The following is a 56,817-nucleotide window of genomic DNA, read 5'->3' on the forward strand; positions in this document are numbered from 1 at the left end:
GGCGATGATACGGATCACGAAGCTGTCTTCGCGCGTGATCCCGCCGCTTGTCTGGTCGCGCCACTGGCCGTGTGTGTCCCAGTAGGTGAGGCCGTCGGGGAACCGTGGTGTGACCGTGTCGGCGAGGAATGCCGCGCGCTCCGCATCGGTGACGGGGCCGCGCCCCATGATGTCGCGCCCGAACAGCAGGTCGGCCTGCAACATGCGGTTTTCGCCGGGCTGCGTGCAGGCCGGCGGTGCGTCGACGACGGGCGACGGCGGTGCCGCGCAACCGGCGAGCAGGGCGATCGCCATGACGCATGCGGCCAGCGGCCGCATCTGCCCATTTCGTGACGATCGACCTCCGCGCGCGCAAAACGCTGCGCGCTCAACCACTTGCGTGCTTGTCCGGCGGGTTATCAACAGGGCTGTCAACATAATCTGGGGATAACCCTAGGTTCGTCCACGTGCCCGATGTGGGGTCAGTGCTGCAGTTTCGCGTGCGCGAGATGCATGCCGAGTGTGGCGGGGTCGGTGTTGGTGCCCGATAGCAGCACGCCGACGCGCTTGCCCTGCAGCGTCTCGCGCAGCGGGCCGAGCAGGGCGGCCAGCGCAGCCGCGCACGCCGGTTCGACCGACAGTTTCAGCTGCGAGAACAGGAACAGCATCGCGGCCCGCAGCGCGTCGTCGGACACGGTGACGATGCGGTCGACGTGGCGCCGGCACAGCTGGTAGCTGTATTCCTCGGTATGCGGCGCCATCAGCGAATCGGCGATCGTCTGCATCGCGCTCATCTTGATCGTGTGATTCGCCGCGAAGCTGCGGCTCATCGCGTCGGCGCCTTCCGGCTCGACGCCGTACACGTGCACGCGCGGATTCGCGAGCCGCAACGCGGTCGCCATGCCGGCCGCGAGCCCGCCGCCGCCGATCGGCACGATCACCGCGTCGAGGTCGGGCGTCTGCGTCGCCCATTCGTAGCCGAGCGTCGCGGTGCCGAGGATCGTGTGATAGCCGTTGAACGGATGGATGAAGAAGCGGCCTTCCTCGGCCTCGATTCGCCGGACCAGATCGAATGCCTGCGATGCGCTGCCGGCCAGCACGACTTCCGCGCGGTACTGCTTGCACTGCGCGATGCGCGACGGGCTGGCGGTATGGAACATCACGACCTTGGCGCTGCTGCCGAGCCGCATCGCCGCGTACGCGACGGCCGCCGCGTGATTGCCGGCCGACACGCAGGTGACGCCGGCGTTCTTGCGCGCCTCGTCGAGCGCGAGCAGGTGCGTGAATGCGCCGCGCGCCTTGAAGCTGCCGCTGACCTGCAGCAACTCGAACTTGAAGTTGACGTGCGTGCCTTCCAGCGATGGCAGGTCGGCGCGTTCGAACACGGGCGTGCGCGCGACCCACGGCGACAGCGCGAAATGCTGCGCGGCGATTTCGTCGAGCGTCGGGATCGGCTCGCCGTCGATCGTCGTATGGGCAGTGCCCTGTTGTTCAGTCGACATGACGTGGCGGGGGGGCAGTCAGTGCGCGTCGACCGACATGCCGCGGATGAACTTGCGCAGGAACTGTTCGCAGCCGGCGAGCTGCGCGAGTTCGACATACTCGTTCGGCTTGTGCGCCTGCTCGATGTTGCCGGGCCCGCACACGACGCTCGGGATGCCCGCGCGTTCGAACAAACCGGCCTCGGTGCCGTACGCGACCTTGCGCTTGTCCTGGTCGGCCGTCAGCGCGCGCACGAGCTGCGTGATCGCGGCCTGTTCGGTGGCGTCGAGGCCGGGCGCCGCGGCGATCTTCGAGAACTCGATCGCGGCATTCGGATGCTCGCGCAGCATCTGCGGCAGCAGTGTTTCCCGTGCATACGCTTCGATGCGTGTGAAGATCTGCTCGGGATCGAGCGTCGGCAGGTTGCGGAACTCGAAGTCGAACCGGCATTCGGCCGGCACTGTGTTGATCGCGTTGCCGCCCTGGATCGTGCTCGTCTGCGCGGTCGTGAACGGCACGTCGTACAGTTCGTCGAACGGGCCTTCGGCGCGAAAGCGCTCGGCGATGTCGCGGATATGGCAGATGAGGCGCGCCGCATACTCGATCGCGTTCAGCCCCTTCGGCGTCAGCGACGAATGCGCCGCGTGGCCGCGCACGCAGCAACGGTATGCATTGATGCCCTTGTGCGCGATGATCGGCCGCATGCTGGTCGGCTCGCCGACGATGCAGCCGGACGGCTGCACGCCGCGCTTGACCAGATCCGCAATCATCAGCGGCGCGCCGGCGCAGCCGATTTCCTCGTCGTAGGACAGCGCGAAATGGATCGGCTTCGCGAGCTTCGTCGCCTGCATCTCGGGCAGCAGCGCGAGCGCGGCGCCGATGAAGCCCTTCATGTCGCAGGTGCCGCGGCCGTACAGGCGGCCGTCGCGGATTTCCGGCGCGAACGGGTTGCTGTCCCATTGCTGGCCGTCGACCGGTACGACGTCGGTATGCCCCGACAGCACGATGCCGCCGTTCGTCGAGCCGTCGTGCGCGGGCACGGTGGCGAACAGGTTCGCCCAGCCTTCACGCGGATCGTGCGTGATCGTCGATGCGATGCCTTTCGCGGCGAGCGCGTCGCGCACCGTTTCGATCAGGCCGAGGTTCGGCACGCGGCTCGTCGTGTCCATCGACACCAGTTGCTTGATCCAGGGCAGGCTGACGAGCGACGCGTCGCCTTGGGGTGCGGCGGACGGCGCTGTCGCGTCGAGAGTGGACATGGCAAAACTCCGTCTGATGAATGGGAAAATCATACTCAAAAACGCGTCGGCCCGCCCGCGTCGGGCGCAGTGCGGTGCAGCAACGCCGCATCTGCCGGCAGCGCATCAGCGCACCGCGGCAGCTGCTCCCTGCTTGGGTCCGAGCGCACGCAGCGTTTCCTTGATCGTCGACACGCGGATCGCGAGATCGGGCGAGCGCGTCTCGATGCGCAGCTTGTCCTGGCCCGCGAGCTTGATGTGCCGGTGCTTCTGCACCATCTCGATGATCCGCATCGGATCGATCGGCGGATTCGGCTCGAACTGCAGCCCGATCGCCACCTCGCTCGCATCGATCTTCACGATGCCGAGCGGCTTCGCGGCGATCCGCAGCCGGTGCGTCTCGACGAGCGCGTGCGCCTGCGGCGGCAGCTTTCCGAAGCGGTCGATCAGCTCTTCCTGGATGCCGTCGATCGCGTCGCCGTGCTCGCAGTTCGCGAGACGCTTGTACAGCGACAGCCGCTCCTGCACGTCCGCGCAGTAGTCGGCCGGCAGGATCGCCGGCGCATGCAGGTTGATTTCCGTCGTCGCGGCGAGCGGGGCGGTGAGGTCGGGCTCCTTGCCGTTCTTCAGCGCCTTCACCGCGTCGTTCAGCATGTCCGTATAGAGCTGGAAGCCGATCTCGTGGATTTCGCCGGACTGCTTGTCGCCGAGCACTTCGCCGGTGCCGCGGATCTCGAGGTCGTGCATCGCGAGGTAGAAGCCCGAGCCGAGTTCCTCCATCTGCTGGATCGCTTCCAGCCGGCGCTGCGCCTGCTTGGTCAGCGCCTGCGGATCGTGGACCAGCAGGTACGCGTACGCCTGGTGGTGCGAGCGGCCGACGCGGCCCCGCAGCTGGTGAAGCTGCGCGAGGCCGAACTTGTCCGCGCGGTGCATGATGATCGTGTTCGCGCTCGGCACGTCGATGCCGGTCTCGATGATGGTCGTGCACAGCAGCACGTTCGCGCGCTGCGCGACGAAATCGCGCATCACCCGTTCGAGCTCGCGCTCGTGCATCTGGCCGTGCGCGATCACGATGCGTGCCTCGGGCACGAGTGCCTCGAGCATCGCCTTGCGGTTCTCGATCGTCTCGACCTCGTTGTGCAGGAAGTACACCTGGCCGCCGCGCTTCAGTTCGCGCAGCATCGCCTCGCGGATCACGCTTTCCTCCTCGCGGCGCACGAAGGTCTTGATCGCGAGCCGCTTCTGCGGCGCGGTGGCGATGACCGAGAAATCGCGCAGCCCTTCGAGCGCCATCCCGAGCGTGCGCGGGATCGGCGTCGCGGTGAGCGTCAGCACGTCGACTTCCGCGCGCAGCGCCTTCAGCGCTTCCTTCTGGCGCACGCCGAAGCGGTGTTCCTCGTCGATGATCACGAGGCCGAGGCGCTTGAACTGCACGTCCGACGACAGCAGCTTGTGCGTGCCGATCACGATGTCGACGCTGCCTTCGTTGATCTGCGCGATCGCGGCGTTGACTTCCTTCGTGGTCTTGAAGCGCGACAGCTCGACGATCCGCACCGGCCAGTCGGCGAAGCGGTCGGCGAAGGTCTGCGTGTGCTGCTCGGCGAGCAGCGTGGTCGGCGACAGCAGCGCGACCTGCTTGCCGCCCAGCACCGCGATGAACGCGGCGCGCAGCGCGACCTCGGTCTTGCCGAAACCGACGTCGCCGCACACGAGGCGGTCCATCGGCTTGCCGCTCGTCATGTCGCCGATCACGGCGGCGATGGCGGCTGCCTGGTCGGGCGTTTCCTCGAAGCCGAAGCTTTCCGCGAACTTCACGTAGTCGCGCGGATCGAGCGAGAACGCATGGCCTTCGCGGGCCGCGCGGCGCGCGTACAGGTTCAGCAGTTCGGCGGCCGTATCGCGGATCTGCTGCGCGGCCTTGCGCTTCGCGCGTTCCCACTGGCCGGAGCCGAGCGCGTGCAACGGCGCGCTGTCGGGATCGGCGCCGCTGTAGCGCGAGATCACGTGCAACTGCGCGACGGGCACGTAGAGCTTGCTGTCGCCCGAGTATTCGAGGTGCAGGAATTCGGTTTCGCCTTCGCCGAGATCCATCGACACGAGGCCCATGTAGCGGCCGATGCCGTGCTGTGCGTGGACGACCGGGTCGCCGACCTTCAGTTCCGACAGGTCGCGCACCATCGCATCGACGTTGCTGGCCTGTTCCTGCCGGCGGCGGCCCGCGCGGCGGCCGAGCGCGCCGTACAGTTCGGTTTCGGTGACGACCGCGTAGCCTTCGCCCGGCACCGCGAAGCCGTTCGCGAGCGGCGCGACGCCGAGCGCGAAGCGTGCGTCGCTCTCGAGCCAGCCGGCGAAGTGGTCGTTCGACGCGGGGCGCAGATGGTGTTCGGCGAGCAGTTGCAGGATCGTCTCGCGGCGGCCGGCCGATTCGACCGTCAGCAGCACACGCTTGCCCGACGATTCGACGAACGTGCGCAGCGACGCGAGCGGGTCGTCGGCATGGCGGTCGACGGTGAGCTCGGGCAGCGCCGTCGCCCAGCCGCCGGCCGGCTGCGCGGGCAGCACGACGCGGGCGAACGGTTTCGCGAACGCGAAGAAATCCTCGTCGGACAGGAACAGGCGCTGCGGTTCGAGGATCGGCCGCTCGCGATCGTGCGCGAGGAACGCATGGCGTTGCTTCGTGTCGGCCGTGAAGCGGCGGATCGACGCCTCGAGATCGCCGGTGAACACGAGGTGCGCATCCGGCGGCAGGTAGTGGAACAGCGTGGCGGTTTCGTCGAAGAACAGCGGCAGGTAGTACTCGATGCCGGCCGACGGCACGCCGTTGCCGATGTCCTTGTAGATCGGCGCGCGGCTCGGGTCGCCTTCGAAGGTCTCGCGCCAGCGGCTGCGGAAGGCCGTGCGTGCGGCTTCGTCGAACGGAAACTCGCGGCCGGGCAGGAGGCGCACGTCGCGTACCGGGTACAGGCTGCGCTGCGTGTCGGGATCGAACGCGCGGATCGAGTCGACCTGGTCGTCGAACAGGTCGATCCGGTACGGCAACGGTGAGCCCATCGGGTACAGGTCGATCAGCGAGCCGCGCACGCAATATTCGCCGGGCCGCACGACCTGGCTCACGTGCTCGTAGCCGGCCAGCGTGAGCTGCGCCTTCAGTTTCGCCTCGTCGAGGCGCTCGCCCTGCGCGAATGCAAACGTGTACGCGGCCATGAACGACGCGGGCGGCATCCGGTACAGCGCGGTGGTCGCGGGCACGAGCAGGATGTCGCAGCGGCCTTCGCCGAGGTCGTGCAGCGTCGCCAGACGCTCGGAGACAAGATCCTGGTGCGGCGAGAACGTGTCGTACGGCAGCGTTTCCCAGTCCGGCAGCAGGCGTACGCGCGCGTCGGGCGAGAAATAGCGGATTTCCTGCGAGAGCCGCTGCGCGTCGACCGCGTTCGCGCAGATCACCGCGAGGAGCGGCACGTCCTGGCGGTTGTCGGCGAGATAACGGGCGATGGCGAGCGCGTCGGCGGAACCATGCGCGCCGTCGAAGGCGAAGCGCTGGCCGGGCTTGACGCGGGCAACGGGCGAGGCGGACGGGGTAGAAGCGTTATCTGGCATAGGGACGACAGGGGTGGCGTGCACGGGCGCATCGCGGTGCGCCGGTCGAGACGAAAGACCTATTATAAAATCCGCTTCTCGATTTCATCTTTCCGGCGTTTCCCTTCGTGACTCCCCGACTTTTCGCCCTGATCCCCTGTGCCGGCACCGGCAGCCGTTCCGGCTCGGCCGTGCCGAAGCAATACCGCACGCTGGCCGGCCGCGCGCTGCTGCATTACACGCTTGCCGCGTTCGACGCGTGCAGCGAATTCGCGCAGACGCTCGTCGTCCTCGCGCCCGACGATTCCCACTTCGATGCGCGCCGTTTCGCGGGCGTGCGCTTCGCGGTGCGCCGCTGCGGCGGCGGCTCGCGCCAGGCGTCGGTGCTGAACGGGCTGCTCGAACTGGCCGAATTCGGCGCGACCGACCACGACTGGGTGCTGGTGCACGACGCCGCGCGCCCGGGTATCACGCCGGAGCTGATTCGCACGCTCGTTGCGACGCTGAAGGACGATCCGGTCGGCGGCATCGTCGCGCTGCCGGTGGCCGATACGCTCAAGCGCGTGCCGGCCGGCAGCGACGCGATCGCGCGCACCGAATCGCGCGACGCGCTGTGGCAGGCGCAGACGCCGCAGATGTTCCGCATCGGCATGCTGCGCGAGGCGATCCTGCGCGCACAGCGCGAAGGGCACGACCTGACCGACGAGGCGAGTGCGATCGAATGGGCCGGCCATACGCCGCGCGTCGTGCAGGGCAGCCTGCGCAATTTCAAGGTCACGTACCCGGAAGATTTCGCGCTCGCGGAAGCGATCCTCGCGCGCTCCACGAACGCTTCCTGACTTTCACCCCCTCACAATCGGAATACGCATGGATTTCAGAATCGGACAAGGCTACGACGTGCACCAGCTCGTCGAGGGGCGCCCCCTCATCATCGGCGGCGTGACGATTCCGTACGAACGCGGCCTGCTCGGCCACTCGGACGCGGACGTGCTGCTGCACGCGATCACCGACGCGCTGTTCGGCGCGGCGGCGCTCGGCGACATCGGCCGCCACTTCTCCGACACGGACGCGGCGTTCAAGGGCGCCGACAGCCGCGTGCTGCTGCGCGAGTGCGCCGCACGCATCAAGGCGGCCGGTTTCACGATCCAGAACGTCGACAGCACCGTGATCGCCCAGGCGCCGAAGCTGGCGCCGCATATCGACGGGATGCGCGCGAACATCGCGGCCGATCTCGGGCTGCCGCTCGAGCGCGTGAACGTGAAGGCGAAGACCAACGAGAAGCTCGGCTATCTCGGCCGCGGCGAGGGGATCGAGGCGCAGGCCGCCGCGCTGCTGGTGAAGCAGGGCGGCTGACGCCGGGCTGCGGCGGCGCACGGTTCGCCCGTCGCGCTGCGCTGCCCTGCGGAATTGAAAAATGCCACGCGGATGCGTGGCATTTTCGTTTGCAGCGGCGACCCGGGCCGGCGCGACTGCCGCCGGGTGGGGCAACCGCTTATTCGCCTTCTGCGGCGATCACCTGCGCGGCGGCGTTGATCACCGACGCGATACGGCCGACGTCGCGCAGCTGCGTGACGGTCATTCCTTGTTCGTTCTTCAGCAGCGCATAGTGCGACTTCACGCAGAAGTGGCACTTGCCGACGATCGACGCGGCGAGCGCGTACATCTCGAACTTGCGCTTGTCGACGCCGCCGTGCGTCGCATACGCGCCCATCCGCAGCTCGGCGCGTTGCGTCTTCAGGTCGGCATCGTCGGCCATCTCGACATACGGATACCAGGTGTTGTTCATCCCCATCAGCGCGGCCGCCGTCAGCACGGCGTTCGTCTCTTCGGGCGACAGGACGCCGGCTTCGCGGATCGTCTTGATGAGCGCCGGGCTCTTCGCCGCGATGGCCGCCGCCAGCGCGACGCCGACCGCGTCGGTGCCTTCGAGCGACGAGCGCGAGATCGTGCCGTCAAGGTTCAGGCGGATGTCCTTCGCGTAGTCGGGAATACGTGCCTTAATCGAATCGATGAATTCCATTGATATCTCCTATGGGTTGGCCGTTAAAAAAGCCCGCAGGCAGAACGTGCGCCGCGGGCTTCGTGCATCGATGCGCTTACAGCGTTGCGCCGCCGACTGCACGGTTGCACGGGCACAGTTCGTCCGTTTGCAGGCCGTCCAGAATCCGCAGGACTTCTTCCGGGCTGCGGCCGACGTTCAGGTTGTTCACCGAAACGTGCTGGATCGTGTTGTCCGGATCGACGATGAACGTTGCACGCAGGGCCACGCCGGCTTCCTTGTCGCGCACGCCGAGCTGGTCGATCAGCTCGCCCTTGACGTCGCCGAACGAGTAGTGGTTCAGCTTGTCGAGGTCCTTGTGCTCACGGCGCCATGCGAGCTTGACGAATTCGTTGTCCGAGCTGCCGCCCAGCAGGATGGCATCGCGCTCTTCGAACTGCTTCGTGAGCTTCGCGAATTCGACGATTTCCGTCGGGCACACGAACGTGAAATCCTTCGGATAGAAGTAGATGATCTTCCACTTGCCCGGGAACGACGCTTCGGTGACGGTCTCGAACGCCGACTGGCCGTTTTCCTCGTGATTATTGAAGCCCGGCTTCGCGGCTACGACGGTGAAAGCTTCGAGTTTATCGCCCACGGTTTTCATGCGGATACTCCTGTATGAGTTGGGAAGAAGACTGAGTCAAGCTACCTCGGTGCTGCAACGATGATGTGACAGCATGGGCAAAACTATAACACTATTAGTTAGGCGCTTCAATAGATTTTGGCTAACGACCCTCATAGCTTTTTTCAACCGGATCGATAGTGTGCAGCGCAAGAGGCGTGCGCGAGCGCGTCACGGAGTCGCACGCGCCTTGCCGGCGCCGGGGAATTCGAGCGTGACTTCGAGGCCTGCTTCCGGGTTGCGGTTGCGCAGCCGCAGCGCGCCGCGATAGCGGCCGACGAGGCGCAGCACGATCGCCATCCCGAGGCCCGTGCCGTCCGCCTTGGTGCGGGCGGTGTCCACGCGGTAAAACGGCCGCATCACGAGCGGAAGCTGATCCTCGGGGATGCCGGGGCCTTCGTCGCTCACCGACAGCTCGACGCGCGCGTGCGACACGCGTGTCTCGAGCGTGATGCGCGACACGCCGTCCTGCTTGCTCTGGCCGTACTTGCGCGCGTTCTCGACGAGGTTGCCGATCACGCGGCGCATGTCGGTCTCGTCGGCTTCGATCACCGCGCTCGGCGCGAGCCGCGTGCGGATCTCGACGCCATCCTCGCCCGACACGCGGGCCGCGACTTCCTGCGCGATCGACGACAGGTCGACGGGCTCGGGCTTGCGTTGCGACGGGCGGGCGTAGTCGATGAAGGCCGCGATGATGCGATCCATCTGCTCGATGTCGTCGACCATCGCGTCCTTGGTCGCCTGGTCGGACGGGCTCATCTCGGTTTCGAGCCGCAGCCGCGCGAGCGGGGTGCGCAGGTCGTGCGAGATGCCCGCGAGCATCAGCGCGCGGTCGGCCTCGAGCTGTTCGAGGTCGCGCACCATCTGGTTGAAGCTGCGATTGGTCTCGGCCGCGACGCCCATCCCGCGCTCGGGCAGCAGCTCGGGTGTCTGGCCCGAGCCGATCTGCCGCGCGGCGAGCGCGAGCCGCGAGAACGGCCGGTTCACCAGGCTGGTGATGAACGCGGAGCCGAACAGCGACAACGCGAGCGCGAACAGCCCCCAGCCGGCCCACTGCAGGCCCGTGACGTTGTCGAGCTGGTCGCGGTCGAGCGCGACCCAGTAATCGTCGTCGTCGATCTTGAAGCTGATCCACACGCCGGGAATGTCGTTGACCGACTGGGCGATCACGGTATCGTCGCCGAGGCGGCTGCGGATGTCGTGTTCGATCAGGCGGTTCAGCGATTCATCGGGCTGCAGCTTGAACTTGTCGGTCTTCTCGCGCGGGTAAACGCGCACGCCCTCGTTGCTCTCGAGATCCTGCAGCAGCGCGCGCCGCAAATCGGGATCGGAATAGAGCAGGGCGGTGCGCGTGAGCTTCACGATCGCGACGAGCTGGAGCGCCACGCGCTGCGCACGCGGCTCGCGCTCGATCACGCGAAAGCTCTGGAACCACGCGGCGAGACTGACCGAGATCAGCAGCGCGATCAGCAGGAAGGTGCGCCAGAACAGCCCGCCGAACGCGAGCTGCAGGAGGCGCCGGTCGATACGCATGGGACGGGCCGTGGGCGGGCGAAACCGGAAAGGAAAAAGATCAGGCGGCGCCGTCCGGGATGAACACGTAGCCGAGGCCCCAGACGGTCTGGATGAAGCGCGGGCTGCCCGGATCCGGTTCGATCAGCTTGCGCAGGCGCGAGATCTGCACGTCGAGGCTGCGGTCGAACACTTCGTATTCACGGCCGCGTGCGAGCTCCATCAGCTTCTCGCGCGACAGCGGCTGGCGCGGGTGACGCGCGAACACCTTCAGCACGGAGAATTCGCCGGTGGTGAGCGGAATTTCCTGGCCGGACTTCGTCAGCGTGCGCGTGGCGAGGTTCAGCGAGAACTCGCCGAACTCGAACACCTCGGTGGTTTCCGACGGCGCGCCCGGCAGTTCGGCCGGCGCCTGGCGGCGCAGCACCGCATGAATGCGCGCCACAAGTTCGCGCGGGTTGAACGGCTTCGGCAGGTAATCGTCGGCGCCCATCTCGAGGCCGACGATGCGATCCACATCCTCGCCCTTCGCGGTGAGCATGATGATCGGCGTGCGGTCGTTGCTGCCGCGCAGGCGGCGGCAGATCGACAGGCCGTCTTCGCCCGGGAGCATCAGATCGAGCACGAGCAGGTCGAAACGCTCGCGTACCCAGAGCTTGTTCATTGCAGTCGCGTTTTCCGCGACGTAGACATTGAAACCCTGCTCGCCGAGATAGCGGCGCAGCAGATCGCGCAGGCGCGGGTCGTCGTCGACGACGAGAATCTTGGAGGGGTTTTTCGTTTCCATGATCGGCATCTTATCGCGAATGGGAATTGGCGCACGGCCGTGTATTTTCGGGCGTTACAGTCGGTTACAAAATTTACCCGTAGTGTCGCGCCGAGTAAAGGCAGGCTATAGAGATTCCTTTACTCGAAGCCGAAATTCGGTAGATACTCCCCTGCACTCCATCATTCATCTTTGCACACCCGAATTCCGCAGGGTTTTTCAAGTACCAGAGGTAGCCGGTTGCCGCGTGACGAAGGGAACAAATCGACCAAAGAAGCGAGGACGGTCATGCGATCTGCCCGGATTGCACTGATGCTGACGATCGCGCTTGCCGGTCCGTATGCGTCGAACTTCGCGTATGCGCAGCGCCCCGAGCAGGGCGCATCGTCGCGCAAGCTGCCGCGCGGCAAAGCGCCGCAGTCCGATCGTACCGCCGAGATGACGGTTCGTTCCGCCGTGCCTCCCGATCTCGAACAGCGCCGCCGCGACGGGCACATGACGCCCGAGGAACGCCACCTTTTGCGCCAGCACATCGAGGACGCCGTTCGCGAGCTGTACAAGCGCTGACACGCCGTCTTTCTCCCTGCGCGGAATTCACCGCGCGGAAAAGTTTCGTAGCAATTTTTCCGTCAACTTTCGCCTGCCGATTGCCGTTGTACCGGCATCCGCACCGCCGGTGCGCTCCGGGAGTCCATGACGATGAAAGCGAACGCTGCCGCACCGGCGCCGTCGCCCGCCATGCAGTCGCCGCTCGACGCCGACGATGCATTGTTTTTCCTGAGTCGTACCGGTTTTTCTCCCGCGCCCGCCGATGTCGCGCGCGTCGTCGGCATGACGCGCGCGCAGGTCGTGGCCGACACGCTCGGCAACGTTCGCCGCGACCCCGTCACGACCTGGCCCGACTGGATCGCCGAGTTGCCGCCGACGCGCGCGCAGCGCCAGGCGCTGACGCCCGACATGCGGCGCGACGAGCAGCGCGAGCGCAACGTTCGGTACGATGCGCTGCGCGCGGCGTGGGTCAACGAGATGATCGTCACGCCGTCGCCGCTCACCGAACGCATGACGCTGTTCTGGCACGGGCACTTCACGTCGGGGCAGGACAAGGTGCCTTACCCGCAGACGATGGCGGCGCAGAACGCGCTGTTTCGCCGCGAGGCGCTCGGCAACTTCGGTGTGCTGCTGCATGCGGTCGCGAAGGATCCGGCGATGCTGCAGTACCTCGATGGCGCGAGCAATCGCAAGGGGCGCCCGAACGAGAATTTCGCGCGCGAGGTGATGGAGCTGTTCACGCTCGGCGAAGGGCATTACACGCAATACGACGTGACCGAAGCCGCGCGTGCGATGACGGGCTGGACGGTCGATCCCGATACGTATCGCTTCGAGGTTCGTCCGGATTTGCATGACGCCGGCGACAAGACGATCCTTGGCGAAACCGGGCCATTCGATGGCGACGGCTTTCTCGACATCCTGCTGAAGCGGCCCGGTACCGCGCGTTTCATCGCCGCCAAGCTGTGGCGCGAGTTCGTGTCGGATACGCCCGATCCGGGCGCGCTCGATGCGGTGGCCGAACGGTTTCGTTCCAGCGGCTACGACATTCGCGCGGCGCTCGCCGCGCTGTGGTCGACCGACGCCTTCTGGGATCCTCGCAATCGCGGCGTGCTCGTCAAGTCTCCGGCGGAGTTCGTCGTCGGGTCGGTGCGGCTGTTCGACGTGTCATACGGCGATCCGCAGATGCTCGCGAACACCGTGCGCACGCTCGGGCAGAACCTGTTCTATCCGCCGAACGTGAAGGGCTGGCCGGGCGGCGCGCTGTGGATCAACAGCACCACGCTGCTCGCGCGCAAGCAGTTCGTCGAGCAACTGTTCCGCGCGACGGAGACGGCCGGCATGCACCCGCCGGCGCATGCGATGGTGCCGCCGCCGAGTGCCCGCGCGCATGCGATGCCGGTGGTCGAGACGGCATCCGCTGCCGGCATGCACGGAACGCCTGCCAAGCCCGCGCGCGCCGGCCTGCGATTCGACCTCGAACGCTGGCTTGCGCAATATCGCGCGCGGCCGCAGGCGATCGCCGGTTTGTCGACCGAGCTTCAACTGCAACATGCGGTGCTGCAGTTGTCGCCGGTCGCGGCGATCGACACGGATTCGACCGGCAGCGCGTATCTCGAGGCGCTGCTGATGGATCCGGCCTATCAACTGAAATGATTCGAACGACGATGAAGCGGGGAGCCGGTGCGGCAAAGGTGCCGGGCGGCGAACCAAAGGATGCGCGATGAACCGACGTGATTTTCTGACGCTGACGGGTGCTGCGGCCGCGGCCGGCGTGTCGATGTGGCCGGCGCCTGCGAAGGCGGCTGCCGTGGCGCAGGCGGGGCGCCAACCGGCGGCCGGGTACGCGAACGTGCTGATCCTCGTCGAGCTGAAGGGCGGCAACGACGGCCTCAACACGGTAGTGCCGTATGCGGACCCGCTGTATTACCAGTTCCGCCGCGGCATCGGCATCAAGCGCGAGCAGGTGCTGCAACTCGACGCGCACACGGGGCTGCATCCGTCGCTCGCGCCGTTGATGCCGCTATGGCGCGACGGGCAGGTCGCGGTCGTGCAGGGCGTCGGCTATCCGCAGCCGAACCTGTCGCATTTCCGCTCGATCGAGATCTGGGATACCGCGTCGCGCTCGGATCAATATCTGCACGAAGGCTGGCTGACGCGCACGTTCGCGCAGGCGCCCGTGCCGCCCGGTTTCGCGGCCGACGGCGTCGTGCTCGGCAGCGCCGAGATGGGGCCGCTCTCGAACGGTGCGCGGGCGATCGCGCTCGTCAATCCCGCGCAGTTCATTCGCGCGGCCCGGCTTGCCGAGCCGTCGTCGCTGCGCGAACAGAACCCCGCGCTCGCCCACATCATCGACGTCGAGAACGACATCGTGAAGGCGGCCGACCGGCTGCGTCCGCGCGGCGGGATGCGTGAATTCCGGACGGCCTTTCCGGCCGGCGCGTTCGGCACGTCGGTCAAGACCGCGATGCAGGTGCTGGCCGCGTGCGAAGCGTCCGGGCCGGGTGCGCAGGATGGTGTCGCGGTGCTGCGCCTGACGCTCAACGGCTTCGATACGCACCAGAACCAGCCGGGGCAGCAGGCCGCGCTGCTCAAGCAGTTCGCGGAAGGGATGAGCGCGATGCGCGGCGCGTTGATCGAACTCGGGCGCTGGAACCAGACGCTCGTGATGACGTATGCGGAATTCGGGCGGCGCGTGCGCGAGAACCAGAGCAACGGCACGGATCACGGCACGGCCGCGCCGCATTTCGTGATGGGCGGCCGCGTGGCCGGCGGGTTGTACGGTGCGCCGCCGGCGCTCGGGCGGCTCGACGGCAACGGCAACCTGCCGGTCGCGGTCGATTTCCGCCAGCTCTACGCGACCGTGCTCGGGCCGTGGTGGGGGCTCGATTCGACGCGCGTGCTGCAGCAACGCTTCGACACGCTGCCGTTGTTGAAGGCGTGAGGCGTGAGGCGTGAGGTGTGAGGTGTGAGGTGTGAGGATCAGCGGCGGCGCGCGGTGCGCCACGCGATCCACAGCTTGCGGATCGGCGTCAGCGCGATGCGCTGATGCAGTACCTGGTAGCCGTCGCGCTCGATTTCGTCGAGCAGCGAGCCGGCCAGTGCGATCTGCGCGCGCAGCGTGCGCTGGGCGCGGCGTTCGGATGCCGGGATCGCCGCTTCGGCGGCCGCGAGCGCTTCGCGCGCGCGGTCCGTCTGGAACTGCAGCAATTCGGTGAAGGCCGGGCTGTAGCGGCGGTTCAGCAGATCGGCCGCGGTCACGTTGTAACGCTGCAGTTCGTCGATCGGCAGGTAGATGCGGCCGTGGCGTGCATCGTTGCCGAGATCCTGCACGAACTGCGCGAGCATCAGCGCGCGACCGGCGTCCGCGGCCCACGGTTGCGGGTCCACCGGGTTTGCCGAACTTGCGCGCGCGACCAGTGACGCAAAGGTGCCGCCGACCTGTGCGATATAGCGCTGCAGGTTCGCCAGATCGAGGTAGCGCGCCTGTTCGAGATCCATCCCGTAACCGTTGACGAGCGTACGCAACGCATCGGCCTCGGCGGCGATCGCCGGATGATGCTGCGCGAGCGCCTTCGTGACCGGGTGCGACGGCTGCCCGTCGGCCAGCGCCGCGAGTTCCTTGTGCCACCACGCGAGCTTCGTGTGTCCGACGGTCGGGTCGCTGGTTTCCTTGGCGGTTTCCTCGAGTTCGCGGCGCAGCGCGAACAGCGCGGTCAGGCGCGGCTGCGTGGCGCGCGGCGCCTGGCGCAGCGCGTAGTAGACGCTGGAGCCCGCTGGGGCGGCCTTTTGCTGACAGTAGTCGTCGAAGTTCACGGGCGGAATCGTGTGGGGAGGCGGGTTCGGGGGACGCGCGGCGGCGCGGTGCCGAAACGTCGAGCGCGGCATTCTAGCACCGCTGCACGACGGGGTGCCGGCAGGGGCGAGACAAGCCCGCGCGGATCGGGTAGAATCTCGCGCTCGCCTGATCGGGCGTGCCGGTTACAAACCAACCGGCGCGATGTCCCGGGCGCGTGGTCACGCCTCTTTCGTGCCGCGTGGTCAGGCGGCAGAAATGCGCGTGAGTGGCGAAATTGGTAGACGCACCAGGTTTAGGTCCTGACGCCCGCAAGGGTGTGCCGGTTCGAGTCCGGCCTCACGCACCAGAAGTCGAATGCGCCTCGGTCAGGGGCCGTTCACCCAAAAGCGCTGTCGGTCGATTGACCGCAGCGCTTTTTTGTTGATGTCGGTGCTGCTCCCGGTACGCGAGCCGGGCAAGCGGTGCGCGAATATTCGTGCCGCGTGTAATATCGTGTTCGCTTCCCCTATAAGAAACACAATTACGCCGAGGATCAACGATGAAAAACGTACGCACTCCGATTTCCGTACTGGCGCTGATGCTGGTCGCGCCGGCATTTGCCAATACGCCTGCCGAGAACATCGCATGGAGCACCAAGCCCGTACAGACGGGTGCATCGTCGTCGCCGTCGGCGTGCACTGCGTATTCAGGGCGCGTGATGTCGAGCGGTGAGACGTTCTCGACGGAAAACGTGCTGAAAGCAGTCGGCACGTCGCTGGCCGGCGCCGCGCTGGGCGCGGTCACCGGTGGATATCAGGGCGCAGCCCCCAATCCGTGCGCGCGCCCGGGCCTGTGACCGGCCCGCAAGCGAACCGCGGGAATTCCCGCTTCATCTGAAACAAGCCGGATACCAGCGCCGCGCGTCGCCCGACCCGCGGCGCTGCGTCATTCCACGCGTGCCTATTCCCAGAAGCTCCGGATCGCGACCGCCACGATCACCGGCACCGAGAACACCAGCGGGATCGCGAAATACTGCGCTTCGCGATCGACGACCCAGCTATAGATCACCCACGCCGCGCCGATCGCGAACGTGATGAGGCCGACCGTCACGGCGGCGATGTTCAGGACCAGCTTCGAAGGCTGGCGGCGCGTCTTGGCATCGTCATTGTGATCGCGCGGGGACGATTTCATCGGAAGAGTGCGGCTTCGGGCCGAAACGGGGATAAAAGCACAGGAAACCCCATCCGCTCCGAACGCGCAAGAGGGCCGGTGCCGATCGGCCCTCGTCGCGCCCGCCAGCGCGCGCTACAACCCGAACGACGTAGCCAGTTCGTCGAGCAATTCGCGCTGGAATGTAACGAACCGCTCGCCTGGCTGCTGCGCGATCGCGAGGTCGAGCATCGGATCGGCGACGTCGGTGCGAACACCCGCCAGCGCCTCGACGATCGCAAGCCCGCAGAACGGCACATAGGCTTCCGAATACCCGCCTTCGTGAACGATCACGAGCCGTCCGCCACAATGGCGTTGCGCGGCCTCCTTCACCGCCCGCGTCATGAACCGGTAGCTGTCGGTATGCAACTGCATGCGCGCGAGCGGATCGACCGCGCTTGCGTCGAGGCCGCTCGCGACGATGATCAGCTCGGGCCGGAAACGCTCCAGCGCCGGCAGCACGATTCGTTCGAACGCGTAGCGATACGCATCGTCGCCACTGCCCGCGAGCAGCGGCACGTTCAGGTTTGAGCCGATACCCGCGCCTTCGCCGCAATCGTCCGCGCCGCTGTAGCCGGGCGGGAAGCAGCGATCCTGGTGCAGCGAGATCGTCAGCGTGTCCGGGTCGTCGTAGTAGATCGACTGCGTGCCGTTGCCGTGGTGCACGTCCCAGTCGATCACCGCGACGCGCTCGATGCCGTGTTTCGCGCGGGCGGCCTCGATCGCGATCGGGATGTTCGCCAGCAGGCAGAAGCCCATCGGGCGGTCGCGCAGGCAATGATGGCCGGGCGGCCGCGACAACGAGAATGCATTGGCCGCACGCTCGCCGAGCACCGCATCGACGGCCGTGATCGCGAGGCCGGCCGACAGCGCGGCGATCTCGTAGCTGCCCTTGCCGAACGGCGCGAGGTCGCCGAGGTCGCCGCCGTTCGCGTCGCTGAGCGCGCGGAACGCGTCGAGATAGTGTGCGGGATGAATGCGCAGCAGGTCGGCGGTCGAGGCCGGCTCGGTGCCGCGCAGGTCGAGCTGCGCGGCCAGGCCCGAGGCCTGCACGAGCGACAGGAAGCGGCGCTTCGAATCGGGCGATTCCGCGTAGCCCGCGCTCGACGGCGGCTGGACCCAGCCGCCGACCGGGAAGAACAGCGCGTGCGTGCCCCCGGTGTGCCAGAAAGTGCGTTCGTCGGTGAAGAAGGCAGTGCGATTCATGGATGTGCGTGACCTGTCACGGTTGGGTGGAAATGGAAGGGCGCGTGCGGCGATCGATGTGGCGCAACGCGGCGAAAGACACGATCGCGACGGCTGTCGCGGCCGTGAACAGCACACGCATCGTGCCGCCGGCATCGAGCATCAGCCCGGCGAGCAGCGGGCCGGCCGCGAGGCCCGCGCCGATCACGAAATTGAGCGTGGCCACGAGGCGGCCCGACGTGTCGATCTGCGCGACGGTCGCGAGGATGAACGGCAGGACGAACGTCCACGCGAACTTGAACATGAAGATCGCCGCGCTGTAGCCGCCGGCGTGCCGCATGACCGCGAGCGCGACGAGCGAGGCCGCCAGCAGCGCGTAACCGGCTGCGAGCATCGCGCGCCGCGCGAGCCGGCCGCCCGCGCACGACGCGAGCGCCGCACCGGCGATGCCCATCACGCTTGCGATCGCGAGTACGTTGCCGGTCGACTGCGGATCGAGCCCGGCTTCGGTCGCGGCGCGGCTCGCGAACGTCCACACGCTGCCGATCGCGAGATAGAACGTGAGCACCGCGCCGATCGCGAGCACGACGAAGCTTTGCGGTGTCTGCGCTGTAGCGTTGCGCGCGTTCTGCGCGGGTGCGGCGCGCGTGCCCAGCGTGGACGGAAAGCCGCGCGACAGCGGCGCTGCGAACAGCACGAGCGTGGCGAGCGCGACATACAGCGCGCGCAACCCGAACGCCGCGAACACATGCGGCAGCACGAACAGGCCGATCGCGCCCGCGATCAACTGGCCGACGACCCACAGGCCGTACACGCGGTCGCTGTTCTTGCTCGTTGCGGCGCTCGTCATGCAGAGCACCATCAGCGAGCCGCCGCCGAGCGCGGTGACTGCGCGCAGCGCGAGCAGCGCGACGAAACTCGGCATCCACAGCGCGGTCAGCAGGTTGCCCGCGCCGAACAGCGCGATGGCGAATGCGGCGACGCGGCGCGCGTCGACCCGGCCGAGCCACAGGTACGACGGCACGGTCGCGAGGCTGAACGCGCCGAGTTCGACGAAGAAGTAGGTGCCGATCTGCGACGCGGACAGCCCGAGCTGCGTCGCGAGCTGGCCCGCGACGGCGGGTGCCACGAGCAGCAGCAGCGGCGTGATGGCCGCGAACACGACGAGCGCGGCGAGCGTCGAGCGCGCGAAGGTCGATGCGCGGCCGTCGGACGGGCGTGCGGCATCCGGTGAAAGGGTTTTCATGGCGGGATCTCGTGTGGGAAATCAGAACAGGTGGTACATGCCGACCATCGCGCCGAACTGCGATGCGCCGGCGAGCGGCGCCGGGTCGTATTCGTAGACGGTCTGCGAACTCCGGCCACTGTTGCGTGCGTAGCCGAGGTTCACGTAGGCGACGGTGCGTTTCGACAGCGCGTACGTGGTGCTCGCGATGAACAGCGTCGGGTGGCCGATCGCCGGCGCGCGCGAATCGGTGTGATAGACGCCCGCGTTCAGGCCGATCTCGCTCGACATCTGGTAGCGCGCACCGCCCCAGACGATCGTGCGCGCCGCGTCGAGGTCGCCGGTCAGGCGTTCGACGCCTGCATAGACGGTGAGCGACAGTGTGGCGAACGCATAGCGCGCGGCGAGCGTGCCGAGTTCGCGGCGGCGCGCCGACGTGTCGTCGGCCGCCGAAACATCGCCGTGAGCCTGATGCAGTACCGCGCTGACCGACAGGCCGTTGCTGGTGTACTGGCCGCCGAGTTCGAGCACGCGTCCGGCGCGCGTATTGCCGGCGACGCCGGACATCGCGGCAAGCGCCTCCACGTCGAAGCCGGCGAACGTCGGCGACTGGTACTTGGCCGAGTGGTCGATGAAGTTCGCGTTCATCGGCACGATGACGCCCTGGCCGCTGTACGACGCATACCAGAGCGGGTCGTAGAACAGCGTCTTGTCGAACAGCACGCTGAACTGCCGGCCGAGCGTGACGGTGCCGACGGGCCCCGCGATGCCGACGTACGCGCCGCGGAAGAAGGCATAGCCGGGCACGGTCGCGGTGCCGTCGTTGAGGTTGAGGCCCTGTTCGAGCTTGAACAGCGCACGCCAGCCGCCGCCGAGATCCTCGTGGCCTTTCAACCCGATCTGCGAAGGCAGGATGCCGTAGTTCTGCAACCGCACGGCCGAGTGGCGCCCGTCGGCATGCGTCAGGTATTGCACGCCGGCGTCGAGCGCGCCGTACAGCGTGAGACTCGACTGCGCGTGCGCGGCAGCGCTGCACGCGGCAAGCGTCGCGACGGCCGCGGCCGTGCGGATGAAGCGGGGTTTCGTCACGTGGGGTTCTCCATGCCGTCCAGCATCGGTTTGTCGTTGGTGTTGTCGCGACGCAGTGTCCGCAGCGGGAAAACCTTCGAACAGTCGTACAGATGAACGGTGTGGAAAACCCGTGGTGCACGACATGCACGCGGCGCGGTGTCGCGGCGCGGCGTGCTGCGGAGCAGCAACGTGCCGTGCACCGTTCAAATGGATGGGGCTGACGCCGGTTCCGGCACCGTGGCCCGTCAAAAAAGACGATCGCTATAATCGGCCGGTGTCGTTGCGCACATCAGCAGCCTGATCGGGCAGGGGAGCGGAAGGTGAGGATCACGACGGATTTCGGACAGGATCTCGATGCGCTGCGCGACGTGCCGGCCGCCATCGTGCTCGACGAGTTCGCCTGGCCGCCGCTGCCGTCCCGGCGCGCCGATTTCGACGGCGTCACGCGCGGCGACGCATCGCAGCGCGAACTCGGGCTGATGCTGCTCGACCTGTACGCAGTTGCCGCACGGTCCGGCATCGGCGAATTCGAATTCCGCTTCTTTTCGCTGTTGCAGGCGCTCATCCCGTTCGACGCCGCATGGACGGGCGTCGCGACCCACGTGCCGACCGGCCCGGTGATGCACAACAGCTTCCTGTACCGTCTGCCGCACGCGTTCTTCGGCGACTGGAAGCGCGTGCGCGATTGCGACCCGCTCGCGCACCGCACGCTGCGCGGCGCGCACGGCCATGCGGTGCGGCTGTCGGTCGTCGAGCCGGGGCTCGATGCGCGGTTTCGCGACTGGTGCGTGAAGTACGGGCTCGCGCAACTGATGTGCGTATGCACGCTCGATCGCCGGTTCGGCCTGACGACGTTCATGTCGATCTACCGCCAGGGCCTGAATCGCCCGTTCAGCGACGACGATGCACGCCGCTTCGAGGAAGTGATTCCGCATCTCGCGGCGGCGCTGACGATCAATCGCGCCGCGCAGCTCACGCGCGAACGCGGCGATACGGTCGCGCCGGCGGCGCGTGCACTGTGCGACAACTTCGGCGTGCTCCACCATGCCGATCACGGTTTCGACGACGTGCTGCGCACCGAATGGCCGGCATGGGCCGGCGCGCGCGTGCCGGAGCCGCTTGTCGCGCACTTGCGGCGCCAGTCGAGCCAGCCGTTCGTCGGCGATGCGCTGCGGATTCAGTGCGTGCCGGTTGCGGGGCTGTTCCAGATCGAGGCGCGGCCGCGCTCGCTGCTCGACCGCCTGAGCCCGCGCGAGCTCGCGGCGATCCGCTATTACGGCGCGGGGCGCTCGCACAAGGAAGTCGCGCAACAGATGGCGATTTCGCCGGCGACCGTGCGCCACTACCTGCGCTGCGCGTATCGCAAGCTCGGCATGCACGACAAGAGCCAGATCGCCGGCGTGCTCGGCGCGACGGGTGGCGCGGCCGACGACGAGCCGGTGGAAGCCGGTGGCGAGCCGCGCTGAGTTGCGCTGAGTTGCTCGACCGCCGCACGTTGCATGCGGTCGCTAGAATGGTTGTGTCCGCAACTATTGAGCGTTATGCTCGTCGGTTCCCAGGAGACGGAATTTCATCATGAACGACACGAATTCAGGGTCGGTGCGCGCGGCGGTGGTCGGGGTCGGTGCGATCGGCGGGTTGCTTGCAGCCGCGTTGTCGCGGGCCGGCGTGGCCGTGAGTGCGTATGCGCGTGGCGCGACGCTCGATGCGTTGAACACGCACGGCGTGCGTGTGGTCGACGAGGCGGGCGAGACATCGTCGGTTCCGGTGCGGGCGAGCGACGATGCGGCCGCGCTCGGGGTCCAGGACTACGTGGTGATCGCCCTGAAGGCGCAGGCGTTGCCGGCGCTGGCCGCGCGCATCGCGCCGCTGGTCGGGCCGGACACCGTGATCGTCGCGGCGATGAACGGGCTGCCGTGGTGGTTCACGCACGGGCTCGCAGGCGCACTCGACCGCGTGCCGCTCGATGCGGTCGATCCGGCCGGCGCGGTGTCGGCGGCGTTGCCGCCCGCGCAGGCGATCGGTTGCGTCGTGCACCTGTCGTCGAGCACCGATGCGCCGGGCATCGTGCGCCGCGGGCGCGGCAACAGGCTGATCGTCGGTGCGCCCGATCCGCGGCTCGACGTCGCCACAGCCCGGTTCGCCGCGGCGCTCGCGGCGGGCGGTTTCGACGTCGAGTCGACGCCGGCGATCCGGACCGAGATCTGGACGAAGCTGTGGGGCAACATGAACATGAATCCGCTGAGCGCGCTGACGGGGTCGACGGCCGAGCAACTGCTCGACGATCCGTTCACGCAGGATCTCGCGCTGCGGATGATGGAGGAAGCGGCCGCGATCGGCGCGAGGCTCGGCCTGTCGACGGGAATGAGCGGGCCCGAGCGGATCGCGGTCACGCGCAAGCTCGGCGCGTTCAAGACGTCGATGCTGCAGGATTTCGAAGCGGGGCGCGCGCTCGAGATCGGGCCGATCCTCGGGGTGTTTCCCGAACTCGGGCGCAAACTCGGCGTGCCGACCCCGTATTGCGACGCGGTGCTCGGGCTGCTGCGCCAGCGCGCGGCGAACAGCGGGCTGTAGCGCGGGCGGGGTCGCGGCATGCGCGACGCCGGCGAGACGGAGCGCTGCGGTCCGTTTGCAACGCGTCGCGCCGCATGACGCAAAGCGGGCCGCCCGTGTCGCGGGGCAAGCGACCGGGGCGGCCTGTCAAATTCGTCGGATCAAACCCGCGGGCGCCGTGCCCGTGTCGCGGCTCAGTCGTCCCGCTCGGTCGCGTGCGCGACGACCTTGTCGAGCAGCCGTTCGAACGTCTGGCGTTCGCTGTCGGACAGGCACGCGAGCAAGCCGTCGTTCCACTTGCGCACGATCGGCATGATCTTGCGATGCAGTGCGCGGCCGTCGGCGGTCAGCGCGATCAGCACGATCCGGCCATCCTCCTCGCTCGCGCTGCGTTCGAGCAGCCCCTGGCGCAGCAGCGCCTCGGCTGCCCGGCTCGCCTGGCTCTTGTCGAGATTTGCGGGAGCGGAGCTCATAGCGTGATTCCTTTGGCCTTGAGCGCATGCGCCAGCGTGTGGGTGGCCCGTGAGCAGTGCGTCTTCACGCTGCCCTCGGAGCACCCCATTGCGGCGGCAGTCTCGGCGACATCCATATCTTCCCAATAACGCATCAGGAACGCTTCCCGTTGACGCGCCGGAAGCTTCTGGATTTCTTCGTCGATCAGGGCCAGAACCTGCTCTCGTTCGAGGCGGTGCTCGCTGCTTTCGACGCCCGCGTTGTCGTCCGCGGATTCGAGTGTTTCGAGCGGGTCGAAGTCGTCGTCGTCGCCGCTGTTCAGCGACGAGAAGAGCGTGACCCACGTGTTGCGGACTTTCTGCCGGCGGAACCAGTCGTGGATCGCGTTCTGCAGGATCCGCTGAAAAAGCAGCGGCAACTCGGCCGCCGGCCGGTCGCCGTACTTCTCCGCAAGCTTGATCATCGCGTCCTGCACGATGTCGAGCGACGCATCGTCGTCACGCACGGCGTACGCAGCCTGCTTGAACGCGCGCCTTTCGACGCCCGCCAGAAAGTCGGCGAGTTCCTTGTCTGATGCCATTCCGTGAAGGTATGCGCTGCGGGCCGCTGCGTGGTGTAAAAGGGCGAAAAATTTCGTAAAACCCGCGGATGCTATCAAATTTTCGCGCTGCTTGGCACCGGGTTGGCCGCCGCACGTTGCGCGCGAGCCGCGGCGGCGGGGTGCCGGGCGGCGCCCATGATGCGCTGCGGGATATTTTGCTTGACGACCCCCTCGCGACCCGCTATCGTCAATGATTCGCAACATGAAGTGATGGTCTCATTTGAGGCTGGCCCAAGAAGCCTGCCCTTCAAACTGGACGCGCCGCTTGAACCCGAGCCACAAGCCCGGCAGAGAGCACCCGATCAATTTTTTGCCGAAAATTCGAAAGGTCAAAATGAACATGCCCAGCGCGGAATTCTCCACGTCGGAACCCCTTTCCCCTCCCGATAGCGACTCCATCGGCGGTACCGTGCTCATGAAGGCACTGGCCGATGAAAACGTCGAATTCATCTGGGGCTACCCCGGCGGCTCGGTACTCTACATCTACGACGAGCTTTACAAGCAGGACAAGATTCAGCACGTGCTGGTGCGCCACGAACAGGCGGCCGTGCACGCAGCCGATGCGTATGCGCGTTCCACCGGCAATGTCGGCGTCTGCCTCGTGACGTCGGGCCCCGGTGTCACCAACGCGGTGACCGGCATCGCCACGGCGTACATGGATTCGATCCCGATGGTCGTGATCAGCGGCCAGGTGCCCACGGCCGCGATCGGCCAGGATGCCTTCCAGGAGTGCGACACCGTCGGCATCACGCGTCCGTGCGTGAAGCACAACTTCCTCGTGAAGGACGTGCGCGACCTCGCGGAAACCGTCAAGAAGGCGTTCTATATCGCCCGCACCGGCCGTCCGGGCCCGGTGCTGATCGACATCCCGAAGGACATCTCGAAGACGCCGTGCGAATACGAGCCCGTCAAGAGCGTGTCGCTGCGTTCGTACAACCCGGTCACGAAGGGCCATTCGGGCCAGATCCGCAAGGCCGTGTCGCTGCTGCTGACGGCGAAGCGTCCGTACATCTACACGGGTGGCGGCATCATCCTCGCCGACGCGTCGCGCGAACTGAACCAGTTCGCGGACCTGCTCGGCTACCCGGTCACGAACACGCTGATGGGCCTGGGCGGCTATCGCGCGTCGGACAAGAAATTCCTCGGCATGCTCGGCATGCACGGCACCTACGAAGCGAACATGGCGATGCAGCACTGCGACGTGCTGATCGCGATCGGTGCCCGCTTCGACGACCGCGTGATCGGCGACCCGGCGCACTTCGCGTCGCGTCCGCGCAAGATCATCCACATCGACATCGACCCGTCGTCGATCTCGAAGCGTGTGAAGGTCGACATCCCGATCGTCGGCGACGTGAAGGAAGTGCTGAAGGAGCTGATCGAGCAGCTGCAGACGGCCGAGCATGGCCCCGACACCGAGGCGCTCGCGCAATGGTGGAAGGACATCGAGGGCTGGCGCTCGAAGGACTGCCTGAAGTACGACCGCGAGAGCGAGATCATCAAGCCGCAGTACGTGGTCGAGAAGGCGTGGGAGTTGACGGACGGCAATGCGTTCGTGTGCTCGGACGTCGGCCAGCACCAGATGTGGGCGGCGCAGTTCTACCGTTTCAACAAGCCGCGTCGCTGGATCAACTCCGGCGGCCTCGGCACGATGGGCTTCGGCCTGCCGGCAGCGATGGGTGTCAAGATGGCGCACCCGGACGACGACGTGCTGTGCATCACGGGCGAAGGCTCGATCCAGATGTGCATCCAGGAACTGTCGACCTGCCTGCAGTACGACACGCCCGTGAAGATCATTTCGCTGAACAACCGCTATCTCGGCATGGTTCGCCAGTGGCAGCAGATCGAATACAGCAAGCGCTATTCGCATTCGTACATGGATGCGCTGCCTGATTTCGTGAAGCTCGCCGAAGCGTACGGCCATGTCGGCATGCGGATCGAAAAGACCTCGGATGTGGAGCCGGCGCTGAAGGAAGCGCTGCGCCTGAAGGACCGCACCGTGTTTCTCGATTTCCAGACCGATCCGACCGAAAACGTCTGGCCGATGGTACAGGCCGGCAAGGGCATCACCGAGATGCTGCTCGGATCGGAAGATCTGTAACGGCGCGACGCGCGCCTGAGCCCGATGCGGCCGCCTTCACGAAGGGCGGCGCGGCACGCGGCAGCGCGCGGCGCGAGTGAATCGACACGGACACATTCTGGAAGAAGCGAACATGAGACACATCATTTCCGTCCTGCTGGAGAACGAACCGGGCGCGCTGTCGCGCGTGGTCGGTCTGTTTTCCGCACGCGGCTACAACATCGAAACCTTGACGGTGGCGCCGACCGAAGACCAATCGCTGTCGCGGCTCACCATCGTTTCCATTGGCTCCGACGACGTGATCGAACAGATCACGAAGCATCTGAACCGCCTGATCGAGGTGGTGAAAGTGGTGGACCTGACCGACGGTGCACACATCGAACGCGAGCTGATGCTGATCAAGGTCCGTGCAGTGGGCAAGGAGCGCGAAGAAATGAAGCGGATGGCGGACATTTTCCGCGGCCGCATCATCGACGTGACCGAAAAGACCTACACGATCGAATTGACGGGCGCGAGCGACAAGCTCGACGCATTCATCCAGGGGCTGGACGCGGGCGCGATCCTAGAGACCGTGCGCACCGGCAGCTCCGGCATCGGACGCGGCGAGCGCATCCTGAAGGTGTGATGCCAGACAGGCACGCCGGGTGCGCCGTCATGTCCCGGCCCGCAGTACTCCATCCGAACGAATTGTTGAATTTTTGAATTAGCGAAGGAACCATCATGAACGTTTTCTACGACAAAGACGCTGACCTCTCCCTCATCAAGGGCAAGCAAGTCACGATCATCGGCTACGGCTCGCAAGGCCATGCACACGCGCTGAACCTGAAGGACAGCGGCGTGAACGTGACGGTCGGCCTGCGCAAGGGCGGCGCGTCGTGGAGCAAGGCCGAAAACGCAGGCCTGTCGGTCAAGGAAGTCGCGGAAGCGGTGAAGAGCGCCGACGTCGTGATGATGCTGCTGCCGGACGAGCAGATCGCCGACGTGTACGCGAAGGAAGTCCACGCGAACATCAAGCAGGGCGCGGCGCTGGCATTCGCGCACGGCTTCAACGTCCACTACGGCGCGGTGATCCCGCGTGCCGATCTCGACGTGATCATGATCGCGCCGAAGGCACCGGGCCACACGGTTCGCGGCACGTACTCGCAAGGTGGCGGCGTGCCGCACCTGATCGCGGTTGCACAAAACAAGTCGGGCGCGGCACGCGACATCGCGCTGTCGTACGCGGCAGCGAACGGCGGCGGCCGTGCAGGCATCATCGAAACCAACTTCCGTGAAGAAACCGAAACCGACCTGTTCGGCGAGCAGGCCGTGCTGTGCGGCGGTACCGTCGAGCTGATCAAGGCCGGCTTCGAGACGCTGGTCGAAGCAGGTTACGCGCCGGAAATGGCGTACTTCGAGTGCCTGCACGAACTGAAGCTGATCGTCGACCTGATCTACGAAGGCGGCATCGCGAACATGAACTACTCGATCTCGAACAACGCCGAGTACGGCGAGTACGTGACGGGCCCGCGCATCGTCACGGAAGAGACGAAGAAGGCGATGAAGCAGTGCCTGACCGACATCCAGACGGGCGAGTACGCGAAGAGCTTCATTCTCGAGAACAAGGCAGGTGCGCCGACGCTGCAGTCGCGCCGCCGCCTGACGGCCGAGCACCAGATCGAGCAAGTCGGCTCGAAGCTGCGCGCGATGATGCCGTGGATCGCGAAGAACAAGCTCGTCGACCAGACGAAGAACTAAGCATCGCGAGCTGTTCCGGCCCCTCGAATAGAGGGCCGGTACCAAAAAGCCGCCCGAAGGCAGCAGTGCCCCGGGCGGCTTTTGCTATCCTACGGGCTTTGCAATTCACCGAACACAGAACGAATCCATGAACTATCCTCATCCGATCATCGCGCGCGAAGGCTGGCCGTTCATCGCGATTGCAGCCGTCATCGCGCTGTTGATCCATGCTGTCGGGGGCTTCGGCTTCGCGTGGCCGTTCTGGCTGCTGCTCGTCTTCGTCGTCCAGTTCTTCCGCGACCCGCAGCGTCCGATCCCGGCGCAGCCGAACGCGGTGCTGTGCCCGGCGGACGGCCGCATCGTCGCGGTCGAGACCACGCAGGACCCGTACGCGAACCGCGAAGCGCTGAAGATCAGCGTGTTCATGAATGTCTTCAACGTCCACTCGCAGCGTTCGCCGGTCGATGGCGCGATCTCCAAGGTCGAATACTTCCCGGGCGCGTTCCTGAACGCGGCGATCGACAAGGCGTCGACCGAGAACGAGCGTAATGCGGTCGTGATCCAGACGGCGAGCGGCAAGACCGTGACCGCGGTGCAGATCGCCGGCCTGGTCGCACGCCGGATCCTTTGCTACGTGCGCGCGGGCGAACCGCTGTCGCGCGGCCAGCGCTACGGTTTCATCCGCTTCGGTTCGCGCGTCGACGTGTACCTGCCGCTCGGCAGCCGCGCGAAGGTGTCGATCGGCGAGAAGGTCTACGCGTCGTCGACGATCCTCGCCGAACTCGAACAGTAAGCGGCGAGGCGCACGATGGCCGCATTCAAACCGCGTCGGCCGCGCAACGGCGCCGGCCAGACGCCACGCCCATTCCGGCGCAACAAGGTGATGGCACAGGATCCGGTGCCCATCGAGAGCCGCCGCGCCGCGCGCCAGCGGTTCCTGAAGACGCGCGGCATCTACCTGCTGCCGAACGCGTTCACGACCGCCGCGCTGTTCTGCGGCTTCTTCGCGGTCGTGCAGGCGATGAACGTGCGCTTCGAGATCGCCGCGATCGCGATTTTCGTCGCGATGGTGCTCGACGGGATGGACGGGCGCGTGGCACGCATGACGCATACGCAGAGCGCGTTCGGCGAGCAGTTCGACAGCCTGTCGGACATGGTGTCGTTCGGCGTCGCGCCCGCGCTCGTGATGTACGAGTGGGTGCTGAAGGATCTCGGCCGCTGGGGCTGGCTCGCCGCGTTCGTGTACTGCTCGGGCGCCGCGCTGCGCCTCGCGCGATTCAATACGAACATCGGTGTCGTCGACAAGCGCTTCTTCCAGGGGCTGCCGAGCCCGGCCGCGGCCGCGCTGATCGCCGGCTTCGTGTGGCTCGCCACCGACAACCGCGTGCCGATGAAGCTCGGCTGGCTGCCGTGGGTCGCGTTCGTGCTGACGATCTACGCGGGCGTGACGATGGTGTCGAACGCGCCGTTCTACAGCGGCAAGGCGCTCGACGTGCGGCACCGCGTGCCGTTCGCGGCGATCCTGCTGGTCGTCGTCGCGTTCGTGCTCGTGTCGTCCGATCCGCCGCTGATGCTGTTCTGCCTGTTCGTGCTGTACGGGCTGTCCGGCTACGTGTTCTGGGGCTACATGGCCATCCGCGGGCGCGCGAATCCGGCGCGCTCGTCGCAGCGCGATCATTGACGCACGCGCATGCTCTTTGCCCGAAAACGGCGGCCCCAGGGTCGCCGTTTTCATGCGTCCCTGGTTCGGCCCGTGCGGCCGGAAACCCCGGGTGCCGTCCGATTGCGCACCCAACGGAATGCCGCTATAGTCTTTGGCATGACTGCATTTTCCCGCCTCTCCCTCCTTCTAGCCGGTGCGCCGCTACGCGCGCTAGCTTCGGCGCGCCTGCCGCGCTGACCGTTCTCGCCCCCCGTCAAGCTTCGTCTGTTGTTGAGCGTCGCCAGCGGTGGCGCGATCTCGTTACGTTTGACTTCCGTATAAAGAGCCCTGGAGCCCCCCATGACAGACAAGCTGATCATTTTCGATACGACGTTGCGTGACGGCGAACAATCGCCTGGTGCGTCGATGACGAAGGAAGAGAAAATCCGCATCGCGAAGCACCTCGAGCGAATGAAGGTCGACGTGATCGAGGCCGGCTTCGCGGCCAGCTCGAACGGCGATTTCGACGCGATCCACACGATCGCCGGTCTCGTGAAGGACAGCACGATCTGCTCGCTGGCGCGCGCCAACGACAAGGACATCCAGCGCGCCGCTGACGCGCTGAAGCCGGCCAACAGCGCGCGGATCCACACGTTCATCGCGACGTCGCCGCTGCACATGGAGAAGAAGCTGCGGATGACGCCCGACCAGGTGTTCGAGCAGGCCCGCCTCGCGGTGCGCTTCGCGCGCAAGTTCACCGACAACGTCGAATTCTCGCCGGAAGACGGCAGCCGCTCGGATCTCGACTTCCTGTGCCGCGTGCTGGAAGCCGTGATCGCGGAAGGCGCGACGACGATCAATATTGCCGACACGGTCGGCTACGGCGTGCCGGAGCTGTACGGCAACCTCGTGAAGACGCTGCGGGAGCGCATTCCGAACTCCGACAAGGCGATCTTCTCGGTGCATTGCCACAACGATCTCGGGATGGCGGTGGCGAATTCGCTCGCCGGCGTGAAGATCGGCGGTGCGCGCCAGATCGAGTGCACGATCAACGGCCTCGGCGAGCGCGCGGGCAACACGTCGCTCGAAGAAATCGTGATGGCCGTGAAGACCCGCAAGGACTACTTCGGCCTCGACGTCGGCATCGACACGACGCAGATCGTACCCACGTCGAAGCTCGTGTCGCAGATCACCGGTTTCGTCGTGCAGCCGAACAAGGCGGTGGTCGGCGCGAACGCGTTCGCGCACGCGTCGGGCATTCACCAGGACGGCGTGCTGAAGGCGCGCGACACCTACGAGATCATGCGCGCGGAGGACGTGGGCTGGACCGCGAACAAGATCGTGCTCGGCAAGCTGTCGGGCCGTAACGCGTTCAAGCAACGTCTGCAGGAGCTCGGCGTGGCGCTCGACAGCGAGAGCGAACTCAATGCCGCGTTCATGCGCTTCAAGGATCTGGCCGATCGCAAGGCCGAGATCTTCGACGAAGACATCATCGCGATCGTGTCCGAGGAATCGGCGCTCGCGCACGAGCAGGAGCACTTCAAGTTCGTGTCGCTGTCGCAGCGTTCGGAGACGGGCGAGCAACCGCAGGCGAAAATCGTGTTCGCGGTCGAAGGCAAGGAAGTGACCGGTGAAGCGCGCGGCAACGGCCCGGTCGACGCGACGTTCAATGCGATCGAGGGCGAAGTCGGCAGCGGGTCCGAGCTGCTGCTGTACTCGGTGAACGCGATCACGACCGGCACGCAGGCGCAGGGCGAAGTGACCGTTCGTCTGTCGAAGAGCGGGCGGATCGTCAACGGCGTCGGCACCGATCCGGACATCGTCGCCGCATCCGCGAAGGCGTACATCTCCGCACTGAACAAGCTGCATTCGAAGGACGACAAGGTCAATCCGCAGCGCGCATAAGCGCAGCGCGCTGCGCATCACCGAAACGCCCCGTGCGGCCCTGTGCCGCCGGGGCGTTTTTTCATTTACTCACTCATCCACTGCTCATTCGGCGGCCGGCGCACGGAACAGCCAGCGGCGCGCGGCCGTACGCGGCGCCGGGCTGCGCCGCCGGAACTCGACCGCGATCCCGCGTCTCGGCGCATCGGCGACGAACGCGTCGAGCAGTTCGAGCACGTCGTGATCGATATAGTCGGCGCGCGTCGCGTCGATGATCACCGCGGCCCGGTCGGGAATGTGCCGCAGGTGATGCTTGACCTGCACCTTGCCGAGAAACGACACGTCCTTGCGGAACGACAGCAGGAAGTGGTCGTCGTGCTGCGCGAGCGTGACGGGGCTCTTCAGGTTCGCGACGGCGACTGCCAGCACGCTGCACGCGAGGCCGAGCGCGATGCCGAACAGCAGGTCGACCGCGAGCACGCCGGCGATCGTCGCGGCGAACGGCACGAATGCGGCTGGCCCCTGTTTCATCACCGAGCGGAACAGCGCCGGTTTCGCGAGCTTGAAGCCGGTGTGGATCAGGATCGCGGCCAGGCTCGCGAGCGGGATCAGGTTGATCAGTCCCGTGAGCGCGAACACGCTCGCGAGCAGCAGCATCCCGTGCACGATCGCCGACATCCGGCTTTGCGCGCCCGCATTGACGTTCACCGAGCTGCGCACGATCACCGACGTGATCGGCAGCCCGCCGACCGCGCCCGCGACGAGATTGCCGACACCCTGGGCCTTGAGCTCGCGGTCGGGCTGGGTCGGCCGGCGCTTCGGATCGATCTGTTCGACGGCTTCGAGGCTCAGCAGCGTCTCGAGGCTTGCGACGACCGCGAGCGTGATCGCGACCCGCCACACGTCAGGATTGACGAGCTGCGCGAAGTTCGGGCCGAGCTCCGCATGCTTGAACGACGCCGCGAAGGCCGCGAACGATCCGAGTTCGGGCAGCGTCACGCGATGGGCGGCGCCCGGCGCCACTGACGGTGCGACGACGCTCAGCACGAGCGTGGCGCCGATACCCAGCACGACCACCGCGAGCGGGGCCGGCACCGAACGCACCAGCGCGAAGCGGCGCAGCGCGGGCGTGTCCCATGCGACCAGCAGCGCGAGCGAGGCGAGCGCGATGGCCGTCGCGGCCCACGCGACCGGCAGGCCCGGCCAATTCGCAAACGATTGCGCGGCCGAGCCGCCGATACCGAAGGCGAACGGAATCTGCTTCACGATCAGCAGCAGGCCGATCGCGGCGAGCATGCCCTTGATGACGGGTGACGGCACATAGGCGGCGAAGCGGCCGGCGCGCAGCATGCCGAACCCGAACTGCAGGACGCCGGACAGCAGCACCGCGAGCAGGAACGCGGAGAAGCTGCCGAGTTGTGCGATCCCTTCGACGACGATCACGACGAGGCCGGCGGCCGGCCCGCTGACGGACAGCGACGAGCCGCTCAGCAGCGCGACGACGATGCCGCCGACGATCCCGGACACGAGCCCGGCGAACGGTTCGACGCCGGATGCATTGGCGATGCCGAGACACAGCGGCAGCGCGACGAGGAAAACGACGACGCCGGCGACGATGTCGCGCGGCAGGGTGGACAGGCGCTCGTTCAGTTTCATGGTTGGGGCGATTTCATTGGCTTGGGGGCGGGGTAGGTCAGCCGAGCGCGCCGGCCGTCGCGGCCTGCACGGGTTCGACGTCGGCGGGCGGCGTGGTGTAGCCGGAATCGAGTTCCTGCAGGCGGCCGTCGGCGAGCGAAAAGATCCAGCCGTGCACGAGCGGCGGCCGCTCGTGGCCCTGCACGATCGGGGACGCGCGCAGCAGCTTCACCTGTTCGAGCACGTTGAGTTCGGCGAGGCGGTCGGCGGCGGCCGCGTCGTCCAGCCCGTCCAGCATGTCGCGATGGCGCCGCGCGAGCGCGCAGAGCGGCGCGATGCGGCGCGCGACGTGCGGCAGGTCGGACGGCGGCGGCAGCAGCGACGCGCGTACGCCGCCGCATCCGTAGTGCCCGCATACGATCACGTGGTCGACCTGCAGCACGCGCACCGCGTACTCGAGGACGCTGGCGGAATTGTCGTCGTCGGGATGGAACAGGTTCGCGATGTTGCGATGGACGAACAGCTCGCCGGGCGCGCAGTGCGTGATGGTCTCGGCCGGCACGCGGCTGTCGGCGCAGCCGATCCACAGCACGCGCGGATTCTGGCCGCGCGCGAGCGCGTCGAAGAAGCCGGGCGTGTATTCACGCGTTTCGCGGGCCCAGGCGATGTTGGCAACCAGCATGCTCTTTGGGCGATTCATGAGGACTCCTTTTTGATTAAGGCAAACGAATATCGACGAAAATGTCGCAATGGCATGCTTTCTAAATTGAAAGGTTGGTTTTCGACTGATATTAGGGGTATGCCCTAGCACTTCGGGGGTGCTGAAACAATTTGTTTCAAATTGATTTGGCGCAGTGCATGGCGTGCACCAATTCGCCGCATGACATGCACTGCACATGCCTGTTTCCGCGCAAAGGCCCGCATGACGCGGATGTCAGCGAGGTGCCATCGAAATGTCATCGATCGGAAAAGATTTCCGTCGCATTTTCCGAATTAATCGGGAAGCGGAAAAAAGGAAATGGCCATTCACGCAATGATTCGTGAATGGCCATGCTGAAAATTGCGCGTAAATGCGTAATCGGTCAGAACAGGTTGCGGCGGTCGGGGTCGTGCAGCGGGTCGGGCGTTTTCTGCGTGATGCGCAGGATGCCCTGCGGATCGAAGTAGAAGCTGTACATCATGTACCAGACGTTGTCCTCGAGATACCGGTAAGTCCACACCTCGCGCTTCATCAGCGGGAAGTAGGACGTCTCGACGGGGCGTCCGAAGTTCACGAGTACGTCGGTCTTCGTCCACTTGCCGATCTCTGCCCGATAGAACTCGTTCGGCTGCAGGACCTGGCGCACGTTGACGATCTTGTGGGCCGCGTCGACGTCGGCCGCGATGGTGATTTCGCCCATCGGCTGGGTCGGCCACATCAGGCGCTTGCCGCCGCCGGGCAGGTCGTAGATTTCGCGCGGCGGGCCCATGCGTGCGACGATCGCCGACTCGTCCTGGCCGGCCTGGTATTGCTGCCACGGTTGCGCGCAACCGGCCAGCAGCGCGGCGGCACTGGCGACCAGCACCGGCAGGCGCGCGGAAATGCGAATGCGCATGGGGATTCTCCAGAACACGGAAACAAGTCCCGTTTTATCACGGACGGCGTGCGGCCGCGCATCGCGCGGAAAAAATCGGTACGGATCGCCGCCACGGTCACGCTTGCGGGCGGCGGGGGCGCAGGCCTATGATCCGCGCTTCTCGGGCAGATTGAGGGGCAGGTGGCCGATGCAGGGGTGGAAGCGGTGCGCGCTCGCGCTGAGCGCGGGATGGATGCTGGTGTCGTCGGCGTTTGCCGGCGGCGAGCCGGTGCGGATCGCGCTGATCGAAGGGATGTCGGGCCCGTTCGCGAATGCGGGCGCGGCGGTCGAGCGCAACTTGCGCTTCGGCGTCGAGCAGGTCAATGCGGCGGGCGGCGTGAAGCTGCACGATGGCGCGCATCCGCTCGAGCTCGTGGTGCTCGACAGCAAAGGGAGCCCCGAGGAGGCGCTCGTGCAGTTGCGCGCGGCCGCGGACCGCCATATCGGGTTCGTCACGCAGGGCAACAGTTCGGCCGTCGCTGCCGCGCTCGTCGCGGCGCTCGACAAGCTGAACGCGCGCGATCCGGACAGCCGGATGCTGTTCCTCAACTATTCGGCCGACGATCCGGCGCTGACCGGCGCGCGCTGCAGCTTCTGGCATTTCCGCTTCGATGCGCATGCGGGCATGCGGATGGCCGCGCTCGCGGACGTGATGGCGCGCGACCGCGCGCTCCACAAGGTCTACCTGCTGAACCAGGACTACAGCTTCGGCCGCGACGTCAGCGCGCTCGCCCGACAGGCGCTGGCTGCGCGGCGCCCGGACGTGACGATCGCCGGCGACGAATTCCACCCGATCGGCCGGATCAAGGATTTCTCGCCGTACGTCGCGAAGATCCGTGCGAGCGGCGCCGACGCCGTCGTGACCGGCAACTGGGGCAACGACCTCACGCTGCTCGTGAAGGCGGCGCGCGAGCAGGGGCTGAATGCGAAGTTCTATACCTTCTACGGCAACAGCCTCGGCGCGCCGGCGGCGCTTGGCGACGCCGGTGTCGGGCGGGTCGTGGCCGTGGCGGACTGGCACCCGAACGCGGGCGGCGCGAAATCGGATGCGTTCTACCGCGCGTTCCGGAGCCGTTTTCCGGCCGCCCAGGACGACTATCCGGTGCGACGGATGAGCCTGATGATCGAGATGCTGGCCGTCGCGATGAACCGCGCGGGTACCGCCGACCCCGTCGCGGTCGCCCGCGCGCTCGAGAGCCTGTCGTTCGACGACGGATTCCACGCGTCGCGAATGCGCGCGCTGGATCACCAGCTGATCCAGCCCCTTTACGTGATGGAGATGGACAAGGTCGGCACGCCGGGCGTGCGCTTCGACAACGAGGGCTCGGGCTACGGTTTCCGGACGGTGCTCGCGGTGCCGGCGCCGCGCACGGAGATGCCGTCCGCCTGCTCGATGACGCGCCCGTGACAGGAGGCGGTAAGAACGGCGCGGAGTTGTGCTACAATGCGCGCCGGTTGTAAGTCACGGCACGGCCATTCTTCCGTGTCCGCCTGTTCAGTTAGAAAGGAAATCACATGTCTGTTGCAGATATCAAGAAGTCGGAAGTTGTTGCTCAGTTCGCCCGCGGTACCAACGACACGGGGAGCCCCGAAGTCCAGGTCGCACTGCTGACCGCACGTATCGTCGAACTGACGGGTCACTTCAAGACCCACGCGAAGGATCATCACAGCCGCCGCGGTCTGCTGCGCATGGTGAGCCGCCGCCGCAAGCTGCTCGACTACCTCAAGGGCAAGGATGCCGACCGTTACCGCGCACTGATCGAGAAGCTGGGTCTGCGTAAGTAATCGAGGCGATTGCCGCCAGCAAGATGCCTGTGTCAGTCCGCTGATACAGGCATTTTGTTTTTGCGCGGTGCGTAGCGTCACACGCACCGCAGGCTGTCCGGCACGGTTGTGCCGGGCTGCCGCAACGACTGATACCGGGGCAGGATTTGTGTCATTCCAGCGCGTCGCTGCATGAGCGCCGCGCTGGAATGGCATAAAAAACACACCTTGCTCCGGGTGATTCGGTCGGGACGCCGCCGCGCGGGATGGCCGGTGCGGCGAATGAAATGCATGAATTCAAAGGAGCAACCATGTCCATGTTCAACAAGGTCGTGAAGGAATTCCAGTGGGGCCAGCACAAGGTGCGCCTCGAAACCGGTGAAGTCGCTCGCCAGGCAAGCGGCGCCGTGATCGTCGACGTCGAAGACACCGTCGTGCTGGCAACCGTCGTCGGCGCGAAGTCGGCGAAGCCGGGTCAGGATTTCTTCCCGCTGACCGTCGACTACCTCGAGAAGACCTACTCGGCCGGCAAGATCCCGGGCGGCTTCTTCCGTCGCGAAGGCCGTCCGTCGGAGCACGAGACGCTGACGTCGCGCCTGATCGACCGTCCGCTGCGCCCGCTGTTCCCGGAAGGCTTCTACAACGAAGTCCAGGTCGTGATCCACGTGCTGTCCGTGAACCCGGAAATCCCGGCGGACATCCCCGCGCTGATCGGCGCATCGGCTGCGCTCGCCGTGTCGGGCCTGCCGTTCAACGGCCCGGTCGGTGCCGCACGCGTGGCCTACATCGACAACGCATACGTGCTGAACCCGACGCGTGACCAGATCAAGGCGTCGAGCCTCGACCTCGTCGTCGCAGGTACGGAACGTGCCGTGCTGATGGTCGAATCGGAAGCCGATCAGCTGTCGGAAGACGTGATGCTGGGCGCCGTGGTGTTCGGCCACGAGCAAATGCAGGTCGCGATCGACGCGATCCACGAACTGGTCCGCGAAGGCGGCAAGCCCGAATGGGACTGGCAGCCGGCGCCGAAGAACGAAGCGCTGATCGCACGCGTGACCGAGCTGGCACAGAACGACCTGCTCGCTGCTTACCAGCTCCGCGACAAACAGGCGCGCTCGACCAAGCTGAAGGAAGTCTACGCGGCAACCTCGGCGAAGCTCGAGGAAGATGCGCAGGCAGCCGGTACGGTCGCAGCCGACAAGGCAACGGTCGGCAACGTGCTGTTCGACATCGAAGCGAAGATCGTCCGTTCGCAGATCCTGAACGGCGAGCCGCGCATCGACGGCCGCGACACGCGCACCGTGCGCCCGATCGAGATCCGCACCGGCGTGCTGCCGCGTACCCACGGCTCGGCGCTGTTCACGCGCGGCGAGACGCAGGCGCTGGTCGTCGCGACGCTCGGCACGAAGGGTGACGAGCAGATCATCGACGCGCTCGAAGGCGAGTACCGCGAGCGCTTCATGCTCCACTACAACATGCCCCCGTTCGCGACCGGCGAAACGGGCCGCGTCGGCTCGCCGAAGCGCCGCGAAATCGGCCACGGCCGCCTCGCGAAGCGCGCACTGGTCAAGTGCCTGCCGAGCGCCGACGAATTCGGCTACTCGATCCGCGTCGTGTCGGAAATCACCGAATCGAACGGTTCGTCGTCGATGGCATCGGTGTGCGGCGGCTGCCTCGCGCTGATGGACGCCGGCGTGCCGATGAAGGCGCACGTCGCGGGTATCGCGATGGGCCTGATCCTCGAAGGCAACAAGTTCGCGGTGCTGACCGACATCCTCGGCGACGAAGATCACCTCGGCGACATGGACTTCAAGGTGGCCGGCACGGAACAAGGCGTGACGGCACTGCAGATGGACATCAAGATCCAGGGCATCACGAAGGAAATCATGCAGGTCGCGCTCGCGCAGGCGAAGGAAGGCCGCATGCACATCCTCGGCAAGATGACGTCGGCGGTTTCGGGGGCGAACACGCAACTGTCGGAATTCGCGCCGCGCATGATCACGATCAAGATCAACCCGGAAAAGATCCGCGACGTGATCGGCAAGGGCGGTTCGGTGATCCGCGCGCTGACGGAAGAAACCGGCACGACCATCGACATCTCCGACGACGGCGTCGTGACGATCGCGAGCACGAACAGCGACGGCATGGCCGAAGCGAAGAAGCGCATCGAGCAGATCACGGCCGAGATCGAAGTGGGCCAGGTGTACGAAGGCACGGTTCTGAAGCTGCTCGATTTCGGCGCGATCGTGAACCTGCTGCCAGGCAAGGATGGCCTGCTGCACATCTCGGAAATCGTCAACGAGCGTGTGAAGGACATCAACGACTACCTGAAGGAAGGCCAGCAAGTGAAGGTCAAGGTCATCCAGACGGACGAAAAGGGTCGTGTGCGTCTGTCGGCAAAGGCGCTGCTGAACGAAGCAGCGGCGGCGTCGCAATCGGACACGCCGCCGCAGCAGTAAGCGGATAGGCGGACCAACGGCCGGCAGTGCGAAAGCGTGCCGGCCGTTTTTTCTGTAGCATCGTTGTGCGGCGCAGCAGCGCCGGCAGGCGCCCGTGCCGCGTGCGGGCGCGCCATCCGATTCCGATCCTGATCCTGGAGCGACCCACACCATGAAAGCCATCGAAATCACCGAGTTCGGCGCCCCCGACGTGCTGAAGCTTGCGGAGCGTCCGCGCCCCGAACCGAAGCGCGGCGAAGTGCTGATCAAGGTGGCGGCTTCCGGCGTGAACCGGCCCGACGTGTTCCAGCGCAAGGGTGCCTATGCGCCGCCGCCGGGTGCGTCGGATCTGCCGGGCCTCGAGGTCGCGGGCGAGATCGTTGGCGGCGACCTGTCCGACGCTGTTCAGAACCCGTTCGGCCTGAAGCTCGGCGATCGCGTGTGCGCGCTGCTCGCGGGCGGCGGCTATGCGGAATATGCGGTCGCGCCGCTGCCGCAATGCCTGCCGGTGCCCGACGGGCTCACCGATATCGAGGCCGCGTCGCTGCCCGAGACGTTTTTCACGGTGTGGAGCAACGTGTTCGACCGCGCGAAGCTCGGCGCGGGCGAGGGCGGCGAGCAGGAAACGCTGCTCGTGCAGGGCGGTTCGAGCGGCATCGGCGTGACGGCGATCCAGATCGCGCATGCGCTCGGCTTTCGGGTGTTCGCGACGGCGGGTACGGCCGACAAGTGCCGCGCGTGCGAGGCGCTCGGCGCGGAGCGTGCGATCAACTACAAGACGGAAGACTTCGTCGAGGTCGTGAAGTCGCTGACGCACGATCGCGGCGTCGACGTGATCCTCGACATGGTGGCGGGCTCGTACGTGCCACGCGAACTGTCCGCGCTCGCGGATGGCGGCCGTCTGGTGCTGATCGCGCTGCTCGGCGGCGCGAAGGCCGACGTCAACCTGAGCGAGATCCTGCGTCGGCGGCTGACCATCACGGGTTCGACGCTGCGCCCGCGTCCGGTCGAATTCAAGGCGCAGATCGCCGCGCAGTTGAAGGCGCGCGTGTGGCCGCTGCTTGCCGACGGCCGCATCAAGCCGGTGATCTATCGCGTATTGCCGGCGGCGGACGCCGCGCAGGCGCATGCGTTGATGGAAAGCAGCGAGCACACCGGCAAGATCGTGCTCGATTGGGGTACGAACGCCTGACGGCCCGCGTAGCCGGGCTTGACATGCGCGGTTTGACCGGTTCAAGGCGCGCGCAGTAAAATCGCCGGTTTGCTTCGCCAGATCAAACCTGACGGCCGGTTTCCGGCGCGTTAATGACCAAGCGGTGACGAGACAGACACGATGTCGAAACAGAGAACTAAGCGTGTGATCGGCAACTGGAAGATGCACGGCCGGCTGGCCGGCAACCAGGCGTTGCTGAACGAAGTGGTGCAGGGCGCGGGCGCGGTGGCGGCCGAAACGTCGGTCGGCGTGTGCGTGCCGTTCCCGTATCTCGCGCAGGTTCAGGCGCAGCTCGACGGCGGCCGTGTCGCCTGGGGTGCGCAGGACGTGTCGGCGCACGAGCAGGGCGCGTTCACCGGTGAAGTCGCGGCTGCGATGGTCGCGGAGTTCGGCGCACGCTATGCGATCGTCGGTCACTCGGAGCGCCGCGCGTATCACGGCGAACGCAACGAGACGGTCGCGGCGAAGACGCAGCGCGCACTCGCAGCGGGGCTCACGCCTGTCGTGTGCGTCGGCGAGACGCTCGACGAGCGTGAGTCGGGCGCGACCGAGCAGGTGGTCGGTGCGCAGCTCGACGCAGTGCTGGCCGTGCTGACGGCCGACGAGGCCGCGCGCATCGTCGTCGCGTACGAGCCGGTCTGGGCGATCGGCACGGGCAAGAGCGCGACGTCGGAGCAGGCGCAGGACGTGCACGCGTTCCTGCGTGCGCGTCTCGCGGCAAAGGGTGCGGCGGACGTGTCCGTGCTGTACGGCGGCAGCGTGAAGCCGGACAACGCGGAAGAGCTGTTTGCGCAGCCGGACATCGACGGTGGCCTGATCGGCGGCGCGTCGCTGAAGGCGGAAGATTTCCTGGCGATCTGCCGGGCCGCGCGCTGAGCGGTCCGAGATCGAATTGAACCATGACGGCGGCCGGTCGGTCCGGTCGCCCGATCCATTCGGGTGGGTGTGATGCTGTTATTCAAGACGCTGATTATTGTGGTGCAGGTTCTGTCTGCACTGGGTGTGATTGGTCTCGTGCTGTTGCAGCACGGCAAGGGTGCCGACATGGGCGCTGCGTTCGGCAGCGGCGCGTCGGGTAGCCTGTTTGGTGCAACGGGCTCGGCGAACTTCCTGTCGCGTACGACGGGCATTCTCGCGACGATCTTCTTCGTCGCGACGCTCGCGCTGACGTACCTCGGTTCGTACAAGTCGACGCCGTCGGCGGGCGTGCTGGGTGGGGTCGCGACCGCACCGGCATCGGCGCCTGCGGCATCGGCGCCGGCTGTCGCGGCATCTGCTGCCGCGGGTTCGGCTGCAAGCGCGCCGGGCCAGGACGTCCCGAAATAAAAAGTTAAATTTTTTGCGGTTGTGCGTTGAACAAATCTCGAAGTCGGGTTAGAATTTAATTCTTGAAGCGATTCGCGGGAAACAAGTAGTTACAACCCCGGTTGCATGCAGTGCCGACGTGGTGAAATTGGTAGACACGCTATCTTGAGGGGGTAGTGGCGAAAGCTGTGCGAGTTCGAGTCTCGCCGTCGGCACCAAAGTTACTCAATGCCAGCCGCTTCTAGTGGCTGGCATTTTTCATTTCTGGGGTGTGCTTGCGGTTGTCTTGCGATCGCCTGCACTCCGAAATGATTCCTTCCGCCGGATAGTGGTATTCTCCGGACGCTCAGAACCAACCGATAGAGGATTGCCTTGAACCTCGCAGCCTATTACCCCGTCTTGTTGTTCCTCCTCGTGGGCACTGGTTTAGGTATAGCGCTGGTCAGCATCGGCAAGCTCCTTGGTCCCAACAAGCCGGACGTCGAGAAGAACGCACCGTACGAGTGCGGCTTCGAAGCCTTTGAAGACGCCCGGATGAAATTCGACGTCCGGTACTACCTCGTCGCCATCCTGTTCATCATCTTCGATCTCGAAACCGCATTCCTGTTTCCGTGGGGCGTCGCGCTCCGGGATATCGGCTGGCCGGGTTTCATCGCAATGATGATTTTTCTGCTCGAATTCCTGCTGGGCTTTGCCTATATCTGGAAGAAAGGCGGCCTCGACTGGGAGTGATGGGTTAATCGCCGGTTTGCATGGGCGGCCACGCTCGGTCGCTCGTCTGGAGTGGAAAGCAAATGAGTATCGAAGGGGTCTTGAAGGAAGGGTTTGTCACCACGACGGCTGACAAGCTGATCAACTGGACGCGTACCGGCTCGCTGTGGCCGATGACGTTCGGGCTCGCGTGTTGCGCCGTCGAAATGATGCATGCGGGCGCGGCCCGTTACGACCTGGACCGGTTCGGCGTCGTGTTCCGCCCGAGCCCGCGCCAGTCGGACGTGATGATCGTCGCCGGCACGCTCTGCAACAAGATGGCGCCTGCGCTGCGCCGCGTGTACGACCAGATGGCCGAGCCGCGCTGGGTGATCTCGATGGGATCGTGCGCGAACGGCGGTGGCTACTACCACTACTCGTACTCGGTGGTCCGCGGCTGCGACCGGATCGTGCCGGTCGACGTCTACGTGCCGGGCTGTCCGCCCACGGCCGAGGCGCTGGTCTACGGCGTGATCCAGCTTCAGGCGAAGATCCGCCGCACCAATACCATCGCCCGTCAATAAAGCCCCGAGCGTCCCCTCAATATGGCAAGCAAAATCGAGACCCTCAAGGCAAACCTCGAAGCCGCGCTCGGCGCGCGCGTGGTGAGCCTCACCGAAGCGATCGGTGAACTGACGCTCGTCGTGAAGGCGAGCGATTACCTCGAAGTCGCAAAGATGCTGCGCGACGATCCGAAGCTCCGTTTCGAGCAACTGATCGACCTGTGCGGCGTCGACTACCAGACCTTCGGCGACGGCGCCTACGACGGCCCGCGTTTCGCGGCCGTGTCGCACCTGCTGTCGGTCACGAACAACTGGCGCCTGCGCCTGCGTGCATTCGCGCCGGACGACGACCTGCCGATCGTGGCATCGCTGGTCGACATCTGGACCTCCGCGAACTGGTACGAGCGCGAAGCGTTCGACCTGTACGGCATCGTGTTCGAAGGCCACCCCGACCTGCGCCGCATCCTCACCGACTACGGCTTCATCGGCCACCCGTTCCGCAAGGACTTCCCGGTGTCGGGCTATGTCGAAATGCGTTACGACCCGGAAGAGAAGCGGGTCGTGTACCAGCCGGTGACGATCGAGCCGCGCGAAATCACGCCGCGCGTGATCCGCGAGGATCGCTATGGCGGTCTGAAACATTAAGGGGGCGTCATGGCAGAAATCAAGAACTACACGCTCAACTTCGGCCCGCAGCACCCGGCAGCGCACGGCGTGCTGCGCCTCGTGCTCGAGCTCGACGGCGAAGTCATCCAGCGTGCCGATCCGCACATCGGCCTGCTGCACCGCGCGACGGAAAAGCTCGCGGAATCCAAAACGTTCATCCAGTCCGTGCCGTACATGGACCGTCTCGACTACGTGTCGATGATGGTCAACGAGCACGGCTACGTGCTCGCGATCGAAAAGCTGCTCGGCATCGAAGTGCCGGAGCGCGCGCAGTACATCCGCGTGCTGTTCGACGAAATCACGCGCGTGCTGAACCACCTGATGTGGATCGGCGCGCACGCGCTCGACGTCGGCGCGATGGCCGTGTTCCTGTACGCGTTCCGCGAGCGTGAAGACCTGATGGACGTGTACGAAGCGGTGTCCGGCGCCCGGATGCACGCGGCGTACTATCGTCCGGGCGGCGTCTATCGCGATCTGCCTGACGCAATGCCGCAATACAAGGCGTCGAAGATTCGCAACGAGAAGGCGCTCGCGAAGATGAACGAAGCGCGCAGCGGCTCGGTGCTCGACTTCATCGACGACTTCTTCACGCGCTTCCCGAAGTGCGTCGACGAATACGAAACGCTGCTCACCGACAACCGGATCTGGAAACAGCGTCTGGTCGGGATCGGCGTGGTCAGCCCGGAACGTGCGCTGCAGATGGGCCTGACGGGCCCGATGCTGCGCGGCTCGGGCATCGCCTGGGACCTGCGCAAGAAGCAGCCGTACGAAGTGTACGATCGCATGGATTTCGACGTGCCGGTCGGCGTGAACGGCGATTGCTACGACCGCTATCTGGTGCGCGTCGAAGAAATGCGCCAGTCGATCCGCATCGCGAAACAGTGTATTGAGTGGCTCCGCAAGAATCCGGGCCCGGTGATGACGGACAATCACAAGGTTGCACCGCCGTCGCGCGTCGGCATGAAGACCAACATGGAAGACTTGATTCACCACTTCAAGCTCTTCACCGAAGGTTTCCATGTGCCGGAAGGCGAAGCGTACGCGGCGGTCGAGCATCCGAAGGGTGAGTTCGGCATCTACCTCGTGTCGGATGGTGCCAACAAGCCGTATCGCCTCAAGATTCGCGCACCGGGTTTCGCGCACCTGGCGTCGCTCGACGAAATGGCGCGCGGTCACATGATCGCCGACGCCGTCACGATCATCGGTACGCAAGACATCGTGTTCGGCGAAATCGATCGCTAATGGTTAGCGCCGCCCGCGCGAGCGGGCGGCGAGCAGCAAGTCACACGCGATGCGCGCTGAACCGGCGCGGCTTCGCAAGCTGTCAACAGAGTGAGCGCCAGGTCTGCCGTCCATGCACCCCAGTGTGCGGCAGGTTGTTCGTTCGGTAGGAATTGAAAGAGTCGTGTCTGAAAATGATCTCAGCTGAAGGCCTGAAGGAAATCGATCGAGCGTTGACGAAGTATCCCGCCGATCAGAAACAGTCCGCCGTGATGTCGGCATTGGCCGTTGCTCAGGAAGAGCACGGCTGGCTGTCGCCCGAACTGATGCAGTTCGTCGCGGACTATCTCGGCATGCCGGCCGTTGCCGTGCAGGAAGTCGCGACGTTCTACACGATGTACGAGCTCAACCCGGTCGGCAAGCACAAGATCACGCTCTGCACGAACCTGCCGTGCCAGCTCGGCCCGGACGGTGGCGCGGAAGCGACCGCCGACTACCTGAAACAGAAGCTGGGCATCGGCTTCGGCGAGACCACGCCTGACGGCAAGTTCACGCTGAAGGAAGGCGAATGCATGGGCTCGTGCGGCGATGCGCCGGTGCTGCTGGTGAACAATCACAGAATGTGCAGCTTCATGAGCCGCGAGAAGATCGACCAGCTGCTTGAGGAGCTCTCGAAATGACGTCCCTCCACGACCGTCACATCAAACCGCTGATCCTCGCTGGTCTGAACGGCGAGAACTGGCATCTCGAAGATTACGTCGCGCGCGGCGGCTACAAGCAGCTGCGCCGCATTCTCGAAGAAAAGATTCCGCCCGAGCAGGTGATCGCCGACGTCAAGGCGTCGGGCCTGCGTGGCCGTGGCGGTGCGGGCTTCCCGACCGGCCTGAAGTGGAGTTTCATGCCGCGCCAGTTCCCGGGGCAGAAGTACCTCGTCTGCAATTCGGACGAAGGCGAGCCGGGCACGTTCAAGGATCGCGACATCCTGCGCTGGAACCCGCACGCGCTGATCGAAGGCATGGCCATCGGCGCGTACGCGATGGGCATCACCGTCGGCTACAACTACATCCACGGCGAAATCTTCGAAGTGTATCGACGCTTCGAAGCCGCGCTCGATGAAGCGCGCGCCGCGGGGTTCCTCGGCGACAACATCATGGGCTCGGAATTCTCGTTCCAGCTGCACGCGCATCACGGTTACGGCGCGTACATCTGCGGCGAAGAAACGGCACTGCTCGAGTCGCTCGAAGGCAAGAAGGGCCAGCCGCGCTTCAAGCCGCCGTTCCCGGCGAGCTTCGGCGTGTACGGCAAGCCCACCACGATCAACAACACCGAGACGTTCGCCGCGGTGCCGTTCCTGCTGTCCATCGGGCCGCAGAATTACCTCGAGATCGGCAAGCCGAACAACGGCGGCACGAAGATTTTCTCGGTGTCGGGCGACGTCGAGCGTCCGGGCAACTATGAAGTGCCGCTCGGCACGCCGTTCGCGACGCTGATGGAGCTTGCCGGCGGGATGCGCGGCGGCAAGAAGATCAAGGCCGTGATTCCGGGCGGTTCGTCGGCGCCGGTGATCCCGGGCGACATCATGATGCAGACGGATCTCGACTACGATTCGATCGCGAAGGCGGGCTCGATGCTCGGTTCCGGCGCGGTGATCGTGATGGACGAGACGCGTTGCATGGTGCGCTCGCTGCTGCGCCTGTCGTACTTCTACTACGAGGAATCGTGCGGCCAGTGCACGCCGTGCCGTGAAGGCACCGGCTGGCTGTATCGCGTCGTGAACCGTATCGAGCACGGCGAAGGCCGCCAGGAAGATCTGGACCTGCTGAACTCGGTTGCCGAGAACATCATGGGTCGCACGATCTGTGCACTCGGCGATGCGGCGGCGATGCCGGTACGCGGGATGCTCAAGCACTACTGGGACGAATTCGCGTACCACGTCGAGCACAAGCACTGCATGGTCGGCGGCCACGCGCACGCGGCGGCAGCCTGAAGCGAACCCGGTTGCGGAATTTGAGCGCACGGTCGGGCGAAGGCGCGAACGGGCGGAAATAGGTTAAGGACCATTCACCATCATGGTTGAACTTGAAATAGACGGCAAGAAGGTCGAGGTGCCCGAAGGCAGCATGGTGATCCAGGCTGCGCACAAGGCGGATACGTACATTCCTCACTTCTGCTATCACAAGAAACTGTCGGTTGCGGCCAACTGCCGGATGTGTCTCGTCGAAGTCGAGAAGATGCCGAAGGCCGTGCCTGCCTGCGCGACCCCCGTGTCGGCCGGCATGATCGTCCATACGCAATCCGACAAGGCCGTGAAGGCGCAGCAGTCGGTGATGGAATTCCTCCTCATCAACCACCCGCTCGATTGCCCGATCTGCGATCAGGGCGGCGAATGCCAGCTGCAGGATCTGGCGGTCGGTTACGGCAAGTCGTCGTCGCGTTACGCGGAAGAGAAGCGCGTGGTGTTCCACAAGAACGTGGGCCCGCTGATCTCGATGGAAGAAATGTCGCGCTGCATCCACTGCACGCGCTGCGTCCGCTTCGGCCAGGAAATCGCCGGCGTGATGGAGTTCGGCATGCTGGGCCGCGGCGAGCACTCGGAAATCACGACGTTCGTCGGCAAGACGGTCGATTCCGAAATGTCGGGCAACATGATCGACCTGTGCCCGGTCGGCGCGCTGACCAGCAAACCGTTCCGCTACAGCGCCCGTACGTGGGAACTGTCGCGCCGCAAGTCGGTGAGCCCGCACGATTCCGTCGGTGCGAACCTCGTCGTTCAAGTGAAGAACAATCGCGTGATGCGCGTGCTGCCGTTCGAGAACGAAGCCATCAACGAATGCTGGATCTCGGACAAGGATCGCTTCTCGTATGAAGGCCTCAACAGCGAAGAGCGCCTGACGAAGCCGATGCTGAAGCAGGGCGGCCAGTGGATCGAGACCGACTGGCAGACCGCACTCGAATACGTCGCGAAGGGCCTGAAGGGGATCGCCGCGGATCACGGCGCGAACGCGCTGGCGATGCTCGCGAGCGCGCACAGCACGGCCGAAGAGCTGTTCCTCGTGAAGCAGCTCGCCAACGAACTGAAGACGCCGAACGTCGACTTCCGTCTGCGTCAGCAGGATTTCTCGGCGCCGGTCCAGGGCGCACCGTGGCTCGGCATGCCGATCGCCGACCTGTCGAACGTGGATGCCGCGTTCGTCGTCGGTTCGTTCCTGCGTCGCGACCACCCGCTGTTCGCCGCCCGCCTGCGTCAGGCCGCGAAGAACGGCGCGAAGCTGCACTTCCTGCACGCGACCAGTGACGACGCCCTGATCCCGACCGCGCAGCGCATCGTTGCTGCACCGTCGGCATGGCTCGACCAGCTGGCCGGCATCGCAGCGGCCGTCGCGCAACTGCGCGGCGTCGCACTGCCCGACACGCTCGCGGGCGTCACGGCATCGCCGGCCGCGCAGGCTGTCGCCCAGTCGCTCGCGAACGGCGAACGCCGCGCGGTGCTGCTCGGCAACGTCGCGGTCCGCCATCCGGAATTCGCGAAGCTGCACGCCGTTGCCAAGTGGATCGCCGACAACACCGGCGCCACGTTCGGCTTCCTGACGGAAGCGGCAAACACGGTCGGCGCGCACGTCGTCGGCGCACTGCCGGGCGAAGGCGGCCTGAACGCGCGCGAAGCGTTCGCGCAGCCGCGCAAGGGCTACGTGCTGCTGAACGTCGAACCGGAATTCGACACCGCCGATCCGGCGCAGGCGCTTGCCGCGCTGAACCAGGCCGAGATGGTCGTCGTGATGTCGCCGTTCAAGCATGGCCTCGACTACGCCGACGTGCTGCTGCCGGTTGCGCCGTTCACGGAAACGGCCGGTACGTACGTGAATGCGGAAGGCACCGTGCAGAGCTTCAATGGCGTCGTGCGCCCGCTCGGCGACACGCGTCCGGGCTGGAAGGTGCTGCGCGTGCTCGGTAGCCTGCTCGGCCTGCCGAACTTCGAATACGAGACCGCGGAAGAAGTGCGTCTCGCCGCGCTCGGCGATGCCGGCGTCGCGAGCCGCCTGTCGAACCAGACGTCGGTCGCGCCGGTGCGCGTCGCGGCAAATGCCGCGAACGGCGGTTTCGAGCGCCTGGCCGATGTGCCGATCTATCACGCCGACGCACTCGTGCGGCGCGCAGGTGCGCTGCACCTGACGACGGCCGCGAAGGCGGCGAATGCCGCGGCGCTGCCGGCCGCGCTGTTCGACAAGCTGGGCTTGAAGGAAGGCGACGCGGTGCGCGTGCGCCAGGGCGAGCGTGCGGTGCAGTTGCCGGCCGTGCGCGACGCGAATCTTGCGGAGACCGTCGTTCGCGTGTCGGCGGCGACGCCTGCCGGCGCAGCGCTCGGCAGCCTGTCCGGTGAACTGGTGGTGGAGAAGGCGTAAATGAGCTTGTTCGATACGATCAACGCGGGCGGGTCCCAGCTTCTCGGTTTCGCATGGCCGACGGTATGGGCAATCGTGCGCATCCTCGTCGTCTCCGTCGTCATCCTGCTGTGCGTCGCGTACCTGATTCTGTGGGAACGCAAGCTGATCGGCTGGATGCACGTGCGTCTCGGCCCGAACCGCGTCGGCCCCGGCGGTTTGCTGCAGCCGATCGCCGACGTGTTGAAGCTGCTGCTGAAGGAAGTCATTCAGCCGAGCGCCGCCAGCCGCTGGCTGTACCTGATCGCACCGGTGATGACCGTCGTGCCGGCGTTCGCCGTTTGGGCCGTGATCCCGTTCCAGGCCGAAGCGGTCCTCGCGAACGTGAACGCGGGCCTGCTGTACGCGATGGCGATCTCGTCGATCGGCGTGTACGCGGTGATTCTCGCGGGCTGGGCATCGAACTCGAAGTACGCGTTCCTCGGCGCGATGCGCGCCGCGGCACAGATGGTGTCGTACGAAATCTCGATGGGCTTCGCGCTGGTGCTGGTGCTGATGACGGCCGGCAGCCTGAACCTGTCGGAAATCGTCGGTTCGCAGCAGCACGGCTTCTTCGCGGGCCACGGCGTGAACTTCCTGTCGTGGAACTGGCTGCCGCTGCTGCCGGCGTTCGTCGTGTACTTCATCTCGGGCATCGCCGAAACGAACCGCCACCCGTTCGACGTGGTGGAAGGGGAGTCGGAAATCGTTGCCGGTCACATGATCGATTACTCGGGCATGGCGTTCGCGCTGTTCTTCCTCGCCGAGTACATCAACATGATCGTGATCTCGGCGTTGACCGCGACGCTGTTCCTCGGCGGCTGGGATGCACCGTTCGAATTCCTGTCGTTCATTCCGGGCATCTTCTGGCTGGTGCTGAAGATATTCGCGCTGCTGTCGGTGTTCATCTGGGTTCGCGCGACGTTCCCGCGTTTCCGTTACGACCAGATCATGCGCTTGGGCTGGAAGGTGTTCCTGCCCGTCACGGTGGTCTGGGTGGTCGTGGTCGGCTTCTGGATGATGTCGCCGCTCAACATCTGGGTGAAGTAATCGGACGAAATCATGAGCGCAATCCAACACTTCTTTAAGACCTTCTTCCTGACCGAGCTGCTGCAGGGGCTCGCGCTGACGGGCCGTTACACGTTCAAGCGCAAGGTCACCGTGCAGTTCCCGGAAGAAAAGACGCCGATCTCGCCGCGTTTCCGCGGGCTGCATGCGCTGCGCCGGTACGAAAACGGCGAAGAGCGCTGCATCGCGTGCAAGCTGTGCGAGGCCGTGTGCCCCGCGATGGCGATCACGATCGAATCGGAAACGCGCGCGGACAACACGCGCCGCACGACGCGCTACGACATCGACCTGACGAAGTGCATCTTCTGCGGTTTCTGCGAAGAGAGCTGCCCGGTCGATTCGATCGTCGAGACGCAGATTCTCGAGTACCACGGCGAAAAGCGCGGCGACCTGTATTTCACGAAGGAAATGCTGCTCGCGGTGGGCGATCGCTACGAGAAGGACATCGCCGCGGCGAAGGCTGCCGACGCGCCGTATCGTTGATTGTGTTTGCAGTGCCGGCCCGAAGCCAGGGCCGAGCCGCCGCGACGGGTGCGGCACGCGAGAGCGTCCCGCAAGCCGCGCCTGACTATGGCCTAACGATGAACCGGTAATCATGGAATTCACGACCGTACTGTTCTACATCTTCGCGCTGCTCCTGGTGGTATCAGGGCTGAAGGTGATCACTTCGCGCAACCCGGTGGCGTCTGCGCTTTTCCTTGTGCTGGCGTTCTTCAACGCCGCCGCGATCTGGATGCTGCTGGAAGCGGAGTTCCTCGCGATCCTGCTGGTGCTGGTCTACGTGGGCGCTGTGATGGTGCTGTTCCTGTTCGTCGTGATGATGCTGGACATCAACATCGACTACCTGCGCCGTGACTTCAAGCGCTTCGTCCCGATGGCGACCGTGGTCGGCGCGATCATCGTGATCGAAACCGCGCTGATCCTGTGGCGCGGCTACGGCGACACGCAGACGGTGCACGCGATGGCGACGGGCGAGATGGCCAACTGGTCGAACACGCGCCTGATCGGCAAGGTGATCTACACCGACTACATCTTCGCGTTTGAAATCGCCGGCCTCGTGCTGCTGGTCGCGATCATTGCCGCGATCGGGCTGACCGAGCGCAAGGGCAAGGACAGCAAGCGCCAGCGCGTGTCGGATCAGGTCAAGGTGCGCCGCAACGATCGCGTGCGCCTCGTGAAGATGGACGCGGAAAAGCCGCAGCCGGAAACGGCGCAGAGCGAAGCCGGTTCGGGCACCAACGGCTAAGCGGAGGAAAAGAAAACATGCTGACTCTTGCTCATTACCTCGTGCTCGGCGCGATCCTCTTTGCGATCGCGATCGTCGGGATCTTCCTGAACCGCCGCAACGTCATCATCATCCTGATGTCGATCGAACTGATGCTGCTGGCGGTGAATACCAACTTCGTCGCGTTTTCGCATTACCTCGGCGACGTGCACGGCCAGATCTTCGTGTTCTTCGTGCTGACCGTCGCCGCAGCGGAAGCCGCGATCGGTCTCGCGATTCTGGTGACCCTGTTCCGTAAGCTCGACACGATCAATGTCGAGGATCTCGATCAGCTCAAAGGTTAATTTCAGGCAACGCTGTTATGTCAACGACACTCAATGAAAACCTGCTGCTGGCGATTCCGCTCGCTCCGCTGGCCGGCTCGCTGATTGCGGGGCTGTTCGGGAACGCAGTCGGGCGCAAGGGCGCACACCGGATCACGATCCTCGGCGTAATGATCGCGTTCCTCCTGTCGGCGAAAGTCTTCTTCGACGTGATGGGCGGCGCAAGCTTCAACGCGACCGTCTACGAATGGATGAACGTCGGCTCGCTGAAGCTCGAAGTCGGCTTCCTCGTCGATTCGCTGACCGCGATGATGATGGTCGTCGTGACCTTCGTCTCGCTGATGGTGCACGTGTACACGATCGGCTACATGGCGGAGGAAGACGGCTACCAGCGCTTCTTCTCGTACATCTCGCTGTTCACGTTCTCGATGCTGATGCTCGTGATGAGCAACAACTTCCTGCAGCTGTTCTTCGGCTGGGAAGCGGTGGGTCTGGTGTCGTACCTGCTGATCGGCTTCTACTTCACGCGTGAGAGCGCGATCTACGCGAACATGAAGGCGTTCCTCGTGAACCGCGTGGGCGACTTCGGCTTCCTGCTCGGCATCGGCCTGCTGCTCGCATTCGCCGGCTCGATGAACTACGGCGAAGTGTTCGCGAAGCGCGCGGAACTCGCGAGCCTGCACTTCCCGGGCACCGACTGGGGCCTGCTGACCGTCGCCTGTATCTGCCTGTTCATCGGCGCGATGGGCAAGTCGGCACAGTTCCCGCTGCACGTGTGGCTGCCGGACTCGATGGAAGGCCCGACCCCGATCTCCGCGCTGATTCACGCGGCGACGATGGTGACCGCGGGCATCTTCATGGTGTCGCGCATGTCGCCGCTGTTCGAGCTGTCGGATACCGCGCTGTCGTTCATCACGGTGATCGGCGCGATCACGGCGCTCTTCATGGGCTTCCTCGGCATCGTCCAGAACGACATCAAGCGCGTGGTCGCGTACTCGACGCTCTCGCAGCTCGGCTACATGACCGTCGCGCTCGGCGTGTCCGCTTACCCGGTCGCCGTGTTCCACCTGATGACGCACGCGTTCTTCAAGGCGCTGCTGTTCCTCGGCGCAGGCTCGGTCATCATGGGCATGCACCACGACCAGGACATGCGCAACATGGGTGGCCTGCGCAAGTACATGCCGATCACGTGGATCACGTCGCTCGTCGGTTCGCTCGCGCTGATCGGCACGCCGTTCTTCTCGGGCTTCTACTCGAAGGACTCGATCATCGACGCGGTGAAGCTGTCGCACCTGCCGGGTGCGGGCTTCGCGTACTTCGCGGTCGTCGCGAGCGTGTTCGTCACGGCGCTGTACTCGTTCCGCATGTACTTCCTGGTGTTCCACGGCGAAGAGCGCTTCCGCAAGCCGAAGCATCCGGAATCGCCGATGGGCATGGCGGCTGCGCACGGCCACGACGACCACGGCCATGGCCACGGTCATGACGACCACGCGCACGAACCGCACGAGACCCCGTGGGTCGTGTGGGTGCCGCTGGTCCTGCTGGCGATCCCGTCGGTCATCATCGGCGCGTTCGCGATCAGCCCGATGCTGTTCGGCGACTTCTTCCAGCACGGCGTTGCATTCGACAAGGTGATCTTCATCGGCGAAAACCATCCGGCCCTGGCCGAGATGGCCGAGGAGTTCCACGGCTGGGTGGGCATGGGCCTGCACTCGGTGTCGGGCCTGCCGGTCTGGCTCGCGCTCGCCGGTGTCGTTGTCGCGTGGTTCCTGTACCTGAAGCGTCCGGAACTGCCGGCGTCGATCCGCCGCGCGTTCGGCCCGATCTACACGCTGCTGGACAACAAGTACTACATGGACAAGATCAACGAAGTGGTGTTCGCCCGTGGTTCGGTGGCGATCGGCCGCGGCCTGTGGAAGGAAGGTGACGTCGTGGTGATCGACGGCCTCGTCAACGGCAGCGCCCGGTTCATCGGCTGGTTCGCCGGCGTGATCCGCTTCCTCCAATCCGGTTACATCTATCACTACGCGTTCGCCATGATCATCGGCATGCTGGGGCTCCTGACCCTGTTTGTAACGCTCGGCGGCAAATAAGGCGGGGGACAACTTAATGCACGCTTTTCCGATTCTCAGTACCGCGATCTGGCTGCCGATCGTTTTCGGCCTCCTCGTGCTTGCGGTGGGTAACGACAAAAATCCGGGGACGGCCCGCTGGATCGCGCTGATCGGTTCGCTGCTCGGCCTTGCGGTCACGATCCCGCTGATCACGGGCTTCGACTCGAGCACGGCTGCGCTGCAGTTCGTCGAGAAGTCGACCTGGATCGAACGCTTCGACATCGCGTATCACCTCGGCGTCGACGGCATCTCGATGTGGTTCGTCGTGCTGACCGCGCTGATCACGGTGATCGTCGTGATCGCCGCATGGGAAGTGATCACCGAGAACGTCGCGCAGTACCTCGCGGCGTTCCTGATCCTGTCCGGGATCATGATCGGCGTATTCTCGGCGGCCGATGGCCTGCTGTTCTACGTGTTCTTCGAAGCGACCCTGATCCCGATGTACATCATCATCGGCGTGTGGGGCGGCCCGAACCGCGTGTATGCGGCATTCAAGTTCTTCCTGTACACGCTCGCCGGCTCGCTGCTGATGCTGGTCGCGCTGATCTACCTGTACACGGAAACGCATTCGTTCGACCTCGCGACGTGGCAGAACGCCAAGATCGCGATGACGCCGCAGATACTGTTGTTCATTGCGTTCTTCCTCGCGTTCGCGGTGAAGGTGCCGATGTGGCCGGTCCACACCTGGCTGCCGGACGCGCACGTGGAAGCGCCGACGGGCGGCTCGGTCGTGCTGGCTGCGATCATGCTGAAGCTCGGCGCATACGGTTTCCTGCGTTTCTCGCTGCCGATCACGCCTGACGCGAGCCACTTCCTGGCGCCCGTCGTGATCACGCTGTCGCTGATCGCGGTGATTTACATCGGCCTCGTCGCGATGGTGCAGGCCGACATGAAGAAGCTGGTCGCGTATTCGTCGATCGCACACATGGGCTTCGTCACGCTCGGCTTCTTCATCTTCAACCAGCTCGGCGTCGAAGGCGCGATCATCCAGATGATCTCGCACGGCTTCGTGTCGGGCGCGATGTTCCTCTGTATCGGCGTGCTGTACGACCGCGTGCACTCGCGCCAGATCGCCGACTACGGTGGCGTCGTCAACGTGATGCCGAAGTTCGCGGCCTTCGCGATGCTGTTCTCGATGGCCAACTGCGGCCTGCCGGGCACGTCGGGTTTCGTCGGTGAGTTCATGGTGATTCTCGCGGCCGTCCAGTACAACTTCTGGATCGCATTCGGCGCGGCATTCACGCTGATCCTCGGCGCTGCCTACACGCTGTGGATGTACAAGCGCGTGTACTTCGGCGCGGTGGCGAACGATCACGTTGCCAAGCTGAAAGACATCGGCCGTCGCGAATTCCTGATGCTGGCCGTGCTCGCCGCGTTCACGCTGCTGATGGGCCTGTATCCGAAGCCTTTCACCGACGTGATGCACGTTTCCGTGGAAAACCTCCTCTCCCACGTCGCGCAGTCGAAGCTGCCGCTGGCCCAGTAATCGCGAGCGGAGGAACTCAAGATCATGCAAAACGCCCCTATGAATGTTCTGTTGCCTGACGCGCTGGTGCTGGCCGCCATCGTCGTCGCCTGGCTGAACGACACCTTTACCGGTGCCTCCGGCCGCCGCCTGACTTATCTGATCGCGGTTGTCTCGTCGGTCGTCGCCGGCGTGTGGTTCGCGGTGCAGGCACTCGACCCGCAGCAGTACTACTTCTTCTCGAAGATGGTCGTCGTCGACTCGTTCGCGAGCATGATGAAGGCTGTCGTGTCGTTCGGTTTCGCGGTCTCGCTCGTCTATTCGCGCAAGTACCTCGAAGATCGCGACATGTTCCGCGGTGACGTGTTCCTGCTCGGCATGTTCTCGCTGCTCGGTCAGCTGGTCATGGTGTCGGGCAACAACTTCCTGACGCTGTACCTCGGTCTCGAACTGATGTCGCTGTCGCTGTACGCCGTCATCGCGCTGCGCCGCGATGCCGCGCAGTCGAGCGAAGCCGCGATGAAGTACTACGTGCTGGGCGCGCTCGCATCGGGCTTCGTGCTGTACGGCATCTCGATGCTGTACGGTGCGACCGGCTCGCTCGAACTGGGCGAGGTGTACAAGGCGGTCGGCGGCAACACCGATGCAGCCGTGCTGATGTTCGGCGTGGTCTTCATCGTCGCCGGTATCGCGTTCAAGCTCGGCGCCGTGCCGTTCCACATGTGGGTGCCGGACGTCTACCAGGGCGCGCCGACCGCGATGACGCTGTTCGTCGGCGGCGGCCCGAAGGTTGCCGCGTTCGCGTGGGGCCTGCGCTTCCTGGTGATGGGCCTGCTGCCGCTCGCACAGAACTGGCAGACCGCGCTCGTGATCCTGGCCGCACTGTCGCTGATCGTCGGCAACATCACGGGTATCGTCCAGCGCAACATCAAGCGGATGCTTGCGTACTCGGCGATCTCGAACATGGGCTTCGTGCTGCTCGGCCTGCTCGCGGGTATCGTGAAGGGCGACGCAACGGCGCCGGCGAACGCATACAGCTCGGCGATGTTCTACGCGATCGTCTACCTGATCACGACGCTCGGCTCGTTCGGCGTGGTGATGCTGCTCGCACGCCGCGATTTCGAAGCCGAAACGATCGACGACTTCAAGGGCCTCAACAAGCGCAGCCCGGTGTTCGCGTTCGTGATGATGGTCATGATGTTCTCGCTGGCCGGTATTCCGCCGACCGTCGGCTTCTACGCGAAGCTCGCCGTGCTCGAGGCGACCGTCAACGCGGGCCTCACGTGGCTGGCCGTGCTGGCCGTGATCACGTCGCTGTTCGGCGCGTTCTACTACCTGCGCATCGTGAAGCTGATGTACTTCGATGCACCGCAGGATACGACGCCGATTTCGGGTGATTTCTGCAAGCGCACGATCCTCGTGCTGAACGGCCTCGCGGTCGTCGCGCTCGGCCTGATCCCGAGCCCGCTGCTGACGGCCTGCCTGCAGGCAATTCGTCACACGCTGCCGCTGTAATGTCGGCAGCCGGCTGGTTTATCGTGCTGTTGGCGCTCGTCTGCGCCAACCTGCCGTTCCTGAACCAACGCCTCTTCGCCGTCGTGCCGTTCGGCACGGCGAAGAAGAGCGGGTGGGTGCGGATCGGCGAGCTGATCGTGCTGTACTTCATCGTCGGCGCGCTCGGCTTCTGGCTCGAGTCGCGCGCCGGCAACCGCTTCGAACAGGGCTGGCAGTTCTACGCGATCACGTTCAGTCTTTTCGTCGTGTTCGCGTTTCCCGGCTTCACGTTCCAGTATCTCGTCAAACGACGCTGACGGCTCCGGCCGTCGCGCTCAATTTTGGAGCCGCCGATGGCCGAACTACCCAATCACGACGCCGCACTGACCGAAACCTGCCTCGAAAGCGAGGCGATCTTCGAAGGCGCGTTCCTCAAGCTCAAG

Annotated in this window: 53 protein-coding genes, 2 tRNA genes and 1 pseudogene (2 of these 56 running past the window's edge); 38 read left to right on the forward strand and 18 right to left on the reverse strand. The window is 65.5% G+C overall.

Annotated features, from left to right (window positions below; translation table 11 throughout):
• From G3N96_RS03410 to mfd, 4 genes are all read right to left on the reverse strand, one after another.
• On the reverse strand, positions 1-318 hold the 5' portion of the coding sequence (locus G3N96_RS03410) for a DUF3574 domain-containing protein (protein WP_206136230.1). The gene continues 114 nt to the left of window position 1, outside the view; 318 of the gene's 432 nt are visible here — the first part of the coding sequence; the start codon lies at positions 316-318; its stop codon lies off the left edge, out of view.
• A 143-nt stretch (positions 319-461) separates the two neighbouring features.
• Positions 462-1,481, reverse strand: coding sequence for a threonine/serine dehydratase (locus tag G3N96_RS03415; protein ID WP_046545939.1), 1,020 nt, complete (start codon positions 1,479-1,481; stop codon positions 462-464).
• Between the two features lie 18 nt (positions 1,482-1,499).
• Entirely contained in the window at positions 1,500-2,720 is a 1,221-nt protein-coding gene (gene argE, locus G3N96_RS03420; protein ID WP_206136231.1) for an acetylornithine deacetylase, read from the reverse strand.
• A gap of 105 nt (positions 2,721-2,825) precedes the next feature.
• Positions 2,826-6,296, reverse strand: a complete 3,471-nt coding sequence (mfd, locus tag G3N96_RS03425) for a transcription-repair coupling factor (protein ID WP_206136232.1) — start codon at positions 6,294-6,296, stop codon at positions 2,826-2,828.
• 107 nt (positions 6,297-6,403) lie between these two features.
• Between mfd and ispD the strand changes: the two genes are divergently transcribed.
• Entirely contained in the window at positions 6,404-7,114 is a 711-nt protein-coding gene (ispD, locus tag G3N96_RS03430; protein ID WP_206136233.1) for a 2-C-methyl-D-erythritol 4-phosphate cytidylyltransferase, read from the forward strand.
• A gap of 28 nt (positions 7,115-7,142) precedes the next feature.
• Positions 7,143-7,628 carry a 2-C-methyl-D-erythritol 2,4-cyclodiphosphate synthase gene (ispF, locus tag G3N96_RS03435; protein WP_206136234.1) on the forward strand — a complete coding sequence of 162 codons (486 nt, stop codon included), beginning with the start codon at positions 7,143-7,145 and terminating at the stop codon, positions 7,626-7,628.
• 139 nt (positions 7,629-7,767) lie between these two features.
• On the opposite strand, the gene G3N96_RS03440 is transcribed toward ispF, so the two are convergent.
• The 4 genes from G3N96_RS03440 to ompR form a co-directional block, all read right to left on the reverse strand.
• Positions 7,768-8,295, reverse strand: coding sequence for a carboxymuconolactone decarboxylase family protein (locus tag G3N96_RS03440; RefSeq protein ID WP_124583905.1), 528 nt, complete (start codon positions 8,293-8,295; stop codon positions 7,768-7,770).
• A gap of 76 nt (positions 8,296-8,371) precedes the next feature.
• Positions 8,372-8,920, reverse strand: a complete 549-nt coding sequence (locus G3N96_RS03445; protein WP_034181176.1) for a peroxiredoxin — start codon at positions 8,918-8,920, stop codon at positions 8,372-8,374.
• Between the two features lie 189 nt (positions 8,921-9,109).
• The gene (locus G3N96_RS03450) at positions 9,110-10,471 is read right to left on the reverse strand and encodes an ATP-binding protein (RefSeq protein ID WP_206136235.1); all 1,362 of its coding nucleotides are present in this window, start codon (positions 10,469-10,471) and stop codon (positions 9,110-9,112) included.
• A 40-nt stretch (positions 10,472-10,511) separates the two neighbouring features.
• Positions 10,512-11,237, reverse strand: a complete 726-nt coding sequence (gene ompR / locus G3N96_RS03455; RefSeq protein ID WP_004199523.1) for a two-component system response regulator OmpR — start codon at positions 11,235-11,237, stop codon at positions 10,512-10,514.
• Positions 11,238-11,504: 267 nt separating this feature from the next.
• On the opposite strand from ompR, the gene G3N96_RS03460 reads away from it, so the two are divergent.
• From G3N96_RS03460 to G3N96_RS03470, 3 genes are all read left to right on the forward strand, one after another.
• A complete protein-coding gene (locus G3N96_RS03460; protein WP_011352385.1) occupies positions 11,505-11,783 on the forward strand; it encodes a hypothetical protein in 279 nt (92 codons plus the stop codon).
• A 132-nt stretch (positions 11,784-11,915) separates the two neighbouring features.
• A complete protein-coding gene (locus tag G3N96_RS03465; RefSeq protein ID WP_124583903.1) occupies positions 11,916-13,418 on the forward strand; it encodes a DUF1800 domain-containing protein in 1,503 nt (500 codons plus the stop codon).
• A gap of 67 nt (positions 13,419-13,485) precedes the next feature.
• Positions 13,486-14,706 carry a DUF1501 domain-containing protein gene (locus tag G3N96_RS03470; RefSeq protein ID WP_206136236.1) on the forward strand — a complete coding sequence of 407 codons (1,221 nt, stop codon included), beginning with the start codon at positions 13,486-13,488 and terminating at the stop codon, positions 14,704-14,706.
• 38 nt (positions 14,707-14,744) lie between these two features.
• Here the strand turns inward: G3N96_RS03470 and hpnD are convergent, their stop codons facing one another.
• Positions 14,745-15,578 carry a presqualene diphosphate synthase HpnD gene (gene hpnD, locus G3N96_RS03475; protein WP_206136237.1) on the reverse strand — a complete coding sequence of 278 codons (834 nt, stop codon included), beginning with the start codon at positions 15,576-15,578 and terminating at the stop codon, positions 14,745-14,747.
• Positions 15,579-15,820: 242 nt separating this feature from the next.
• On the opposite strand from hpnD, the gene G3N96_RS03480 reads away from it, so the two are divergent.
• A tRNA-Leu gene (locus G3N96_RS03480) sits at positions 15,821-15,907 on the forward strand.
• 192 nt (positions 15,908-16,099) lie between these two features.
• Positions 16,100-16,396: a hypothetical protein gene (locus G3N96_RS03485; RefSeq protein ID WP_206136238.1), complete on the forward strand. Its 297-nt coding sequence runs from the start codon at positions 16,100-16,102 to the stop codon at positions 16,394-16,396.
• Between the two features lie 104 nt (positions 16,397-16,500).
• Here the strand turns inward: G3N96_RS03485 and G3N96_RS03490 are convergent, their stop codons facing one another.
• From G3N96_RS03490 to G3N96_RS03505, 4 genes are all read right to left on the reverse strand, one after another.
• Entirely contained in the window at positions 16,501-16,731 is a 231-nt protein-coding gene (locus G3N96_RS03490) for a hypothetical protein (protein WP_089440309.1), read from the reverse strand.
• 114 nt (positions 16,732-16,845) lie between these two features.
• On the reverse strand, positions 16,846-17,955 hold the full coding sequence (locus G3N96_RS03495; RefSeq protein WP_206136239.1) for a class II histone deacetylase: 1,110 nt from the start codon (positions 17,953-17,955) through the stop codon (positions 16,846-16,848).
• Between the two features lie 16 nt (positions 17,956-17,971).
• Positions 17,972-19,180 carry an MFS transporter gene (locus G3N96_RS03500; RefSeq protein WP_206136240.1) on the reverse strand — a complete coding sequence of 403 codons (1,209 nt, stop codon included), beginning with the start codon at positions 19,178-19,180 and terminating at the stop codon, positions 17,972-17,974.
• A gap of 21 nt (positions 19,181-19,201) precedes the next feature.
• On the reverse strand, positions 19,202-20,248 hold the full coding sequence (locus tag G3N96_RS03505; protein WP_206136241.1) for a porin: 1,047 nt from the start codon (positions 20,246-20,248) through the stop codon (positions 19,202-19,204).
• A 302-nt stretch (positions 20,249-20,550) separates the two neighbouring features.
• Between G3N96_RS03505 and G3N96_RS03510 the strand changes: the two genes are divergently transcribed.
• Both G3N96_RS03510 and G3N96_RS03515 read left to right on the forward strand, forming a co-directional pair.
• The gene (locus G3N96_RS03510) at positions 20,551-21,696 is read left to right on the forward strand and encodes a LuxR C-terminal-related transcriptional regulator (protein WP_206136242.1); all 1,146 of its coding nucleotides are present in this window, start codon (positions 20,551-20,553) and stop codon (positions 21,694-21,696) included.
• Positions 21,697-21,805: 109 nt separating this feature from the next.
• Positions 21,806-22,804 carry a 2-dehydropantoate 2-reductase gene (locus G3N96_RS03515; RefSeq protein ID WP_206136243.1) on the forward strand — a complete coding sequence of 333 codons (999 nt, stop codon included), beginning with the start codon at positions 21,806-21,808 and terminating at the stop codon, positions 22,802-22,804.
• 173 nt (positions 22,805-22,977) lie between these two features.
• On the opposite strand, the pseudogene G3N96_RS03520 reads toward G3N96_RS03515, so the two are convergent.
• Both G3N96_RS03520 and G3N96_RS03525 read right to left on the reverse strand, forming a co-directional pair.
• A pseudogene (locus G3N96_RS03520) lies at positions 22,978-23,238 on the reverse strand (winged helix DNA-binding protein); the annotation flags it as partial.
• 14 nt (positions 23,239-23,252) lie between these two features.
• Positions 23,253-23,816: an RNA polymerase sigma factor gene (locus G3N96_RS03525; protein ID WP_089495335.1), complete on the reverse strand. Its 564-nt coding sequence runs from the start codon at positions 23,814-23,816 to the stop codon at positions 23,253-23,255.
• Positions 23,817-24,171: 355 nt separating this feature from the next.
• Here G3N96_RS03525 and G3N96_RS03530 point away from each other — a divergent pair, with 355 nt between their 5' ends.
• From G3N96_RS03530 to G3N96_RS03555, 6 genes are all read left to right on the forward strand, one after another.
• The gene (locus G3N96_RS03530; protein WP_046544741.1) at positions 24,172-25,935 is read left to right on the forward strand and encodes an acetolactate synthase 3 catalytic subunit; all 1,764 of its coding nucleotides are present in this window, start codon (positions 24,172-24,174) and stop codon (positions 25,933-25,935) included.
• A gap of 112 nt (positions 25,936-26,047) precedes the next feature.
• Positions 26,048-26,539, forward strand: coding sequence for an acetolactate synthase small subunit (gene ilvN, locus G3N96_RS03535; protein ID WP_011352712.1), 492 nt, complete (start codon positions 26,048-26,050; stop codon positions 26,537-26,539).
• A 95-nt stretch (positions 26,540-26,634) separates the two neighbouring features.
• Positions 26,635-27,651: a ketol-acid reductoisomerase gene (ilvC, locus tag G3N96_RS03540; protein WP_098551046.1), complete on the forward strand. Its 1,017-nt coding sequence runs from the start codon at positions 26,635-26,637 to the stop codon at positions 27,649-27,651.
• Positions 27,652-27,778: 127 nt separating this feature from the next.
• A complete protein-coding gene (locus tag G3N96_RS03545; protein WP_039370565.1) occupies positions 27,779-28,423 on the forward strand; it encodes a phosphatidylserine decarboxylase in 645 nt (214 codons plus the stop codon).
• Between the two features lie 15 nt (positions 28,424-28,438).
• Positions 28,439-29,311: a CDP-diacylglycerol--serine O-phosphatidyltransferase gene (gene pssA / locus G3N96_RS03550; protein ID WP_069248477.1), complete on the forward strand. Its 873-nt coding sequence runs from the start codon at positions 28,439-28,441 to the stop codon at positions 29,309-29,311.
• A gap of 321 nt (positions 29,312-29,632) precedes the next feature.
• On the forward strand, positions 29,633-31,177 hold the full coding sequence (locus G3N96_RS03555; protein ID WP_039370571.1) for a 2-isopropylmalate synthase: 1,545 nt from the start codon (positions 29,633-29,635) through the stop codon (positions 31,175-31,177).
• Positions 31,178-31,261: 84 nt separating this feature from the next.
• Here G3N96_RS03555 and G3N96_RS03560 read toward each other — a convergent pair whose 3' ends face one another.
• From G3N96_RS03560 to G3N96_RS03570, 3 genes are all read right to left on the reverse strand, one after another.
• Positions 31,262-32,812, reverse strand: coding sequence for a SulP family inorganic anion transporter (locus G3N96_RS03560; protein ID WP_206136244.1), 1,551 nt, complete (start codon positions 32,810-32,812; stop codon positions 31,262-31,264).
• Positions 32,813-32,849: 37 nt separating this feature from the next.
• Positions 32,850-33,491, reverse strand: a complete 642-nt coding sequence (locus G3N96_RS03565; protein WP_206136245.1) for a carbonic anhydrase — start codon at positions 33,489-33,491, stop codon at positions 32,850-32,852.
• A 382-nt stretch (positions 33,492-33,873) separates the two neighbouring features.
• Positions 33,874-34,386 (reverse strand): hypothetical protein, encoded by a 513-nt coding sequence (locus G3N96_RS03570; protein WP_069248473.1) that lies wholly within the window; start codon positions 34,384-34,386, stop codon positions 33,874-33,876.
• Between the two features lie 169 nt (positions 34,387-34,555).
• Between G3N96_RS03570 and G3N96_RS03575 the strand changes: the two genes are divergently transcribed.
• The 23 genes from G3N96_RS03575 to G3N96_RS03685 all read left to right on the forward strand — a co-directional run.
• Positions 34,556-35,815: a branched-chain amino acid ABC transporter substrate-binding protein gene (locus G3N96_RS03575; protein WP_206136246.1), complete on the forward strand. Its 1,260-nt coding sequence runs from the start codon at positions 34,556-34,558 to the stop codon at positions 35,813-35,815.
• Between the two features lie 107 nt (positions 35,816-35,922).
• The gene (gene rpsO / locus G3N96_RS03580; RefSeq protein ID WP_006398792.1) at positions 35,923-36,192 is read left to right on the forward strand and encodes a 30S ribosomal protein S15; all 270 of its coding nucleotides are present in this window, start codon (positions 35,923-35,925) and stop codon (positions 36,190-36,192) included.
• Positions 36,193-36,482: 290 nt separating this feature from the next.
• A complete protein-coding gene (gene pnp / locus G3N96_RS03585; protein ID WP_124582744.1) occupies positions 36,483-38,630 on the forward strand; it encodes a polyribonucleotide nucleotidyltransferase in 2,148 nt (715 codons plus the stop codon).
• A gap of 151 nt (positions 38,631-38,781) precedes the next feature.
• The gene (locus G3N96_RS03590; RefSeq protein ID WP_206136247.1) at positions 38,782-39,801 is read left to right on the forward strand and encodes an NAD(P)H-quinone oxidoreductase; all 1,020 of its coding nucleotides are present in this window, start codon (positions 38,782-38,784) and stop codon (positions 39,799-39,801) included.
• A gap of 141 nt (positions 39,802-39,942) precedes the next feature.
• Positions 39,943-40,698: a triose-phosphate isomerase gene (gene tpiA / locus G3N96_RS03595; RefSeq protein ID WP_206136248.1), complete on the forward strand. Its 756-nt coding sequence runs from the start codon at positions 39,943-39,945 to the stop codon at positions 40,696-40,698.
• 72 nt (positions 40,699-40,770) lie between these two features.
• Positions 40,771-41,148 carry a preprotein translocase subunit SecG gene (gene secG, locus G3N96_RS03600; RefSeq protein WP_011352700.1) on the forward strand — a complete coding sequence of 126 codons (378 nt, stop codon included), beginning with the start codon at positions 40,771-40,773 and terminating at the stop codon, positions 41,146-41,148.
• 112 nt (positions 41,149-41,260) lie between these two features.
• Positions 41,261-41,345, forward strand: a tRNA-Leu gene (locus G3N96_RS03605).
• A 154-nt stretch (positions 41,346-41,499) separates the two neighbouring features.
• Positions 41,500-41,859 (forward strand): NADH-quinone oxidoreductase subunit A, encoded by a 360-nt coding sequence (locus G3N96_RS03610; protein ID WP_006398798.1) that lies wholly within the window; start codon positions 41,500-41,502, stop codon positions 41,857-41,859.
• 62 nt (positions 41,860-41,921) lie between these two features.
• Positions 41,922-42,401 carry an NADH-quinone oxidoreductase subunit B gene (locus G3N96_RS03615; protein ID WP_006398799.1) on the forward strand — a complete coding sequence of 160 codons (480 nt, stop codon included), beginning with the start codon at positions 41,922-41,924 and terminating at the stop codon, positions 42,399-42,401.
• Between the two features lie 21 nt (positions 42,402-42,422).
• On the forward strand, positions 42,423-43,025 hold the full coding sequence (locus G3N96_RS03620) for an NADH-quinone oxidoreductase subunit C (protein ID WP_043188849.1): 603 nt from the start codon (positions 42,423-42,425) through the stop codon (positions 43,023-43,025).
• Positions 43,026-43,034: 9 nt separating this feature from the next.
• Positions 43,035-44,288: an NADH-quinone oxidoreductase subunit D gene (locus G3N96_RS03625; protein ID WP_006478265.1), complete on the forward strand. Its 1,254-nt coding sequence runs from the start codon at positions 43,035-43,037 to the stop codon at positions 44,286-44,288.
• 173 nt (positions 44,289-44,461) lie between these two features.
• A complete protein-coding gene (nuoE, locus tag G3N96_RS03630; RefSeq protein ID WP_006750460.1) occupies positions 44,462-44,947 on the forward strand; it encodes an NADH-quinone oxidoreductase subunit NuoE in 486 nt (161 codons plus the stop codon).
• Positions 44,944-46,254 carry an NADH-quinone oxidoreductase subunit NuoF gene (nuoF, locus tag G3N96_RS03635; RefSeq protein ID WP_006478267.1) on the forward strand — a complete coding sequence of 437 codons (1,311 nt, stop codon included), beginning with the start codon at positions 44,944-44,946 and terminating at the stop codon, positions 46,252-46,254. Before nuoE ends, nuoF begins: the two co-directional genes overlap by 4 nt.
• Positions 46,255-46,336: 82 nt before the next feature.
• Complete coding sequence (nuoG, locus tag G3N96_RS03640) at positions 46,337-48,667, forward strand: NADH-quinone oxidoreductase subunit NuoG (RefSeq protein WP_206136249.1); 2,331 nt, start codon at positions 46,337-46,339, stop codon at positions 48,665-48,667.
• A complete protein-coding gene (nuoH, locus tag G3N96_RS03645; RefSeq protein ID WP_011352696.1) occupies positions 48,668-49,735 on the forward strand; it encodes an NADH-quinone oxidoreductase subunit NuoH in 1,068 nt (355 codons plus the stop codon).
• A 12-nt stretch (positions 49,736-49,747) separates the two neighbouring features.
• Positions 49,748-50,236, forward strand: coding sequence for an NADH-quinone oxidoreductase subunit NuoI (nuoI, locus tag G3N96_RS03650; protein ID WP_011352695.1), 489 nt, complete (start codon positions 49,748-49,750; stop codon positions 50,234-50,236).
• Between the two features lie 112 nt (positions 50,237-50,348).
• The gene (locus G3N96_RS03655) at positions 50,349-50,999 is read left to right on the forward strand and encodes an NADH-quinone oxidoreductase subunit J (RefSeq protein WP_089425978.1); all 651 of its coding nucleotides are present in this window, start codon (positions 50,349-50,351) and stop codon (positions 50,997-50,999) included.
• Between the two features lie 17 nt (positions 51,000-51,016).
• On the forward strand, positions 51,017-51,322 hold the full coding sequence (nuoK, locus tag G3N96_RS03660) for an NADH-quinone oxidoreductase subunit NuoK (RefSeq protein ID WP_006478272.1): 306 nt from the start codon (positions 51,017-51,019) through the stop codon (positions 51,320-51,322).
• A 17-nt stretch (positions 51,323-51,339) separates the two neighbouring features.
• Entirely contained in the window at positions 51,340-53,394 is a 2,055-nt protein-coding gene (nuoL, locus tag G3N96_RS03665; RefSeq protein WP_206136250.1) for an NADH-quinone oxidoreductase subunit L, read from the forward strand.
• Between the two features lie 16 nt (positions 53,395-53,410).
• Positions 53,411-54,901 (forward strand): NADH-quinone oxidoreductase subunit M, encoded by a 1,491-nt coding sequence (locus G3N96_RS03670; protein WP_021162817.1) that lies wholly within the window; start codon positions 53,411-53,413, stop codon positions 54,899-54,901.
• Between the two features lie 39 nt (positions 54,902-54,940).
• Entirely contained in the window at positions 54,941-56,395 is a 1,455-nt protein-coding gene (gene nuoN, locus G3N96_RS03675; protein ID WP_039370611.1) for an NADH-quinone oxidoreductase subunit NuoN, read from the forward strand.
• Complete coding sequence (locus G3N96_RS03680) at positions 56,395-56,691, forward strand: DUF2818 family protein (RefSeq protein ID WP_046544751.1); 297 nt, start codon at positions 56,395-56,397, stop codon at positions 56,689-56,691. The genes nuoN and G3N96_RS03680 overlap by 1 nt, the downstream gene beginning before the upstream one ends.
• Positions 56,692-56,727: 36 nt before the next feature.
• On the forward strand, positions 56,728-56,817 hold the 5' end (the start) of the coding sequence (locus G3N96_RS03685) for an NUDIX hydrolase (RefSeq protein WP_124582752.1). 501 nt of this gene lie beyond the right edge of the window; the window shows 90 of its 591 coding nt (coding positions 1-90); it begins with the start codon at positions 56,728-56,730; its stop codon lies off the right edge, out of view.

Source organism: Burkholderia sp. Se-20373, assembly GCF_017104705.1.
Classification (GTDB): domain Bacteria; phylum Pseudomonadota; class Gammaproteobacteria; order Burkholderiales; family Burkholderiaceae; genus Burkholderia.

Excerpts from the sequence above, each read along its gene's own strand:
- G3N96_RS03415 (WP_046545939.1), bottom strand. The coding sequence starts at position 1,481 with ATGTCGACTGAACAACAGGGCACTGCCCATACGACGATCGACGGCGAG.
- argE (WP_206136231.1), bottom strand. The coding sequence starts at position 2,720 with ATGTCCACTCTCGACGCGACAGCGCCGTCCGCCGCACCCCAAGGCGAC.
- mfd (WP_206136232.1), bottom strand. The coding sequence starts at position 6,296 with ATGCCAGATAACGCTTCTACCCCGTCCGCCTCGCCCGTTGCCCGCGTC.
- ispF (WP_206136234.1), top strand. The coding sequence starts at position 7,143 with ATGGATTTCAGAATCGGACAAGGCTACGACGTGCACCAGCTCGTCGAG.
- G3N96_RS03440 (WP_124583905.1), bottom strand. The coding sequence starts at position 8,295 with ATGGAATTCATCGATTCGATTAAGGCACGTATTCCCGACTACGCGAAG.
- G3N96_RS03445 (WP_034181176.1), bottom strand. The coding sequence starts at position 8,920 with ATGAAAACCGTGGGCGATAAACTCGAAGCTTTCACCGTCGTAGCCGCG.
- G3N96_RS03450 (WP_206136235.1), bottom strand. The coding sequence starts at position 10,471 with ATGCGTATCGACCGGCGCCTCCTGCAGCTCGCGTTCGGCGGGCTGTTC.
- ompR (WP_004199523.1), bottom strand. The coding sequence starts at position 11,237 with ATGGAAACGAAAAACCCCTCCAAGATTCTCGTCGTCGACGACGACCCG.
- G3N96_RS03460 (WP_011352385.1), top strand. The coding sequence starts at position 11,505 with ATGCGATCTGCCCGGATTGCACTGATGCTGACGATCGCGCTTGCCGGT.
- G3N96_RS03465 (WP_124583903.1), top strand. The coding sequence starts at position 11,916 with ATGAAAGCGAACGCTGCCGCACCGGCGCCGTCGCCCGCCATGCAGTCG.
- G3N96_RS03470 (WP_206136236.1), top strand. The coding sequence starts at position 13,486 with ATGAACCGACGTGATTTTCTGACGCTGACGGGTGCTGCGGCCGCGGCC.
- G3N96_RS03485 (WP_206136238.1), top strand. The coding sequence starts at position 16,100 with ATGAAAAACGTACGCACTCCGATTTCCGTACTGGCGCTGATGCTGGTC.
- G3N96_RS03490 (WP_089440309.1), bottom strand. The coding sequence starts at position 16,731 with ATGAAATCGTCCCCGCGCGATCACAATGACGATGCCAAGACGCGCCGC.
- G3N96_RS03495 (WP_206136239.1), bottom strand. The coding sequence starts at position 17,955 with ATGAATCGCACTGCCTTCTTCACCGACGAACGCACTTTCTGGCACACC.
- G3N96_RS03500 (WP_206136240.1), bottom strand. The coding sequence starts at position 19,180 with ATGAAAACCCTTTCACCGGATGCCGCACGCCCGTCCGACGGCCGCGCA.
- G3N96_RS03515 (WP_206136243.1), top strand. The coding sequence starts at position 21,806 with ATGAACGACACGAATTCAGGGTCGGTGCGCGCGGCGGTGGTCGGGGTC.
- G3N96_RS03525 (WP_089495335.1), bottom strand. The coding sequence starts at position 23,816 with ATGGCATCAGACAAGGAACTCGCCGACTTTCTGGCGGGCGTCGAAAGG.
- G3N96_RS03530 (WP_046544741.1), top strand. The coding sequence starts at position 24,172 with ATGAACATGCCCAGCGCGGAATTCTCCACGTCGGAACCCCTTTCCCCT.
- ilvN (WP_011352712.1), top strand. The coding sequence starts at position 26,048 with ATGAGACACATCATTTCCGTCCTGCTGGAGAACGAACCGGGCGCGCTG.
- ilvC (WP_098551046.1), top strand. The coding sequence starts at position 26,635 with ATGAACGTTTTCTACGACAAAGACGCTGACCTCTCCCTCATCAAGGGC.
- G3N96_RS03545 (WP_039370565.1), top strand. The coding sequence starts at position 27,779 with ATGAACTATCCTCATCCGATCATCGCGCGCGAAGGCTGGCCGTTCATC.
- pssA (WP_069248477.1), top strand. The coding sequence starts at position 28,439 with ATGGCCGCATTCAAACCGCGTCGGCCGCGCAACGGCGCCGGCCAGACG.
- G3N96_RS03555 (WP_039370571.1), top strand. The coding sequence starts at position 29,633 with ATGACAGACAAGCTGATCATTTTCGATACGACGTTGCGTGACGGCGAA.
- G3N96_RS03560 (WP_206136244.1), bottom strand. The coding sequence starts at position 32,812 with ATGAAACTGAACGAGCGCCTGTCCACCCTGCCGCGCGACATCGTCGCC.
- G3N96_RS03565 (WP_206136245.1), bottom strand. The coding sequence starts at position 33,491 with ATGAATCGCCCAAAGAGCATGCTGGTTGCCAACATCGCCTGGGCCCGC.
- G3N96_RS03570 (WP_069248473.1), bottom strand. The coding sequence starts at position 34,386 with ATGCGCATTCGCATTTCCGCGCGCCTGCCGGTGCTGGTCGCCAGTGCC.
- G3N96_RS03575 (WP_206136246.1), top strand. The coding sequence starts at position 34,556 with ATGCAGGGGTGGAAGCGGTGCGCGCTCGCGCTGAGCGCGGGATGGATG.
- rpsO (WP_006398792.1), top strand. The coding sequence starts at position 35,923 with ATGTCTGTTGCAGATATCAAGAAGTCGGAAGTTGTTGCTCAGTTCGCC.
- pnp (WP_124582744.1), top strand. The coding sequence starts at position 36,483 with ATGTCCATGTTCAACAAGGTCGTGAAGGAATTCCAGTGGGGCCAGCAC.
- G3N96_RS03590 (WP_206136247.1), top strand. The coding sequence starts at position 38,782 with ATGAAAGCCATCGAAATCACCGAGTTCGGCGCCCCCGACGTGCTGAAG.
- tpiA (WP_206136248.1), top strand. The coding sequence starts at position 39,943 with ATGTCGAAACAGAGAACTAAGCGTGTGATCGGCAACTGGAAGATGCAC.
- secG (WP_011352700.1), top strand. The coding sequence starts at position 40,771 with ATGCTGTTATTCAAGACGCTGATTATTGTGGTGCAGGTTCTGTCTGCA.
- G3N96_RS03615 (WP_006398799.1), top strand. The coding sequence starts at position 41,922 with ATGAGTATCGAAGGGGTCTTGAAGGAAGGGTTTGTCACCACGACGGCT.
- G3N96_RS03620 (WP_043188849.1), top strand. The coding sequence starts at position 42,423 with ATGGCAAGCAAAATCGAGACCCTCAAGGCAAACCTCGAAGCCGCGCTC.
- G3N96_RS03625 (WP_006478265.1), top strand. The coding sequence starts at position 43,035 with ATGGCAGAAATCAAGAACTACACGCTCAACTTCGGCCCGCAGCACCCG.
- nuoE (WP_006750460.1), top strand. The coding sequence starts at position 44,462 with ATGATCTCAGCTGAAGGCCTGAAGGAAATCGATCGAGCGTTGACGAAG.
- nuoF (WP_006478267.1), top strand. The coding sequence starts at position 44,944 with ATGACGTCCCTCCACGACCGTCACATCAAACCGCTGATCCTCGCTGGT.
- nuoG (WP_206136249.1), top strand. The coding sequence starts at position 46,337 with ATGGTTGAACTTGAAATAGACGGCAAGAAGGTCGAGGTGCCCGAAGGC.
- nuoH (WP_011352696.1), top strand. The coding sequence starts at position 48,668 with ATGAGCTTGTTCGATACGATCAACGCGGGCGGGTCCCAGCTTCTCGGT.
- nuoI (WP_011352695.1), top strand. The coding sequence starts at position 49,748 with ATGAGCGCAATCCAACACTTCTTTAAGACCTTCTTCCTGACCGAGCTG.
- G3N96_RS03655 (WP_089425978.1), top strand. The coding sequence starts at position 50,349 with ATGGAATTCACGACCGTACTGTTCTACATCTTCGCGCTGCTCCTGGTG.
- nuoK (WP_006478272.1), top strand. The coding sequence starts at position 51,017 with ATGCTGACTCTTGCTCATTACCTCGTGCTCGGCGCGATCCTCTTTGCG.
- nuoL (WP_206136250.1), top strand. The coding sequence starts at position 51,340 with ATGTCAACGACACTCAATGAAAACCTGCTGCTGGCGATTCCGCTCGCT.
- G3N96_RS03670 (WP_021162817.1), top strand. The coding sequence starts at position 53,411 with ATGCACGCTTTTCCGATTCTCAGTACCGCGATCTGGCTGCCGATCGTT.
- nuoN (WP_039370611.1), top strand. The coding sequence starts at position 54,941 with ATGAATGTTCTGTTGCCTGACGCGCTGGTGCTGGCCGCCATCGTCGTC.
- G3N96_RS03680 (WP_046544751.1), top strand. The coding sequence starts at position 56,395 with ATGTCGGCAGCCGGCTGGTTTATCGTGCTGTTGGCGCTCGTCTGCGCC.